Below are 45,876 nucleotides of genomic sequence, written 5' to 3' on the forward strand. Positions count from 1 at the left end.
ACGACGTTGGCGTCAGTCGGTCGCTGGGCGTACTTGCCCACGACCTCGCCCAGTTCGGTCTGCACGTGGGTCTGCAGCGCCGCACCGATGTCGATCTGTTTTCCGCTGATTTGGTAACGCATGTGATCTCCTTCACAATTCACACCCATTCTGACGCCGCGTAACGCGACTGACTTGTTTTTATCGGGTGGGGGGTATCGGCATTTTCTGCGGTTGCCGTTGATCCTGCCCTTCCAAGAAGGGACATCGAGATCCTGACTGGAACCGAAGCAATGCCATGTCCCAATTGATGCAAGGGACGACGGGAGAGTCAATCAAAACAGATGTGTTTATGCGAGATTTCCGCCATGCGCCCGGCGCATTTCCGCGTAAACTTATGAAATACGGAAGTTTTCGCCCAGATAGACCCGACGCACATTTTCGTTTTCCACCACCTCGTCTGGGGTGCCGGACATCAGAACTTGACCGTCATGCAGAATGTAGGCGCGATCCACAATTTCCAGCGTTTCCCGGACGTTGTGATCCGTGATCAAAACCCCGATACCCCGTTTCTTCAGATCAGCCACCAAATGCCGGATATCACCGACACTGATCGGGTCGACCCCGGCAAAAGGCTCGTCCAACAGCAAATAATTCGGATCGGCGGCCAAACAGCGTGCGATCTCAACCCGGCGCCGCTCACCACCCGAGAGAGCAAGCGCTGGCGCGCGGCGCAGATGTTCGATCGAGAAATCCGATAGCAGCTCTTCAAGCCGCTCTTTCCGGCGATGAGCGTGTTTGACCGTGATATCCAGAACCGAGGCGATATTGTCCTCGACACTCATACCGCGGAAAATTGACATTTCCTGTGGCAGATAACCGATACCCAACCGCGCACGGCGATACATCGGCAGAGTCGTGACGTTCTGCCCGTCAATGGTCACGGTACCTGCCTCGGGAAAAACCAGACCTGCGACGGAATAGAACGTGGTGGTCTTGCCCGATCCATTCGGCCCCAACAGCGCCACGACCTCGGATCGGTTCAGCTCCATAGACACGTCACGGATGACGGTCTTCTTGCGATAAGACTTCCGCAGCTTCTCGATTTTCAGACCGGAAGAGCCTTCAGCGATGGACAATTCGGGACGGTTCATCAGTTGCCACCTTGCTGCAGGATCGTCTTGACGCGCCCCGACATCGTTGCGGTTCCGGACGTCAGATTTGCGATCATCTGATCACCGCTGATAATGCTAGGCCCCTGAGTCAGCAGCACATTGCCCTTCATTTCGATCACACCGGAATCGATGGTGTATTCCGCCCAATCACCTTCGGCAGCGTCAGGTGGACTGACCAGAACGACATTTTCCGTCGCCTCCATCCGATCAATGGCCGAACGTTCTTCGTTATAGATGACAAGAACGCGATCTGCGGTCAGGCGCATTTCACCCTGTATGACGATCACGTTGCCGATAAACTCGGCAGAGCCGTCTTCCTGATTTACGTTCAGAGTCTCGGACGTGACTTCAACCGGCAGGGTCGGGTCCGCGTTCACCGATCCAAATGCAACCTGAGCCTCCTGCGCAAATGCAGGCGCGGCCCCAACTGCGATGGCACAACACAAAACGGCGACACGTAAATCGAACACAAGTTATCTTTCTGCTTTTTGCGGCTCGTATATCAGCTTCACGCCGCCTGTAAAAAGAATATGGACCGGACCGTCCTTTTTTACAGTCCCAAAAATCATTCGTCCTGCGGTAAAGTCGCCAATCGGACCCGTTCCGTCAATCTGACCTGGGCTGTCGCCGCGGATTTCATCCAAAGATGTATTCAAAAGATCAGTCGTTACCTGAATACCATCCGCCGTCGTGATGACTACATCGCCCACAAATGTCGCGGTGCCCTTGTCTGGCCGGATCATGCCTGTATTCGATTCAAGTGTAATCTCGCCACCGCTGCTCAACTCAAATCGCCCCTGAACCTCAGACGCCGTTGGGGTTTCTAGTTCACCGCTTTGGCTGGCACGACGAGCCTCGACCCGAATCCCTTCGCCCTTGCGGGTTACACCTTTGTAGTCGGGGCGGGTAACGACCTGATCTGTCAGTCGCTCTCCAATATCCTGATCACTGAAGGGCACCGACACATTGGTGTCGATGCTGCGGGACAGCAAAAACACAGAGGACAATATAAGAATCGCCGCCAGTGGTAGCAGAACTTTCAGAAACTGCACCCAACGGGAATGGCGATCCACTTCGGCCATTTCCCTAACCCAGCCCCACACGTAGACAATCGTGGATATGCAACAGCCCCGATGTCGGACCATTGGTCTCGGGATCCACCACAAAAAGAGAAGTGATCTTGCGATCATTCATGATCGAAACCGCCTCTTCTGCCATTGCGTTTGGCGCGATGGTCAGAGGATTTTCGGTCATTACCTCGGTGGTGTTTTTGTTCAGTAGCCCGTCCATGTTTCGACGCAGGTCACCATCCGTGATAATGCCCAGCAAACAGCCGGCCTCATCAGTAACGCCAACGACCCCAAAGCTCTTCTGGCTCATAACCAGCAGTGCCTCGCTCATCGGAGTACCGGCAGTTACCAGAGGCATATCTTTGTGCATCAAATCGCGCACGGTGGATAATTGCGCCCCCAGTTTGCCTCCTGGGTGGTAGGCACGAAAATCCTCGGGCCTGAAATCTCGGTATTTCATCAACGCGATTGCCAAAGCGTCACCCATCGCCAACGTCAGAGTGGTCGAGATCGAGGGAACCATACCAAAGCCGCAGGCCTCTCCCATTGATGGAATAAGCAGGTGCACGTCGGCCTGCTTCATCAACGTGCTTTCGGGTTTGCTGGACAGACCAATCAGCGGAATTCCAAAGCGCCGCGTAAAGGCCAGCAGGTTGGCAAGTTCCGGCGCTTCACCTGAGTTCGAGATAGCCAGAACCACATCCCCTTTCGAGACCATGCCCAAATCACCATGGCTGGCCTCGGCCGGGTGGACGAAATAGGCTGGCGTTCCGGTACTGGCAAGGGTCGCCGCGATCTTGTGGCCGATATGCCCAGATTTACCGATACCGCTAATGATGATGCGGCCTGTGGCCTGCAGGATCAGCTGCACGGCCTCGGCGAAATGCTCGTCCAAGCCTTCGGCAAGGACGTCCAAGGCACGGGCCTCATCGGTGATGACCTGGCGTGCAGTTTTCAAAAAGGACTCGGTATCGGTCATGAGTGCGCAAAAATATCGGTTTCGGGCCAGCCTGCGAGGTCAAGCTTCGCACGCGTGGGGAGGAACTCAAAACAGGCCTGTGCCATCTCGGTACGGTCTTCACGGGCAAGCCGACCGTCCAGCGCGTCGCGCAGACGGTGCAGATACAATACATCCGATGCAGCATAGTCCAGCTGAGCATCCGTCAGGGTTTCCGCACCCCAATCGCTCATTTGCTGCTGTTTCGAAATATCGACACCCAGCAGTTCCTGACACAGGTTCTTCAGGCCATGGCGGTCGGTGTAGGTACGCACCAACCGGCTGGCGATCTTGGTGCAATAGACCGGCGCTGCAAGCGCACCGAACGCGTGATACATGGCTGCAATATCGAAGCGGCCAAAATGGAACAGCTTCAACACATTGGGGTCTTCAAGCATCGCACAGAGGTTCGGAGCTGATGATTGACCCTTTTCGACCTGAACGATGTGACAGTTTCCATCCCCACCCGACATCTGGATGACACACAGCCGGTCCCGGTGCGGGTTCAGCCCCATGGTTTCGCAATCGATGGCCACGACCGGGCCCATATCCAACCCTCCGGGCAGATCGTTTTTATAGAGGTAATTCGCCACGCCGACTTCCTTTGTGCGGTCTCGACCCCGAGATAGGAGGTTTCGCAGCCAAACTCAACGTCCTCGGCACGCGCGCGGCGACAGCGTCGCGACTATCTTGACAATATCCCTATGGGGGGGATAAGGATACGCCATGACATCCCATACTCATAATTCTCACCTGCAGATCACCGCGCGCCTGAAACGCGCGCACGGGCATTTGGCCAAGGTGATCACCATGCTCGAAGATGAAGCCCCCTGCGCTGACATCGCTCAGCAGCTTTTTGCGGTGGAGAAAGCTATCACAAACGCAAAGCGCGTGCTGATCCATGATCATGTTGATCACTGCCTGTCTGGTGAAGCGGATCAGACTGCCATCGAAGACTTCAAAACCATAACCAAGTACCTCTGACCAATGCTCAGCGTCCTGACAAATCGCACCTATCGGCATCTGCTCGCTGCCCAGATTGTGGCCCTGACAGGCACCGGTCTGGCGACAGTGGCGCTGGGGCTTTTAGCATTTGATCTGGCCGGAGATTCAGCAGGGTTGGTTCTAGGCACCGCGCTGACCATAAAGATGGTAGCCTATGTCACCGTGGCCCCTCTTGCCGCAGCCTTTGCCGAACGTTTGGACCGGCGTAGAATGCTTGTGGCATTGGACATCGTGCGCGCAATCGTCGCTCTGTGTTTGCCATTCGTCACTGAAATTTGGCAGGTCTATGTGCTGATCTTCGCCCTGCAATCGGCTTCTGCCGGGTTCACTCCGGCCTTTCAGGCGACGATTCCCGACGTTCTGACAAACGAACAGGACTATACCAAAGCCCTGTCTCTGTCGCGTCTGGCATACGATCTGGAAAGTCTTCTAAGCCCGATACTGGCCGCCGCACTCTTATTGATCGTCAGTTTCGACAGTCTGTTCCTGGGCACCAGCATAGGCTTTCTCGCTTCCGCCCTGCTTGTGGTATCTGCAACACTGCCTTCCCCTAAACCGAAAGTACCACGCGGCATCTATGACCGGACCACCCGTGGCATCAGAATATACCTCGAGACCCCGCGCCTACGTGGCCTGTTGGCTCTGAGCTGGAGTGCGGCGGCCATTAGTTCGATGGTGATCGTTAATACCGTTGTGATCGTGCGTGGTGATCTCGACCTGTCTGAAAGCGCTGTTGCCATTGCACTGGCCGGTTTTGGTGGTGGTTCAATGTTGGCTGCGTTCGCGCTGCCACGCCTGCTGGATCGGATCCCTGATCGTCGTGTCATGCTGAGTGGTGCCACGATGGCAACCGGAACCATGGCGGTGGCTGCTATTCTGACCGCTACCATACCGATGACGCTAAGCGTGCTGACTGCGATCTGGATACTGGTTGGCTTTGGATATTCCAGCACACTGACACCATCGGGCCGCCTGCTGACCCGATCTGCACATCCCGAAGATCGCCCGGCAGTCTTCGCCGCTCAATTCACACTGTCTCATGCCTGCTGGTTGGTGCTGTATCCGTTAGCCGGATCGCTGATGACCTGGTTTGGTTCGACGGTCGCCATGGCCGGAATGGCCACCGCTGCCGTTTTGGGCCTTATCTTCGTGATAAGGGTTTGGCCTCGCACCGACGCAAAATCTGTGGTCCACAACCATCCGGAACTGCCGCCGGATCACCCGCATCTCGCTGGACCCAAACCGCATGCCCATCCGATCATCATTGACGAGTTGCACCCTCGCATTCCTCATGAACCTTGAGCTTTGCCCGGCATCTACCTTAAACCCGGACACACCTGCCTCATCCCGGAGACCGCATGGACCAGCTTGACCGACGCATCATCGCCGCTCTCCAACACAACGCGCGCGACTCGACTACGCGCATCGCGGCAATGCTGGGTGTTGCCCGGACAACTGTGCATGAACGCATTAATCGCATGGAAGAGCGGGGTGTTATTGCTGGTTACTCCGTCGTAATGCGAGAAAACGAAGACACTCCGAAGGTACAGATCGTTGTGCTGCTAGAAGTGCAGCAAAAGGAAACCACGCGCATCATCAAACGGCTTGAAGCCTATCCCGAGGTGAAGCTGTGCTTGTCGATCAATGGTGAGTTTGACCTGTTGCTGTCGGCCGAAGCCCCACGAATCGAGGACCTTGATATTCTGGTTGACGAGCTCGCGCGCATCCCCGGTGTTTTGCGCACTAACACCAGCGTTGTTTTCGGCCGCAAGATTGATCGAAACTGAGATGCGCTAACCCTCTGTAAACAGATAATTGGCTAGATTGAGAGGGACTGACTAGAATCCCGGACCGGCAGAATGCCAATTCATAAACTTCTCATTGCTACGCTTCTGGCGCATGTCTTTCTGGCCCACGCCGGACATGCAACATCGACAGCCGCGCTGTGTGATCACGCCGCGCGCCGCGCAGCTCAGGCCGAAGGCGTTCCTCTTGACGTCCTCAGGGCAATTGCTCGGGTCGAAACAGGCCGTACGCTGGACGGTAGACTGGAACCTTGGCCCTGGACCGTCAATCGCGAGGGGCAAGGCTATTGGTTCGCCTCTGAGGCCGAAGCAAAATCCTACGTGTTCGACATTTTCAAATCCGGCACTCGCAGTTTTGATGTGGGATGCTTCCAAATCAATTACCGCTGGCACGGCAAGGCCTTCCGCTCGATCGATGCAATGTTCGATCCGGATGAAAACGCCGCTTACGCAGCCCGATTTCTGTCCCAGCTCTATGCGGAGCTTGGATCATGGCCTGCCGCTGCCGGGGCCTACCATTCGCGCACCCACCAGCACGCAGCGGCGTATTCAGACCGCTTTCAGACTGTATTGGCGCAATTGAACGGATCACCCCTAGTCAGTCGGCGCGATCCATTCACAGCTGCGGCAACTCCGCTCATACCCTTGAGCGTACATCCGGCCGAACAGAATGCGCTGGGGTCCCTGGTGCCCGATACCACCTCCGCCACCGCCTTCATCACGTTCAACTAGGAGCAGACCGTGCCCCGGATCGATCCTCGCACCTTGTTCTCTCCGACCATTCTGCTGGCATTAGCGTTGATGGCGGTCATCGTCATGATGATCCTGCCAATGCCCGCCTGGGTGCTGGATGTGGGTTTGGCCGCCTCATTTGCACTGGCGATCCTGATCTTCACCCTGACACTGTTCATTGAGCGGCCTTTGGATTTTTCATCCTTCCCGACGATCCTGCTGGCCTCACTGATGCTGCGTTTGTCGCTGAATGTGTCCTCGACCAAGCTGATCATCGGGCAGGGGCATACTGGCACCAATGCGGCTGGCGACGTGATCGAGGGCTTTGCCCAATTCGTCATGAGCGGCAGCATATTTTTGGGGCTGGTGGTGTTTGGCGTGCTTTTGATCGTGAACTTCATGGTCATTACCAAAGGAGCGGCGCGCATGGCCGAAGTCGGCGCTCGGTTCGCACTGGACGGAATGCCCGGCAAACAGCTTGCCATCGACAGCGACATGTCTGCCGGAGCCATCGACCACCATCAAGCCAAAGAACGGCGTGAACGCGAACAACAGGAAACCACCTTTTTTGGCTCGCTCGACGGGGCGTCAAAATTCGTCAAAGGTGACGCCATCGCCGGGCTGCTGATCACGCTGCTCAACCTTGTGATGGGGCTGGTCATGGGCGTTATCGTGCATGGGATGCCAGTCACATCGGCCTTTGAAACCTATGCCATCCTGACTGTCGGCGATGGTTTGGTCTCGCAGATTCCAGCGGTGATCATATCGATCGCCTCCGCTTTGTTGCTGGCGCGCGGCGGTACGCAAGGCGCAACTGACAGCGCGATATTTTCGCAGCTTGGACGCCACCCGGCAGCGTTGGGGACTGTTGCAGTTCTGATGGCTCTGTTTGCGTTGGTTCCCGGCTTGCCGTTTCTGCCCTTTATTCTGGGGGCCGGGGTTCTGGGCTATGCCGCATACTCCGGTATCCGGAAACGAAGCGAAGAAGCCGAGACCGAACCGCAAGTGGTCGATGCTGAAACTCCGGTCTCACAAGCCATCGGAGACATCCTGGACCTTGATGATGTACAACTTGAAGTCGCACCTGACCTGGTCAGCATGGTATTGAATCCTGGTACCGGCCTAGATGCACGGATCGCCAATATGCGGACCTATGTCGCTTCAAGCTTTGGCCTGATCCTGCCCGAGATACGTCTGACCGACCGCGCGGACCTGCCGACGGGCACCTACGTGATCAAAGTGCAGGGGGTTGAACAGGCACGTGGTGTTCTAAACTCTGAACTTGTGCTTGCTCTGGTGCAAGAAGGGCACGATTTTCTACCCGACGGCACGGACGTGACTGAACCCGTTTATGGCGCTCCTGCTCGCTGGATATTACCCAAAGATCAGGAGGCCGCAGCACTCAATGGGGCTACAATCGTCACCCCCCCGGAAATCCTTGCGACCCATCTGCTTGAGATCATCAAACAGAATTTCTCACGCTTGCTGACTCTGAAATCCCTACGCCGCCTATTGTCCGAGATGACGCGGCTCAGCGATCCGACTCGGGCAGAGGCCAACCGCAAGCTGCTGGACGAACTGATCCCCGACAAAGTACCGATCGACACGCTGCATGCAGTCCTGCGGCTGTTGCTTGATGAGCGGGTCTCAATCCGCAACATGGCACTGATTCTTGAAAGCGTGGCCGAAGCGCGCCTGACCACAACTCAGCCCGCAGGGATTTGCGAATTGGTTAGACAGAGGTTGGGTTTTCAGTTGGTCTCTGACATGAAGCGCGAGGACGGATCGATCCCATTGATCCAGCTAGCCCCCGAGTGGGAGTGATCCTCCCCCTCTGAAGTGGTCCGCCGTTATGGTTAAGAAAATGGAGGAACCACATGGCGAACAAGCGACCGAAGCCGGAAGAGATTGTCTCGAAGTTGCGGCAGGTTGAGATATTGATGGGGCAAGGCATGTCCCGTCTGGATGCGATCCGGCAGATTGGAGTTGTTGAACAGACCTATTATCGCTGGAAGAAGAAGTACGGCGGAATGGGTACGGATCAATTGAAGGAACTTAAGCGCCTTCAAAAAGAGAATGAGCGTCTTCGAAAGGCCGTCTCGGATCTTACCCTGGACAAACTGATCCTGACGGAGGCGGCCAAGGGAAACTACTGAGCCCCGCCCGTCGCCGTGCCTGCATCAACCATGTGCGCCACAAACTGCGTGTCTCAGAGCGCCGGGCGTGTCGTGTCCTGAAACAGCACCGATCCACACAGCGAAAGCTGCCGAAAGGTCGAGCTGACGAGAAGCGCCTGGTGGCGGACATGATAGAATTGGCCCACCAGTATGGCCGCTACGGTTATCGCCGGATCGCGGCTTTGCTGAGAGATGCGGGCTGGCAGGTGAATGACAAGCGCGTCGAAAGGCTTTGGCGTCGGGAGGGGCTGAAAGTGCCAATGAAACAACCAAAGAAGGGACGGCTATGGTTAAATGATGGATCGTGTGTTCGGCTGCGGCCGGAGCATCGAAACCATGTCTGGAGCTATGACTTCGTGCATTGTCGAACGGATGACGGAAAGGCATTCCGCACGCTCAACGTCATCGATGAGTACAGCCGGGAGTGCTTGGCGATCCGTGTGGACCGCAAGCTGAACTCCGGCGATGTCATCGACGTGCTGAGTGACCTGTTCATCATGCGCGGTGTGCCAAGCTACATTCGCTCCGACAATGGCCCTGAGTTCATTGCCGTGGCGGTGCAAGACTGGATCAATGCAGTTGGAGCAAAGACCGCATACATCGAGCCAGGCAGCCCATGGGAGAACGGTTACTGTGAAAGTTTCAATGCGCGGTTCAGAGATGAGTTCCTGAATGGAGAAGTCTTCTACTGTCTAAGAGAAGCGCAGATTTTGATCGAAGAATGGAGGAAACACTACAACACAAAACGCCCGCACAGTGCTCTGGGATATAAACCGCCGGCCCCGGAAAACATCGTTCAAATGGACCAAAGGCCGGTCATGCACTAACAATCAAATTGGACCACACAAGTGGGGCTGATCATAAGCATCGATGCAACGCGCGCAGTTTCTACCGCCCACGCAATCGGTCGGATCGAGAACATTTTAGTCGAACCCGAAAGCAAGGCCCGTGTTGTCGTCGATCAGAGATCGGGTACAATCGTAATGGGTCGAGATGTCAGGATTTCGCGCGTAGCGGTGTCGCAGGGCAACTTGACCCTCACCGTCGAGGAAGCCCCTATTGCCGTTCAACCCAATCCTTTTGCGCGTGGAGAAACAGTCGTCGTTCCGCGTACTTTTGCCGGGATCGAGGAAGAAGAAGGAACAGGACTGGCGGAAATTCCCGAAGCAACCACTCTTTCCGAAGTGGTTGCCGGGTTGAATGCCTTGGGCGTATCGCCGCGCGACATGATCGATATTTTGAAAACCATCAAAGCTGCCGGTGCGCTTCATGCTGAGTTCATCGTCAGATGAGTAGTATCGCAAATACTATCAACAAAGAACCTCTCTGATTTCGACTTACTTGGGTTTCCAACTATCCAGCCAGCGGCGTAAACCTTTGCGTTTTTCATCAATCGCATCACCGGCGGCGTAAAGACCATCTTCCATGTTTTCCAAAACCGGATCGATCTTCTTTTGCCGAAAACGGCGCCACCGGACCCAGATAGCCCATACCAATGCCGCGAATATCGTCAGGAAGATGATATTGAACCAGGGTATGATGCGCACATCAGGTCCATCGACATGGCGAATGAAGATCGCGTTAGGAAAGATCGACATGAACTCATTGCGCCAGCCGTAATGCGTTACGACCACCCAATCGGGGTTTTCCTTGGTCGATTTCGCGTCGTTGGCCTCGGTATAGAGGTTCGCCGTGTCGAACTTGAAATAGGGCGGCCAGCCCCAGCCGGTGTCTTCGTTGCGATAGACAATGGGCTTTCCGTTGGCGCGCACCGCCTGAATGAACTGCACATCGCGGTTTGACAGGCTGGTGGATTGATCCTCGGGTTCGGACCAGAATATTCGGGTCCAGTCCGTCAGGTCCTGACGCTCTTCATAGGTGTTGACGATCCGCACAACGTCGTGCTGCGGCAGGGAATACTGCAGGATCACGGCAATCGTGCCCCAGAAGATGATAATGAACGCCCATTTCACATAGGCCATACCTTAACCCTCACATGTAATTCACGATGTAGATTAGCGCGCCAATCGCCACCCAAGGCACAATATAGACACCCAAAATCAATTTACGCCGGAACGAATTGTCATAAACGTGCAAACCACGCGCGACAAACGCTTCTTTGTTGCCAGTTTTGCCTTTCGCGTCCCACCAGGTTTCCAGCTTTTGCCGCCTGACGCTGCGCGAATAAAAGGACAGCGCGAAATAGGCGATCGTCTGGACAACCAGCAGGATCAGGAACAGGCGCATTGCTCCGAACATCTCAATCCCTCCCGACTGCGCCCCAGGGGCCGACCCGCGCGATCACCGTGTCACTGACCCGGTCGTTACCGCTCATGTCTGGTTCATGGCCAAACAAGGCAGCACGGGCACCAGCCTTGTCCACCTGATACTCGCGCGCAAGGAAATCGGCAACATAGGCTTTCTTGGCCTCGGGCCAGTTCGAGTAGGTCTTATAGAACAGCTCCTTGTGGCAGATGAACAGCTGGCGCGGGTCCAGCGGGGCAAGCTCTGCCAGCAGCATGTTCACCAGATCGCGATTTGGCGTATCGGCTGCGCGCAAGGTATAGAAATAGGCCGCATGGTCCGAGGTGATCCGCGGCCAGCGGCCTCCATCCGTCGCCCAGCGCAGCAGTTGCGCAAGGCCGTGATACGCTTCGGGCAGGCGATCCGCGTGGTTGCGGGCGAGACGGCGCATGTCCCTGCGGTCCAGTCCGGTCAGATCGACATCAGCATCTGCGGCGGCAGCAACGGTCAAGAAATCCATCTTCTGCTGCAGTATCGCTGCAGCATCCACGCCGCGTGCTTTAACAATCGGTTCAACCAGATCGTTGTAGTCCAGGAACTTTGCAATCTGGTTTCGCTGCGATTGGCCAAAGATGTATTTGATCGGCAGGTCATCGGGCTTGTCACCCATACAGATCGCCGCCGGGTGATCCAAATCCGGGAAAAGATACAAACCACCGAAATGTGCCGTCCAGAAATTGCGCTGTTCAAACGCGGTGTGGCGCAGGTGAACGGGGTTGCGGGTGACGTCGCCGGTTTCTTTGGCCGTTTCGATCATCTTGGCGATCAGCACATCGTCGAACCAGGCGTCCTCTTCGGTTTTGAACCGTTCGACCATGCCCGCCAGCTGCTCGGCCTTACGCAGGGTGCCGCCTGCGGTATCGGCCTCGATCTCGATCTTGCGCAGGTTCAGCAGGTCGCGCGGGGTGGTGAGCTTGATGATCGAGTTCACAAGCTCTCCGGCCACCGCATCGGTGGCGGTCAGGGCGAACAACTGCGCCTCGTTCATCTCGATGAATTCCCGTAGGATATCGCGCGAGGTCGAGAATTTGACGTTCAGCAGAGGCGCGCGTTTCTGCTCGGTCGTCAGCAGAATGAACTGCCGGTTGACCCCGTTGGGATTAAGATAGAGCACGTCCTCCAGCTCAATCCCCACCTCCGGCGAATAGCCCGAGATATCGACATGGAAATCCGAAAGCTGAGTGGTCTTGCCCGCCAGATGTTGCAACGCGCGGTTGTACCGCTCGACCAGAGCCGGGCTGGAGATATGGACGAGATTGCCGAACATCAGGCCTTTTTCGATGAGGCGGATCATGCTGGATCACCGTTTCGGAACTGAAGCCTTATACCCAGACCGAGTGCAAACATGTAGGGCAATGCGAGTAGGACCAGGAAAGCGTAATGCCAAACTTCAGAGCCCAAAAATTGTTTCGGGTCATAATAGCTCCAAAACCATCCGAGTCCCACAAACAAGGGGATAAGACCGACAAATGGACCTATACAAACACTGAGAGAGAACCAAACAAGGAACCTAAGCACGAACAGCTTGCCCTCTGGAACGGGTAAATTTCTGCGGACGGCAAAGCTCGCCGTCCAGCAAGCGAAGGACACTCCTATCAACAGGATAGCAATGAGCTGCGCAACTCCCATCACCCCTTCCCCTCCAAGTACCGCCGCTTGGCCTCTTCCATCCGGCCCATCTCGCGCACCGCATTCTCGATGGCGACCTCGTCGCTCTTGTCGGCATAGCGGAACTCGCTGTCGGCGTAGCGGTTGATCTCTTGCATCACCATCTCGACCGTGATCGGCTGGCGCAGGTCCTCGATCATGGCCTTCTTGGTGTCGTAGTCGCGGAACAGGAACAGATCGGGGTTTTCCATCCATTCGTCGGGCAGTTCGAAATCCATCGCGCGAACCTTGACCGCGTCGGTGATGTTCTTGATCGCACGACCGGTAAAGCGCTCATCCGCGGCTTGGATCGCCTTGAGGTAAGTGCCCAGCTTGGCGATCGTGTCCATCTGGCCGATATTGCCAGACACCCGGTCAAAGACTTGCAGTAAGGCGTCCTGATGCGGGCGGGAATGGCTTTCGAAACTGGCGGCGACGGCCTTTTTGATCTCCTGCGCGGCATAAGCCTCGTGTTCGCCCAGCGGGATGTCGTGGTTGCGGCCCATCAGCAGGTGCAGGATGTCGATGTAATCCTCGCGCGTTTGCGGCCCGTCCACCAGGAACCGCGCACCAGCCCGCTGACGCAGGGCGTCGTCCACATTCTCGGGGTAGTTCGAGAACATGCCAAAGGTGCAGTTGCCGCGCACGACGGTGTTGGCGCCCGCAAAGCTCTCCATCAGCACGGCGGTGATTTCCAGTTGCCCGGCCGAGGACTGCCGGTCGCCGCGTTTACCCGCAAGTTGATCGATGTCGTCGATGGTGCCGAAGCCGATGACCGAGGGGTCGATAATCGTGTTGATAAACGCCTTGGCGTTCTGGCCGGATTTGCCCTGATAGCTGTCGATATTGTCGGTGCTCAGGTTCTGATAGCGGAACGGATAGCCCGCGTTCTGGCAATAGTCGTTGATCAGCCCGGCCATCATCTGGATCAGGGTGGTCTTACCCGTGCCCGGTTTGCCGTCGCCCATGAAGGTGAAGATGAACCCGCCAAGCTCAGCAAACGGGTTCAGGCGGCGGTCGAAGTCGTAGGCCATCACCATCTTGGCTAGTTTCATCGCCTGATACTTGGCGATGTGGTTGCCAACCACCTCGTTCGGTTTCTTAAACGTCATGGTGAGCGTTGTGGATTTCGCTTTCGAGGCCGGTTCAAAGCCCCGGATCGTCAGGTCATCCGCCTCGATATGCCATGCGGCGTTCTGGAATGGCGCCAAATGGCCAGCGGATTGGGCGCGCAGGGCGGCTTTTTCCATCAACTGTTCGGCATAGGCGCTGGTGGCGGCTATCAGATGGGCGTCGTCGGGGGCGTGTTTGGCGAGGGTCTGGTCCAGCTCCCACAGCGCGCCATGCAGGGCGAGTTGGCCGTTGTCGGTCAGAACCTCTTCGATCTCGCCGATATCGACGGTTGTCTCGCCAAGATGCGAGGACATCAGATAGGCCAACGCATTGCCCAGAACATGGGACGTGATCAGCGCCTCGGCGGTCAGCAATTCCGAGAATTCGGTTTTGCGGGCTGCAGGCAGATCTCCGGCAAGGTTGGCGCGCTTCAGGTCGGCCAGCGGGGTCTGTTCCGCATACGCCTCGGCCACGGCAAGAGCGATGGCAATCGCCCGACGGATGGCCTGCTGCGTGGTGGCCTGAGGTGGTGAGACCAGCGTGTCGCCCTCATCCGAGGCCTCAATCCGTTCGACCAGATGCACCCCGTCGGCGCGCGCAACGCGGCGCGTCACCAACCCCGGTGTCGTAGACCGGAAACGACGCCCCGTCGAAACACCCGGAGACCGTTCTACGGCAGCCTCAACAGGTTTGGCGATACGCGGCGCATGCTCGAACCCGTTCAACATTGCGGTCGCTGCTGCGTAATGCTTGCGAATGTCGTCTTCGCGCAATTCCATCTGATCTGACGTCAAACTCATCTTTTTCCTCGCAATGCCGGGCTGAAGCCCGGCCTACTCAAATTCTGTAGGGCGGGCTTCAGCCCGCCACTTGTCTCAATACCTCAACACCTGACCGGCCTTGCTGACCACAAACTTGCGCACATCAGCAAAGCCCGGAGGGTTGCGTTCGGCGAGAACCTGAAACGGGCGCTGGGGCAGGATGATCGACCGTTGGGTACGGGTGGCTCCGGTCTCGGCCCCTTGCCCACCAAACGGGTCCAAAGCGAAGACCTCGCGCTCGACGGTCGAGAACCACCCGGCGCGCTCTTCGATCACCTCCTCGCTTTCAAGTTCCTCGGTGGTCCAGGCCAGCGCCCAATCCTCACCTTGCGGAGACTGTGCGTCCTCCAGCACCTGCCGCAGAGGGCCGGATTGCTCGGTATAGGCCGAGGAATACATCGGCCCGACGTGGATCCGGCGCAGGTGTTTGGGGTGTAGATCGTCGAAATCCTGATCAAAGCCTTTCGCGATGGTCACCAGTTTTAGCCCGCCTAAGGATTGCGCCATCAGATGCGCCTGCACCTCGGGCCAGCGGCGTTGGTCCTTGGGCAGGGCGGTTTTGCCGCTGTCCTCCAACTGCATCAGGTAGATGACCGGCAGGTTGATCTGGCTGTCATAGACCGCCCAGTGGATCATGAACTTGCGCCGTTCGCCCTCATTCCCGATCCAGTGGCATTCGGGATCGTTGCGGGCCCAAAACAGCTGACCTTTCAGCAATTCCTCGTAATAGAGCCTTTGGGACAGCGCGAATTGCAGTTTGGTCGGGATTTCCTGATCGCCAATGATCGTCCGCACCATGTCGGTTTTCAGATCGTCTTCCGAGGGCATATTCGCCAGATGCACCTGCGCCTGCTGCGCGTCATTCGCCATGGTCAGCAGCTCGGCCGCCACGGGGAATCCGCTGTCGCGCTTGTCCATGGCGAGGCTGCCAAAGAACCGCCCCGTATCGCGCCCGACCAGCAGGTATTTCATGGACAGAGCGCGGAAGGTGTAGAGCAACCCCGATAGGTAGCGCGACACGATCCGCACCTCTTGCTTGCTGATCGCGCCCTCCGCCTCCATCGTCGCGGCCACGCGCAGGAGGTGGACGGTGATCACCTCGAACTTGCGGAAATAGCGGCGCGAGGCGAAGGTGTTGGTCAAGCCGACATGGTCTTGAGTGGGATCAGTCATTTAATCTGTCGACCAATAAGTTTGTCGATGAAAGAAAGATAAACGTCGAATACCAACCAAACCATGCCCCAAATTGCCATCATTGCCGAAACTCCAAAAAGGCCGAGAGCTAGGATCGTTGGGGCCATGAACAACATCATTCTCAAATCGGGACCAAGGTATACAGGAAGCAACTGAACCAGATTTCCGAACAGGATGAGAAGCCCATTGAAGAGCGCGACGCACAGTGCGGCACCAAGCATCTTTAGCGGCGCTCTGGCTAAACTCTCACCCACCATACAAGTTCTTATCATGCTTCTCGACAATCGAGGCAAACCGGCGGGCAAAGCGTTCATCCGCCTTGGCCTTTTTCTCCAGCACGTCGCGGGCAAAGACCATGTGATCCTCATGCGCCTCAAGCATGTCGGCCATCTTCTGGTTGGTCGCGGTGCCGATGGCGGCCATGGCGGTTTGCGCCTCCTGGTCGGTCTGCACGCCGATCTCGTTGATGCGGTGGGCGACGTCCTGCTGCTGTGCGGTTTTCAGCGATTTGGTCAGAGCGTCATACAGCACCACGCGCTGCTGCGTGTCTGTCTGCAGCTTGTTGATCAGCACCATCTGCGTCGCCGCCTGGTTCTGCAGGGAATCGACCCAGGTCTTGCCCTTTTCGATATAGCGCTCCAGCGTTTGGCTTTTGGCCAGCTTGACTTGCTCTTCCTGAACCTTGGCGTTGTACTGCTTGTTCAACTCGGCCAATTCAGTCTCTAACTGAGTCCGCGCGGCTGCGTCCTGTTCGACGCTGATCTTGTTTTCCAGCGTTATGATCGTCGGATCCATACCCTGAATCTCAGTGCGCAGCGCTTCCAGTTCGGCCACCGTCGCCTCGCGGTCATCCAAAGTGACGGTCAGATTGTCCTCGACCTTCACACGTTGCTCTTCCAGCACCGACAATTGCCCTTCCAGCAGCTTCACGATCACATCGGATTTGGCGATCAGGTCCTGCAGTTTGTCGTCGATATTGGCGGTGCGCATACGCTCCTGCCGCATCGACTCGGATTTGGCTTTGGCGAAGATGCCGACAAACGACTCCCACCCGGTTTTCGACCGCATCTCGTCGAAATCTTTGGAGAACGCATTGGTGACGTCGTCCAGCCCCATGATCAACTCGGCGATATTGGCGTTCATCACCTCGGTATGGGCGTGCACGTCTTCAAGCGTGGCGTTTTCGATATCGATATCCGCCTCTGACGTGCCGATCTTGGCGCGTGCCGCTTCGATCCGCGAGGTCAGCCCTTCGATCTGCGACTGGCTTTCGCGCACTTTGGCCTGAGTTTCCTGAATCAATGCTTCAAACTGCTGGTTCGACATCTGTCCTATTCCTTTTTTTCTTATCTACCCAATAAGATAGGGGATGTTACACAGATTTACATCCCCACAAGCGGTAAAATCCCGCAGAGTGTCGCAAACTCGGACATGAAAAGATAGGCGGGACAACCCTAAGACGAACGGAAAGCCTAAGGCGCGCTTCTGGTACAACGCATCAGGATTGAGACGGGAACGAAAGCAACAATGGTACCCCAGAACGACAACGCCCCGCGTCTGGAGGAACGCGGGGCGTGTGTTGCGATAACCCAGAGAGGAGAAGATTATCGCGACGTGATCAAAGGCGTCAGTTCACGGCTTTTGCGTCAACCACATCCTTTTCAATCGCACTAGCTGAAGAGATCTCGATCCGGCGCGGCTTAAGTGCTTCGGGCACTTCGCGCTTCAGGTCGATGTTCAGCATGCCGTTTTCATGGCTCGCACCGGTGACGCGAACGTGGTCGGCCAGGGCGAAGCGGCGCTCGAATGCGCGGGTCGCGATGCCACGGTGCAGGTAGCTGCGATCCTTGTCTTCGGCGGATTTTTTGCCAGAGACAACCAACGAATTTTCTTTTACTTCAACTGACAGATCAGCCTCAGAGAACCCGGCAACAGCGACCGAGATGCGATAGGTGTCGGCATCGGTCTTTTCAATGTTGTAAGGGGGATAGCTGGGCTGAGCCACATCGTTGGTCAGAACCCGGTCCATCATGTCTGCGATCTGATCGAAACCGATAGTGGCGCGGTGAAGCGGTGCAAAGTCAAATGTACGCATGTCGTATCCTCATCATTGAGCGATTTACGAATTTGCCCTCCGGTATGGACGGGCGGTGAGTTTCCCGGACCCCAATCGTGGCGATCCGGTAAAATTCAGATGGGAAGCGGTTGGTTCGGGTTCAAGACCCACCGGCGCTGATGAATTTGGCACCCGAGCTGGATTTGTCTGATCCGGGCTGCAATCTGCGGATCGTGGCCGTTGGCCGGGGTGCATCACGGCGCAGGATCGCCTTCAATTCTGAAACGATTCCCGACAACTCCATTCCGTAACCGACTTTCTGACCTCCATTCGTTGAAATTGCCGAGGCAACCGACAATATCTGCCAGCGCGGCCCCTTCTTTGCCAGAATGGCCGAGCCAGACGATCCAAATGTGACGTCGCAGTTAAAGACGATCAGGCCCTGTCCACGCTGAAGAATGTGACAGGATCGCTGCCGCAGGATCGCGTCTTCCCTGCCGCGCCCATAAGATGCGACGCTGATTTCATTGTCGGTTACGCGGCCACTGTGCAGGGCAAACGGATCAGCAATAGAGTAGGGAATCGGCTCTTCCAGCCGCATTAGAGCCACATCAACCCGAACCCGAGGGGCCGAGACAGGGGCGTTCGCGACAAAATCCGGGTGCGCGGCGATCTGGATGACCTTCCGCTCGGCCAGCGCTTCGCCATCGCTTAGCCCGGCGCGAAATGTCACTTCGCCGGGGGCGTATGGTTTACCAGTCACCTTGTCCAGCGCGCAGTGGGCGGCCGTCAAAACGATATCCTGAGCAATCAAGGTGCCCGTGCAAAAACCCTTATCGCCAAAATCCAGTCGGCCAACCGCTTCCCATCCGTACAGATCATCCCGGTCCGTCAGACGGCGCTTGTTTCCGTTCTGGGCCTGAGATGTGGTTGCAAGAACTGAAAAACATAAAATAATTTTGAATAATAACCGGGTCATGGCTTAACGAATTTTGCTCCAAGATGTTTGGTGTTGTTGTCCAGAGACGCGTTCATACCTCGCCCTTGGGAAAGCTCGGCCTGCAACAATTCCAGAGATTCGTTCAAGTCGGTGCCCAGCGCGACTCGTTGACCCTGCATTTCAGCTTTGGCGGCTACGACTGAAACGATGCGAGGGCGTTCACCCTCAAACGAAAAAATCGGCGCTCCGGACGCTCCGAAATCCACGTCACAAGACATGATCAGGATGCCCGCCTGACGGCCGATGACTGAACAGACCTCTTGCAGAGACGGTGCTTCGGCCCGGTCATGGGCGTAAGAGACAACACCGACCTCTTCACCGCGAGTTGGGCGGTGTCCGGTTTCAAAAGGTATGACCGATGTGTTGCGGATCGGCTGCCAGAGCTCGATCAATGCGATATCGTGACGTACGCGAGTCGCCGATAAATCACCGACATATTTATATTCCGGATGCACCACCGTGCGCCGTGCCGGTCGATACGCCGACGCATGCCCAAGACGCCAACCCGCCAGAAACTCGATCCGCGCAGGATCAATCCGCTGTTTCGTCGCTTTGTCGAAAAGGCAATGCGCTGCGGTCAGAACCAGCGTTGGAGATATGAGCGATCCGGTACAGAACCCGGTTCCATCAATATCCAGCCGGCCAACCGCCATCCACTCTCGTCCAGCGTCAGTGGTATCAAGGCTTTTAAGCCCTGAATCCTGCGCCTGCCCTGCCAAAGGCAGCAAGCTAAGCGTAATAGCCGTGATCCAGTTGCGCACACAGGTCTCCGGTCAAGTGGTCCGATCAACAGTCGTATGCTGTGGGTACGGCGAAAATAGGGCAAATGCGGTCCGTCCTGGATTCGCTCTGATCTGATGCCCGCTTGCAGCAATTGGCTAACGTAATTGCGGTATGCCGCTGGTATCACCGTGCAGCGCGCGCGGTTTGGGCCCTCCTGTGGCCCAATCCAGCAGTTCGACGGTATGGACAACGGGCGTGTCGGTTCCGGACCCGATCTGCATCATGCACCCTATGTTTCCTGCTGCGATCACATCGGGATTTCTGGCCTCAAGCGAGCGCACCTTGCGCTGTTTTAGCTGACTGGAAATTGCAGGCTGCATAAGGTTATAGGTTCCGGCGCTGCCGCAGCATAAATGACTACTAGTAGGCTCTAACACAGTGAATCCAGCAGATTTCAACAGACTTTTGGGGTGGGTAGTAACTTTTTGGCCATGCTGCAAAGAGCATGCTGCATGGTAGGCAACGACCAGTTCTTTTTTGTCTCTGAATGGCAAATCCAACTGAACCAACAGTTCGCTGATATCCAGCGCCAACGCCGACACCCGCGCGGCATCTGCAGCAAGTGGGTCGTTGCGGAACATGTGGCCATAATCCTTCACCGTAGTCCCACACCCCGATGTATTAATGACAATCGCATCTAAGCCATCGCCATCCATTTCGCGCGTCCAGGCCCGGATGTTGGTGGCGGCAGAAGCGTGGCTTTCGCCCGTTTTACCCATATGATGAGTTAACGCTCCACAACACCCTGCCCCTTCAGCAACCACTACCTCACATCCCAAGCGGGTGAGCAGACGAATCGTGGCATCGTTGATGTCTGTATTCAGCGCTTTTTGCGCGCACCCTGTCATCAACGCCACACGCATGGTTCTTGAACCTTTTGGTGCAAAACTCTGGGGATCATCATTGCGACTAACCGGTGGAATATGCTTGGGCGCCATATCCAGCATCGCTTTCAGTCGCGCATCCGGCATCAATAACCGGAACGGGCGGCCCAGCTTTGCACCAATCAGCGCCCATCGAAAGCGCGTAGGATAAGGTAAGATTTTGGCCAGTATCCAACGCAGTGCCTGATCCGAGAATGGGCGTTTGTAATTATCTTCGATGTATTCCCGCGCGTGATCGACCAGATGCATATAGTGCACACCCGAGGGACAAGTGGTCATACAGGCGAGGCAAGATAAGCAGCGGTCGATATGCTTGACGGTCTTTTCGTCCGGGACACGTTCATTCTCCAACATATCCTTGATCAGATAGATGCGTCCGCGAGGACTGTCCAACTCATCACCAAGAACCTGGTAAGTGGGGCACGTTGCAGTACAGAAACCACAATGAACGCAGTTCCGCAGAATTTCATTGGACCGCTCAATCGCGGGGTCCTGCAGCTGCTTTTCGGTAAATGTCGTCTGCATCGTCTACCCCATAAGACCCGGATTGAACACGCTACGCGGATCGAATTTCAGCCGAATTGCCCTTGTTAGAGCCTTAACCTGATGGTTCTCTGGTTGAAACCGACCAAATCCGTCCATCGTATGGGCATCTGCACGTACAAGGCTCGCATGGCCCTCGAAGGCCCCCAAGCGCGCACGCAAATCCGTGCCCTTTGGCACCAGCGCCCATATCAAACCACCACCCCAATCAAGCAGGGTCCTCCCTGCTTCGATCCGATCCGCAATGACCAGGGCATCACCGGGTTTCACCGACAAGCGCCAGACATCGCCTTCCAGATCATGGAACGCACGCACATCGCGCAGATCAGCCCACCGCTTGCGCGACTCCTCCAACTCGGTGCATTCGTTGCCTAGGATTTCGCTCAATCGACTAGCCCGATAAGCGACCGAGTCGGCAAATCCCTCGATCCTCAAAAACGCCTGTCTATCCTTCGGATCATACGCCGCGCCGCTCACTTCGTATGGGGATTTCAGGGCAGTCGACATAAGATCAACTGCGGTTCCTACATCATCGGCACTGACAGCCAATGTGGCCTGAGTCTCTGGCTTGGGCAAAACCTTCAGCGAGACTTCTGACAAAACTCCCAATGTGCCCCATGACCCGGCCATCAGTTTCACCAAATCGTAGCCGGTGACATTTTTCATCACCCGTCCACCATTTTTGATGACTTGCCCAAGGCCATCGACATAACGGACGCCCAGCAGGAAATCCCGGCAGGCCCCGGCCTGAATTCTGCGAGACCCCGAGATGTTGGCTGCAACAACGCCACCAATCGTCGGTTCACCAGTCGTGCCCAACAAACCGCAGTGATCCATTGGCTCGAATGCCAATTGCTGACCCTCGGCATCCAGAGCCGCCTCAATCTCAGCAACAGGAGTTCCCGCACGCGCGACCAGAGTCAGCGCTCCGGGTTCATAGAGAGTAATCCCGCTCAGTCCAGCGGTACTCAGCTCCGGTTCCGCACCAACCACGCCGCGTGTACCACCGCCCGCAATACATACGGGTCCGTTAAGCCCAGCAACGGTTTCTGCAAGTTCAGCCTCGGTTTCAGGTCTCATTGCGTTCATCTTTTCACAAATTTCTTGAGGGTGAGGGCAAAGCCCCTATTCCGCCGCCATCCTACGCTCCGCTGACGCCGCCAATGGGAACACTTTGGCTGGGTTCAGCAGCCAGTTAGGATCAAATACATCTTTCACAGCCATCTGCGCCTCAAGGTCCTGAGCCGCATATTGATGGGTCATCAGATCGCGCTTTTCGATGCCAACCCCATGCTCCCCCGTCAGGCAGCCGCCGGCATCGACGCAAAGCTTCAGGATGTCCGCCCCGAACGCCTCGCATTTCTCAAGATCACCCGGTTTGTTGGCGTCAAAGAGGATCAATGGGTGCATGTTCCCGTCACCGGCATGAAACACGTTGCCAACAGGTAGGCCGTAGTCCTTGCTCAACTCTCCGATGCGGCGCAGCACAAAGGGCAGCGATGAGACCGGGATCGTCCCATCAAGACACATATAATCGTTGATCTGCCCCATCGCACCAAATGCCGATTTCCGCCCGAGCCAGATACGCGCGCTTTCATCAGCGGATTGGCTTTCGCGCAGCTCAACGGGATTGTGGTGTTTGGCAATCTCGATGATCTTCGAAAGCTGGCTGTCGATCTCAGCCTCTGACCCTTCAACCTCGACGATCAGCAACGCCTCACAATCGGGATAGCCAGCATGGGCGAAATTCTCGCAGGCTCTGATACACAGGCGGTCCATAAACTCGATTGCGACGGGTAGAATGCCCGATTTGATAATGTCAGAGACACAATGGCCCGCAACTTCGTTGTCATCGAACCCCATCAAAACAGGTCGCGCCCCTTCGGGTTTGCGCAAGATCCGCAGCGTTGCTTCAGTCACCACGCCCAGCTGCCCTTCGGATCCGCAAATCACGCCCAGCAAGTCCAACCCACCGGCATCCAGGTGCGCGCCTCCAATTTCGACCACACTGCCATCCATCATCACCATGGTGACGCCCATCAGGTTGTTGGTCGTCACGCCATATTTCAGGCAATGTGCCCCGCCCGAATTCATCGCGATATTCCCGGCGATGGCGCAGGCAAGTTGGGACGAAGGATCAGGGGCGTAGAAAAAATCCTCTTCTTCAACGGCTCCGGTCACACTCAAATTGGTTCGGCCAGTCTGCACCCTGATAAACCGATTGTCGTAGTCGATCTCCAACACTTCATTCATCCGAGCAACGCCTAGGATCACGCAATCCGCTGTCGGCAAAGCACCGCCGGCCAACGAGGTCCCTGCACCGCGCGGCACCACGGGCACACTCAGTTCGTGGCAAATGCGCAAAACATCAGAAACCTGCTGTGTTGTCGACGGCAGTACCGCCAACAAGGGCGGACATTTGTAAGCGGTCAACGCATCACATTCATATGCACGCGTTTCGGCCACATCGTGGATGACGGCATCCCCCGGCAGGAACTGCTGCAACCGCGCAACCAAAGCTTGCTTACGCGCCATGACATCCGGATTTGGTTGCGGCATTTCCATCGCTGACCCTCCATTTGGTAAAATTATATTACCAATTTTACCTGCTGGCAAGTTTCTGAATCCAGCAATAGTGTCGCGGCATGACCTGGATCGACCGCACATTGCTGTTCTCTCCGCTAGACTACGTTGCCGTACTGCTTCTGTTTGCAGCTTGGCTGGGAATTGGGTGGAGGATCGAGAATCCATCCCCTCAGAAACCGTCGGTGTCGTTGATGATGGATGATTTCCGCAAGGTCTGGATGCGAGAGATGGTGACGCGCCAGCCACGTGTGTTCGATGCACAGGTGATCTCGGCCATGCGTCAGGGCAGTACGTTCTTTGCGTCAACGATCATGATTGCAATTGGCGGCGGCTTGGCATTGCTTGGCAATACCGAGCGCTTGGCCGGAGTTGCCGAAGACCTTGCCATTGGCCGTGCGCCCGCAATGGTGTGGGAGGTCAAAATACTGATTATTCTTCTTTTTCTGTCGAACGCATTTCTGAAATTTGTCTGGTCGCATCGTTTGTTTGGATATTGCGCCATCTTGATGGCCGCGGTTCCAAACGACACCGATCATCCGCAGGCCTATGCCCGTGCCGCTCAGGCAGGCGATATCTGCATCACGGCGGCGCGCAGTTTCAATCGCGCGTTGCGGGCAACCTACTTTGCTTTGGCATCCATTGCCTGGATTTTGGGACCAATGGCATTAATCTTGAGCTCAGCCGTTACATTTGGAGTCCTATATCGTCGCGAGTTCGCCTCGCATTCGCGAACCGTCATGATGACAGCGCCACCAAACACAGAGTCGTGATCGCAATGCCGCGCCCGAGCGCATAGTTTGACCCTATGCGATATCTGATTCTCAGCGCCTTACTGGCCAGCCCCGCCTTCGCTGACTCTCCGACGATCGAACAGGTCTCGGCCCGTTCGAACGGTGATACCTGGCGATTCGATGTCACGATCCGTCATCCCGATACCGGATGGGATGATTATGCCGACGGCTGGCGAGTTCTGGATATGCAGGGAAACGAACTGGGGATGCGCGTGCTGCACCACCCTCATGTTGACGAGCAACCCTTTACCCGGTCTTTGGGCGGGGTGATGATCCCGGACGGGACCACGCAGGTGCAAATTCAGGCGCGCGACAATGTCGGTGGTTGGAGCGAAGACACGACAGTGGTCGATCTGAACTGACCTTCAGAACACCCCGAGGCTGAGACCTGCCGCCAGGGCCGCACCAATTTCGCGACAGTTATTCAGTTGGTCTTGAGGAATGATCTTCTCAGCCAGGATTGCCTCGGGCGTTTGCGCATGAGTGCAGATGATCAGAGGCGGTTGCACCTCTTTCAACCGCCACCCCGTTGCGATCCGTGCCATCTGTCGCGCGGCATTTTCACCATCTGATCCGGCGCAGACCATCTGCGCATAGGGTCGACCTTCGATCCTCCCCAGCACCGGATAGTAACAGCGGTCGAAAAACTCTTTCATCAGACCCGAAATCGCAGCCAGGTTCTCGGGCGCGCAGAAGATGTATCCATCAGAGGCCAGCAGATCGTCTGGCCCGGCCTGATCGGCGGATTTCAGGATGGTGTTCGCCTCGCCTCGCGCTGCATCGGCAGCGGCTTCGGCCATCTGCCGGGCACCGCCGGTGCGCGAATGGTAGACGATCAAAAGCTGCGCCATATCAGACCCTGTGATAGGGACCGCCCGACAGGATGGTTGCGGCCCGGTAGAGTTGCTCAGCCAGCATCACACGGACCAGCATATGGGGCCAGACCATTGACCCAAAGGACAGGGAAAAATCGGCCTCGGCCCGCAGATTAGGGTCTATTCCGTCCGCTCCGCCGATGATCAGCGCCAGATCCTGTCGGCCCGCATCGCGCCATCCACCCAGCTTTTTTGCAAAATCAGGTGAGGACATCACCCGTCCGCGCTCATCCAGCGTACAGATCACCGCGCCCTTGGGCAGAGCTTTCCGCAGCAGCGCGGCCTCGGCCCCCATGCCCGCGTTTTTCTTGTCTTCGACCTCGATCACCCGCGCGGGACCAAAACCCAGCGCACGGCCGGTTCGGTCGAAACGAGTCAGGTAATCATCAAGCAGGGATTTCTCCGGTCCGGCGCGCAATCGCCCGACCGCAACGATGCTGATACGCATGTCTCTCTCGCCTCCGGCCCCTCAATACGGGCCGGGATGGCGCCTCAATTCGCCGAGGCGCTGCCGCCCTGAGGCAGCCACATCTTTTCCAGCTGGTAGAACTCACGCACTTCAGGGCGGAAGATATGAACGACCACGTCGCCCGTATCGATCAGCACCCAGTCGCCGGCATCCTTGCCTTCGACCTTTGAGGTGAAACCGAATTCCTGCTTGATGCGATCCGTCAGCTTTTCCGCCATGGCCGAGACCTGACGGGTCGACCGACCCGAGGCAATCACCATGTGATCCGCAACAGAAGACTTACCTTGCAGGTTGATCTGCACGACGTCTTCGGCCTTGTCATCGGAAAGTGAGGAAAGGATACGTTCAAGCAGCTTATCGCTGATTGACTGAGAGTGGGCCATTACTTTGGCCCCATCATCGGCGGGCAAACCCGCCTGTGTATGTAGAGACAGGACATAGTCCTCCTTTGCAACGCGCCGCCAAATCCCCGGCGCTGGGGTACTAATAAGGTAACAAGGGGATTGCAACATTTCAATGAACGGGCTGCTTCACGCAGTGACATCGGCTCACTCTTTGGCGAGTTGTTGCGCCTCTGCGTCGTCCGGCAGCAGACGAACTTCACGTTGTGGGAAGGGTAGCGAGATGTCTTCAGCCTGGAATGCGTCCCACAACGCCAGATAAACATTGCCCCGGATGTTCGTCAGCCCTTTGGTCGGATCACTAATCCAGAACCGCAGCACGTAATCCACGCTGCTGTCGCCAAATCCGGTGATGTGGCAGACGGGTTCATGGGATCCTCCACTCAGCACTCGGCCAACCGATTTGACGGCCCGTATGGCTGTTGCCCTCACCTTATGAGGGTCGTCGCCATAGCTGGTTCCGAATTCCAGATCCAGTCGAACAAACTTGTCCGAATGCGACCAGTTCACCACCTGATTGGTAATCAAATCCTCGTTTGGGATCAGGTATTCCCGCCCATCGCGCGTGACAACCGAGACATAGCGCGCGCCCAGCGCATTGATCCAACCGAACGTATCGCCCAGCGAGATCACATCGCCCGGCTTGATCGATCGGTCCATTAGAATGATGATGCCCGAAATCAGGTTCGAGACCACTTTTTGCAGCCCGAACCCGATCCCTACACCAATCGCGCCCGACAACAGCGCAATCCCGGTCAGATCAAAGCCAAGCGTGCGGATCGCAGCCATGAACACCGCACCATAGAGTAGCACCTGAATTCCCTTGGCGAGTAACACCTGCATCGATGGCGTGATGTCATCATTGCTCTTAAGCCCGCGTTCAGCCGCGCGGGTTCCGATCCTTGCGAGCGTTAGTAGAATGCCGATCAGCAGGACGGCTTTGATGATCCCCAGCGCCGAGATATGGAGATCACCTATCGAGAGTGCCACACCGTCCAGAAAACCGGCGACATCATCCGTCAGATTCAGCGCGATTAGCGTTGCATAGACCCACATGGACCATTTGAAAATCTGCCGCAGTGTCCGGTTGCGCACCAAGCGCGATACCAACGCAATGGCCAACCAAGCCGCTGCCAGGGTCGCAAATACACCTATGATATAGCTACGCGAAGGCCACGTTGTTTGCTGCATGACCCAGTAGAGCCCCCAAGTCAGCAGCACGAAATAGACCAGCGTCAAACGCCGCATCAGTTGGATCAGAATGCGCAGCCGCCATTTCGGCCAGCCGGTACGCGCGCGCGCCCATACATCCCATCTTTTTTGCGTCAGAAGTTTCAGAAGAAACGCCAACGCCCATAGGAACAGGATGATAACCAATTGATACTGCCGCCAACCGGGCGTGACCATCAGCTCGATCAAATTTTCAATTTGTGCTGAAAAGGCCGCCGTCATATTGCCGTAAAGCTCGGACAGCGTTTCTGGTAACAGATCCTGGTTCATGCCTGCCAGCTTGGCCATCCATGTGAGGGGATGCAAGCCCATACCCGGATTGAACCTTGATTGACGGCAAACCCCGTTATATCTGGAGCGCATGAGACTCAATGTGGCCCAAGAACAGAATCTGGAAGACCGCGCGCGCCTGCGTGAACGGTTCTTTGGTGCCGCCCGCACGGTTCTGGCACGCCTACCCGTCGCCTAAGCCACCTCGCCAGCTATTTCTCATTAAATACGGGAGAGGACCGATGTCCCCCAAAACACTCTATGACAAAATCTGGGATGCCCATGTCGCGCATGAAGCCGATGATGGCACCTGCCTGCTGTATATCGACCGCCATCTGGTGCACGAAGTCACCAGCCCACAGGCGTTCGAGGGCCTGCGCATGGCAGGCCGCAAGGTGCGCGCGCCAGAAAAAACCATCGCCGTGCCGGACCACAACGTTCCGACCACTCCGGACCGCGTGAACGGGATCGAAAACCCGGAATCGCGTATTCAGGTCGAAGCTCTGGACAAGAACGCCAAAGATTTCGGCATTCATTACTATCCTGTGCATGACGTTCGTCAGGGCATCGTCCACATCGTTGGCCCCGAGCAAGGCTGGACCTTGCCCGGCATGACCGTTGTCTGCGGCGACAGCCACACTGCGACTCATGGTGCATTCGGCGCTCTGGCCCACGGCATCGGCACGTCTGAGGTTGAACACGTTCTGGCCACGCAGACCCTGATTCAGAAGAAGTCCAAGAATATGAAGGTGGAAATCACTGGCAAACTGCAGCCAGGCGTGACCGCCAAAGACATCACCCTGGCCGTGATTGGTGAGACTGGTACCGCTGGCGGCACTGGCTACGTCATCGAATACTGTGGCGAGGCGATCCGCGATCTGTCGATGGAAGGGCGTATGACCGTCTGCAACATGGCAATCGAAGGCGGCGCGCGCGCTGGCCTGATCGCACCGGATGAAACCACCTTTGAATATGTCAAAGGCCGCCCGCATGCCCCCAAAGGTGCACAGTGGGAAGCCGCAATGGACTGGTGGAAAACGCTTTATACAGACGAGGGCGCGCGTTTCGACAAAGTCATCACGCTGCGTGGTGAAGATATCGCACCAGTCGTCACTTGGGGCACCAGCCCCGAGGATGTGCTGCCGATCACTGCATCCGTACCGCATCCCGAAGATTTTGAAGGTGGTAAAGTAGACGCGGCCCGCCGTTCGATCGAGTACATGGGTCTGGAAGCCGGTCAAAAGCTGAGCGACGTTGAAATCGACACTGTTTTCATCGGCTCTTGCACCAATGGTCGGATCGAAGACCTGCGCGCTGCGGCGGAAATCCTGAAAGGCAAGAAGATCAAGGACGGCATGCGCGCCATGGTCGTACCAGGCTCGGGTTTGGTGCGTGCACAGGCCGAAGAAGAAGGTTTGGCCGAAATCTTCAAAGATGCCGGGTTCGAATGGCGTCTGGCAGGATGCTCGATGTGTCTGGCGATGAACCCCGACCAACTGCAGCCGGGTGAGCGCTGTGCAGCGACTTCGAACCGCAACTTCGAAGGTCGTCAGGGCCGCGGTGGGCGCACCCATCTGCTCAGCCCCGCAATGGCTGCCGCAGCGGCAATCACTGGACGGCTGACAGACGTCCGTGAAATGATGTAAGACTCTCTCATATCTAGATATTTGATGGAGAGACTAACATGAGTGATTGGGTCAAATGGCTACTGCTGGGACTTTTGTCCATAGCATTCGGTGTGTTCGTATTGGGCGCGCCGGTCGTGGCGTCCGTTGCCGTAACAGTAGTAACCGGTGTGTTGCTGCTGATCGCAGGCGGATTGCAGATCGTTGGTGGCTTCACGGTTGAAGGCGCTGGCAACAAAATCCTGTCACTCATCATGGGTGCGGTCATGCTGTTCCTGGGCTGGTCCTTTCTGGATCACCCGCTGCAGGGCACGCTGACGCTCGCGACTGTGGTGCTGATCCTGTTCATGGCAGGCGGCATAGCGCGGATCATCCTGTCGTTCCAAATGAAGGGAACACAGTTTTTCTGGCCCACGATGATCTCGGGCATCTTGTCGATCATCCTCGCAGGCATCATCTGGAGCTATGTGGGGCAAGAGCCGCAGGCGTTGCTGAGCATACTGGGGATCTTCCTGGGCATCGAGATGCTGTTCAACGGGTTCGGATTGGTCTTCATGGCGTTCTTCGTCAAGAACGCACCCAAGGACGAAACAACGGAAGCGAAAGAAGCTTAAACGCGGGGCATGGGCGCGGCCCTCTCCCGCAGGAGTGTAGAAATGGAAAAGTTCGAAAAAGTCCACGGGGTAGCCGCCCCAATGCCGTTGATCAATATCGACACCGATATGATCATTCCCAAAGTGCACCTAAAAACCATCAAGCGGTCCGGCCTTGGCGTCGTGCTGTTTGACGAGATGCGTTATCACGACCACGGCGGCGAGAACGAAGAGTTCGTGCTGAACAAACCCGCCTATCGCCAAACCGAGATTCTGGTGGCGGGCGACAATTTCGGCTGCGGCTCATCCCGTGAACATGCGCCTTGGGCGATCAAGGATTTCGGCATCAAGGTCGTGATCTCGACCAGTTTCGCCGACATCTTCTTCAACAACTGCTTCAAGAACGGCATCCTGCCCATCGTGGTGGAAGAGGAACATCACGCGATTCTGATGGATGACGCGCATAAGGGCGAGAATGCTCGTATGACCGTGCATCTGGAAGATCAGCAGATCACCACATCGGATGGCGTGGTCATCGAATTCGACATCGACCCACACCGCAAACACTGCCTGCTGAACGGTCTGGACGATATTGGTCTGACGATGGAAAAAGACCATCACATCGACAAGTTCGAGGATCACGCAAGCCAAGCCCGTCCCTGGGTATGATTCTGGGGACGAATCTGTTGATACTCAACTTAACGGGGTCGCAAGCGCGGCCCCGTTCGCATTCTTGGGGTTAAATCTCCCCAATCTACTACATCTAGGTATCATTTTGATATACACGTCGGATTTGCGTCGAAATTGATGCAATCCCGCACCAGTTGCGCCATCATTTTGCCCGAAACTCAGTGTTTTCTGCACTCTGACTTGAGCGAATTACCGCTTATCAGCCAAGGTGGCACCTAACAGGTAGCCGCCAGTGAACAAGTGGCGCGCGCAAGTTGGACGACAAGTCGACTTAGAATCGACAGCTCCGGTTTGGAAAGGGTTCGGATTGTGATTGCACGCACGACGGGCGCGGCGATACGTGGATTATTGGTGGCACTGATGGTGCTAACCCCCGCGTTATACCTGCCCACATCGACGTCTAACGGGACTGAGATTATCGTCTTTCTGGCGATCCTTGCGTTTATTCTAACATTCTCTGAATATAATTCAGCCTTCCCCAGCTTTATCGAATTCCGTGACGCCCCGCCGGTAAACAGGTTGCGTTTTGTTGGCCTGATGTCGATGGTCACCTTTTTAACGCTGATCTGTAAGAATGCGTATGCCCCCACGGATCTTACGGGCGTATTCTATTCTATTGGCTTGATGGTCGCGAATGTGGTGGACTTTCCCTATTCGCCTGTTCGGCTCGTGGTTCTTGTGCTTCCCGGAAACGCCAGCGCAGCACTTATTGAGCTTGTCAGTATATCAGCCAGCATCGCCTATGTCGCGGCTTTGGTCACCATCGCGAGCTTTGCCTACGCCGTAAAACTCAGAGGATGGCCAACAGGAAATGGCGCGTTCAACGTTTGGACCAATCTGCCTTTGTTTGACCCGACCAAGGGTGGAGATGTTGTTGCCCGATTGCAGCGCGATGGGCGGCTGAACATCGCAATTGGGGCGTTGCTGCCCTTCCTGATCCCTGCCCTGATCAAGCTGATGGCTGCATTCATCACTCCGATAGCGCTCGGCAATCCGCAGACGTTGATCTGGACCCTTTGCGCATGGGCCTTCCTACCGGCCAGCATGATCATGCGAGGCATGGCGACCCTGCGCATTGCCGGCCTGATCGTTGAAAAACGCCGCGCATACTCAACTTCCGAGTCTACTCAAATCGCATGATCCGCCTACTGTTTCTGTTGCTGCTGCCGTTTGCGGCACATGCAGAGACATTGCGCATCGCAAGTTACAATACTGAACTTAGTCGCAAGGGACCTGGCCTGTTACTACGCGACATCCGGCGGGAAGATCCACAGGTTACGGCGGTTATTGAGGTGTTGGTAACAACCCGCCCAGACATCGTTGCACTGCAAGGGCTCGATTGGGATCTGGACGGGCTTGCGCTCGACGCTCTGATTGATGCACTGGAAGGCCATGGCTTGAATTATCCCAACAGCTATTTCGAGCAACCCAATTCGGGGCTCGAAACCGTTGAAGATCTAGATGGGGACGGAAAAACTGGTGGTCCGGGCGACGCACAGGGATGGGGGCGCTTCACGGGCCAAAGCGGCCTGGCAGTCTTATCCCGCTATCCCATCGCAGCCAGAGAGGTCCAGTCCTATACCGAGATGCTTTGGAACGAACTTCCCGGTGCCCGGTTACCAAAAATAAACGGAAATCCATTTCCCTCGCCTCAGGCACAAGCGATTCAGAGGCTGTCATCCACATCACATTGGGTCGTCCCGATCGACACCCCTGTTGGTCGTATCAATTTGATGACGTTTCACGCCAGCCCCCCTGTCTTTGATGGTCCCGAAGATCGCAACGGGTTACGCAACCGGGATGAAGTTCGATTCTGGTCGCTACTGCTGGACGGTAAATTGGGGCCTTCTCCTTCAGATCGGTTCGTCATCGCAGGCGATGCCAATCTGGACCCGCACAACGGCGAAGGGCACAAGGCTGCAATCAACGATCTTCTTGCCGACCCTCTGATCCAAGACCCAGTGCCATTGGACCCTGCCGGATCGGCCGCAACAGTTCAGTGGAAAGGGGTAGGCGAAATGAGAGTGGATTACGTATTGCCCTCATCCGATTGGCACGTGCACGATGCAGGTATTTACTGGCCTGAGACCGAAGCCCGAGCTTCGGCAGAAGCAGCAAGCCGTCACCGGCTTGTCTGGGTCGATCTCATCAACCAATAGGCGCCTGCGGTCATGATCGCAAAGCTGCACCGGTTCGTTGCGCCGCATCAGAGACTTCAGGTTTTGGGATCGCATTTCTAAGCGCCTCGTTCGGTTCAGTCAGCGAAAATCCCGGCAGCAATTCGTTAAAGAAACTTCCATCCAGACGATGCGGTGTATCCCATAGGTAGCGCATTTCAAGCAGATGTGGGGCTAGACGCCAGAAGGGGCGGGCCAACTGCAACGGCCACCACGCCATCTGCTTAAGCGCAATGTCTTGCCCAGTCATCTGTGACAACATCTGTGCCATTTCATTGCCGGTCAGAGTGTAACCTGCAAAGGGAACATCACAGAATCGCGGCAGCTCGCCGCGTATGTCTGCCAGGGCCACGGCGGATCGGGTCAGATCGGGCAAGTAGGCCCAAGAATGCTGGATGTCGGGATTGCCCGGGTACACAAAGCGACCACGCTGCAAGTGTTTGATCATGATCTGATCGAACCAGTTGCCCGAGGCCGTGGTGTCGATGAAGTCACCTGCGCGCAACAAAATTGTCCGCACGGATGAAGCGCGATATGCCTCTTCCATTTCGATGCGGATGCGCCCCAGCGGATTGCGTGCAAGATGGGGTGTTTCACTGGACCAAGGTCCAGGCGTATCCGCGCCGAAGACATAAACGTTGCCGGGCACAATCACTGTCAAATCATGTTCAGATGCCACATCTATGACCTGTCGATGCAATTCAGGGACTTGCTTCGCCCAATCGGGATACAGCGGGTTCCATGCGTTCACGATAACGTCTGCCCCGCGTGCCGCCGAGTGTAGATTGTCGCTGCGTCGATCAAACCGGCGCACGCCCCAACCCGCGTTGGAAAAAGCCTGTGCAGCATTGCGACCAAAGCGGCCACTGGCCCCGAGAATAAGTGCTGTTTGTGACATCGGTCCCTCCATTCAACACCAATCTATTCATTCATCAGTATTTGGAAATTGCCAAAAACCGCAGACTATGTATTCGTTTTTGAATGGCAAATTCTCTTCAACTTTCTGACTGGTCCTTGATCCAAAGTTTTCTCGCTGTTGCGGAAACGGGCTCATTATCCGCGGCCGCGAAGCAACTTGGGCGCAGCCAGCCAACGCTGGGACGTCAGGTGCATGCGCTGGAAGAAGAACTGGGCGTGTCGCTGTTTGACCGACACGCGCGCGGGCTAACGCTCAGCGAAGTGGGGCAGCAGGTATTGCCGATGGCGCAGCAAATGTATGGCGCGGTCAATGCGCTGGGGCTGACGGCGGCGGGTCAGGCGCAACAGCTCGAGGGGTCGGTCAGGATCACCGCCTCGGTCTTTGTCTCACACCACCTGTTGCCACCGATTCTGGCCGCAATCCGGCAGGCAGAACCGGCGATTCAGCTTGATCTGGTCGCCTCGGATGCCAGCGAGAACCTGCTGTTCCGCGAGGCTGACATCGCCGTACGCATGTATCGCCCTGAACAGGTCGATATCGTTGCCAAACATATCGGAGAGGTCCCGCTATGTTTCTGCGCCGCCCAAAGCTATCTGGGTCGTGCGGGGCGGCCAACAACGCCGACAGAGCTGATGCAGCACGACCTTGTGGGATTTGACACCAACGAAGACATCATCACCGCCATGCGGAACAAGGGCTGGCCCGCCAGCCGGGACAGCTTTGCAACGCGATGCGACAACCAAACGGCCTATTGGGAACTGATCCGTGCGGGATGCGGGGTGGGGTTCAGCCAACTCAGCATTGTGCAGGCTGATCCAGAGGTCGAGGTGTTGGACATCGATGTAGAGATACCAGTGCTGCCGGTCTGGCTGGCTGCCCCTCAGGCGATGCGACAGACCCCGCGCATTCGCAGAGTCTGGGATTTGCTAGCCGACGGGTTGAAGGCCCGGCTTTAAAACCGCCTACAGCGCGCCGGTATAGGTGCCGCGCGCAGGATAGTTATTGGCCAAGGTGAATTTCAAACCGCCGACGATGTCCGACATCGGCGGTCGCGCAAAAGGCGTTGTCTGCTGCCAGACGTAATAGAGGGTCTGATCGGGCTTGATATAGAAATGCCCCGGCTCGGCGAATAACGCTGGCTCTGCACTACCTTCGCGCGCTACCGAGATGTTCAGACCCCAGACATCCCGCGCATCGGCCATGGACAGGCCGTGCCCAACGCGCAGTTTTGAGACTCCAGCTTTCTCCACTGTTTCCGCCGCTCGTTCGCCGGTATCCGTGGTGATCATGATCACCTCGATCCCCAATTCTGCGAAATCATCCAGCGCTGCTTCGACCTCGCCCATCTGGCGAATGCAGATCGGGCAATGCAGGCCGCGATACTGAATCACCAGCGTTCCGTTTTCGCCTGCGTCACGCTCAAGATCAAAGGTGCCATGGCCTACAGTTTCGATTTTCAGCGATGGGGCCGGATTTCCGGGTGTCAGCATGTGGTTTCCTCGTGATTTGGCGGGTTCGTCTCATTGACCCGATGCGCCGCAAACGCTAGGGCCTGTGCGACAAAACGCAAGGAGACTATCGATGTCCAACCCCTCGCTCCTCATCCTGCCCGGAGACGGAATTGGCCCGGAAGTTATGGCCGAAGTGCGCAAAATCATCGATTGGTTCGGCGCCAATCGCGGTCTTCAATTTGACGTGAGCGAGGATCTGGTCGGCGGTGCTGCCTATGATGCGCACGGGAAGCCCCTGTCGGATGAGACCATGGCCAAGGCACAAGAGGTCGACGCCGTTCTGCTGGGTGCCGTTGGCGGCCCTAAATACGACGATTTGGACTTCAGCCTGAAGCCCGAGCGCGGCCTGTTGCGTTTGCGCAAGGAAATGGACCTGTATTCTAACCTGCGCCCCGCTCAATGCTTTGACGCGCTGGCGGATTTCTCGTCGCTGAAGAAGGATGTGGTAGCAGGCCTCGACATCATGATCGTGCGCGAGCTGACCTCGGGCGTCTATTTCGGCGAGCCGCGGGGCATTTTCGAGGAAGGCAATGAACGCGTTGGCATCAACACCCAACGCTACACCGAGTCCGAGATCGAACGCGCCGCGCGTTCGGCTTTTGAGCTGGCGATGCGTCGGAACAAGAAACTGTGCTCGATGGAAAAAGCCAACGTGATGGAATCGGGCATCCTATGGCGTGAAGTCGTAACCCGCGTGGGTCAGGAATACCCCGAGGTCGAGCTGTCGCATATGTATGCCGACAACGGTGCGATGCAGCTAGTGCGCGCGCCCAAGCAGTTTGACGTGATCGTCACCGACAACCTGTTCGGCGATGTTCTGTCCGATTGTGCCGCGATGCTGACCGGGTCACTGGGAATGCTGCCGTCCGCCTCACTTGGCGCACCGATGGCGAATGGGCGTCCCAAGGCGATGTACGAGCCGGTACATGGGTCCGCCCCCGATATCACGGGTCAGGGCAAAGCCAACCCGATCGCCTGTATCCTCAGCTTCGCGATGGCGCTGCGCTACAGCTTCGATCAGGGCGACGAAGCAGGTCGTCTGGAAGCGGCGATCGAAAAGGTTCTGGCCGACGGTGTTCGCACGGCTGATCTGCTGGCTGAAGAAGGTGTTGAGCCGGTATCGACCAGCGAAATGGGTGATGCAATTCTGTCGGCACTCGACGAAAGCGTCTGATCTTACGATCACTCAGACATCAAAGGCGGTGCCCAGCGCACCGCCTTTTTTTGTTCGTCAGTTACCAAAAATGTTGTTCAGCAGATTGTTGATCGCCTTATCCAAGCCGGTCTGTTTCTTACGGCGCTGTTGCTGCGGCTGAGCAGTTCTGACCGGTGGGTCCGGCGCCAGCATGGGCAACGGTGAGGGCGTCATCCCTTCTGTCACGCGCAACATCGTCTCTTTCCAAATCTCCGCCGGCAGACCTCCGCCAGTCACGCCCGACAACGGTGTATTGTCGTCGTATCCCATCCAAACGCCCGTCACGTAATCCGCTGTGAACCCGATGAACCACGCATCCCGCGCGGCTTGGGTCGTGCCGGTCTTGCCCGCCACCTGCCAGCCCGGCAGTTTTGCACGCCCACCTGTACCCTCAGAAACCACACGCTCCATCATCCAGGTCAGTTGCTTGGCGGCCTTGTCGTTGATGACGCGTTCACCGATGCCGGTTGTCGTGACCATGACGGGGTCAGTCTCGCCCAGCAGTTTCAGCTCGGTCAGGCCATAGGGCTCCACCGCTGAGCCGCCGTTCAGGATACCGGCATAAGCGCCAGTCATCTCGATCAGCGTGCTTTCCGATGCGCCCAACGCCAGCGCAAGCCCTTCGGCCAGATCACTTGAAAGCCCGAAACCGCTGGCAACGGTGCGGACATTATCAAGCCCAGAAATATCTGCCACTTTGACCGCCGGGATGTTCAATGAGTTCTTCAGCGCATCCGCTAGAGTCACCCGACCATAGAACTTGTGGGTGTAGTTCTTCGGGCACCACTGGCCCGACCCTGCGATATCCCAGCAGGTCGGTTCGTCCATAACCGTATCCAACGGTGAATATCCCAGCTCCAACGCCGTCGCATAGACAAATGGTTTGAAAGACGACCCCGTCTGACGCAGAGCCTGCGTGGCTCGGTTGAACGCGCCCGATACTCGGGTCTTGCGCCCACCGACCATACCGCGCACGGCGCCATCGGCGGACATCACCACAATAGCGGCCTGCGCTTTGGACCCTTCGCGCACTTTCTCTTGGAAGATGAACTTCAGTGCCTCTTCCGCCGAGGTTTGAATGCGTTGATCCAGCGTGGTCCGGATCACCACGTCCTCGGTTGTGTTACGTGTGAAAAACTCAGGCCCACTGGCCATGACCCAATCCGCAAAATAACCACCTGCTCGGGCGGCGGCGGCTTCAGACAACTGCGCCGGGCGACTGCGTGCTTCGCTTGCCTGCGCACTGCTCAGATAGCCTTGAGCCTCCATTAGCCCAACCACCAACCGTGCCCGGTCCTGCGATCGTTGCAGGTTATTCGTGGGCGCATAGCGAGAAGGTGCCACCAGAAGCCCCGCCAACATTGCCGCCTCGGCGGGAGATACTTCGGCTGCCGAAATGCCGAAATAGCGCTGGCTGGCGGCTTCGAAACCGCGCGCTCCTGCACCGAGGAAGGCCCGGTTCAGATAGATCGTCAGAATTTCATCCTTGGAGTATTTGACCTCCATCGCGATTGCATAAACTGCCTCTTTCGCTTTGCGCCAAAGCGAACCCTGACGGCAATCAGCTTCGTATGCGGCCTCTGATTCCCACGCGCTGGGATCATATGGGACACCGAGGCAAAGCAGCTTCGCTGTCTGCTGTGTGATGGTCGAGCCACCATGGCCAGACAACGGTCCGCGCCCTTCGCTCAGGTTGATGCGCACCGCGCTCGCGACACCGCGCGGGCTGACACCGAAATGGCGGTAGAACCGCTTATCCTCGGTCGCGATCACGGCATTCTTGAGATGCGGCGAAACTGTATCCGCGGTGATCACGCCACCAAACTGATCGCCGCGCCAGGCAAAGACCTTGCCATCACGGTCCAGCAAGGTCACCGAGCCCTTGGCCCGCCCATCTAACAAGGCATCCACATCCGGTAGCGATGTGTAAACGACACCGACGGCCAGCGCCAACAGCAAGCCAGCCACCGCACCAATCCGCCATGTGACGCCCCAGAACAGACGCCAGAGCCAGCGGAACAGGCGGCGGAAAATGCCACCGCCCTTCCCACCAGAACTGCGCCGCGTTTTCTTCCGGGCCGTCTTGCGCAGGGCGGTTTTTCGGGCAGTCGACTTCTTACCAGCAGGTTTTGCAGCCCGCTTGGTCGCCGCAGGTTTTCGACCTTTGGACGGGTACCTTTTATCTGCGACCAGTCGCGGTTTTCGGCGGTTGGACTCAGTCATGCTCAAACTCTGCCCGGTTATACTTTTGGGGCACCATACCCCGCCGGAGCGGCCATGTAGAGGTGTGAAATTCTGGTATTTCCCCTCACTTGTTTGCCCATTTTTTCATCATGTAGCGCTATTCGTGCAAAAAATGTGCAAATTTGCTGATTATTCCCCCTCATTTCCCCTGTGAGAGCGTTCCTTCAGAGCCTCGAATACGCATTTTTCTGCAGGTGCAAAATACCCGGCCACCCGGGGTAATAGAGGGGAAAGACGTGAAACTGATCATTGCGACAATCAAACCGTTCAAGCTTGAGGAGGTGCGCGAGGCGCTGACCAATGCAGGCGTGCGCGGCATGATGGTAACTGAGATCAAAGGGTTCGGCTCGCAATCGGGTCACACCGAGATTTATCGCGGCGCAGAATACGCCGTGAATTTCGTACCCAAGATCAAGCTCGAGATCGTGGTGCCCGCCACGATGGCCGACCAGATCATTGAAACCATCACCACCACCGCCAAGACCGGCAAGATCGGCGATGGCAAGATTTTCGTCCTCGATGTCGAGCAAGCCCTGCGCGTGCGGACCGGGGAAACCAACGAAGAGGCGCTTTAAGCGCGCTCACTCACAATCATTCGAGGACTGACAATGAACCTGATGAAATCTCTCATCCCTGCCGCCGCGATTGTCGCGTTGCCGCAGATGGGTCTTGCGCAAGAGGCCGCTACCGGCGAGCCCGCGCAACACACCCAATACATCTTCACCACGCTGCTGTTCCTGATGGGCGGCTTTCTGGTGTTCTTTATGGCCGCAGGCTTTGCCATGCTCGAAGGTGGGCTGGTGCGGTCCAAGAACGTTGCTATGCAGATGACCAAGAACATCGCCCTGTTTTCCATTGCTGCGATCATGTACTGGCTGATCGGCTTTAACCTGATGTACCCCGGTGATGGCTGGACCATTTCAGGCTGGCTGGGTCCGTTCTTCTCGACAACCGTGCTTGATCCAGTGGGCGTTGGTGCAGATGCAGCAGCACTTGACTACGCCTCAATCGGTTCGGATTTCTTCTTCCAACTGGTCTTTGTCGCCGCAACCGCCTCGATCGTGTCAGGAGCAGTCGCTGAACGGATCAAGCTTTGGCCTTTCCTTGCCTTCGTTGTTGTTCTGACCGGCATCATGTACCCGATATCGGGCTCGTGGCAGTGGGGCGGTGGCTGGTTGTCCGAAGCTGGCTTCTCGGACTTCGCTGGTTCGACCATCGTGCACTCGGTCGGTGGCTGGGCAGCTCTGGCAGGTGCCCTCATCCTTGGGCCGCGCATTGGCAAGTACAAGGACGGCAAAGTGCACCCGATGCCCGGTTCGAACCTGGCGCTTGCTACCTTGGGTACCTTCATCCTTTGGCTGGGTTGGTTCGGCTTCAACGGTGGCTCGCAGCTGGCCATGGGCACCGTAGGAGATGTCTCGGACGTATCGCGCATCTTTGCCAACACCAACATGGCTGCTGCATCCGGCGCGGTTGCTGCCTTGATCCTGACGCAGCTGCTGTACAAAAAGCCTGACCTTACCATGGTGCTGAACGGCGCGCTGGCCGGTCTGGTTTCAATCACCGCTGAACCCCTGGCCCCAACCCTGTTTGGCGCCCTATGGATCGGTGCCGTAGGTGGCATCATCGTGGTCTTCGCAGTTCCGATGCTGGACAAGTTCAAGATCGACGATGTTGTGGGCGCTATCCCGGTTCATCTGTTCGCCGGCATCTGGGGCACCATCGCCGTGATCTTCTATGGCGAGGCCAGCTTGATTACTCAGCTGACTGGTATCATCGCGTACGGTGTATTCACCTTTGTCGCCGCTCTGATCCTGTGGACCTTACTGAAAGCCACTGTCGGTATCCGTGTCAGCGAAGAAGATGAGATCAACGGTCTCGACATGGCTGAGCTTGGTATGGAGGCCTATCCGGAGTTCTCCAAAGGTTAATAGCCAACCATATGCAAACAAAACCCGGGCATTCACGCCCGGGTTTTCCATTTTTTAAAGACGCGGTTCAGACACCAACATCAATGATCGCCTGAGCCAGAATCGGCACGGTCGTCGCATTCAATCCTGCGATATTCAGGCGGCTATCACCAACCATGTAGATACCATGATCCGCACGCAGCTTCTCGACCAGCTCAGGGGCAGCGCCCAGCCGCGAAAACATTCCTCGGTGTTGCGCGATAAACCCGAACCGATCCGATCCGCTGAGGCGTTGCAACTCGTCTGCCAGTTGTTGACGCAAGCCCAGCATCGACAAGCGAACTTCTTCCAGCTCGGCGGCCCAGTCGGCGCGCAGAGACTCATCATTCAGGATCGTGGTCACAACGCGCGCGCCATGATCGGGTGGGAAAGAGTAATTTTGGCGATTCAGAAACGCCAGAGAGGATTGGTTCAACGCAGTCTGAGCCGGATCATCACTGATCGCCACCAGCAGACCAGTACGTTCGCGATAGACGCCAAAGTTCTTCGAGCAGGACGCCGCGATGAGGCAGCGTTTCACGGAAGAAGCCACCAGACGCGTCGCCTGCGCATCCTCCTCAAGACCATCGCCAAAGCCTTGATAGGCGATGTCGATCATCGCCACGAGGCTGCGTTCGTTGATCAGGTTCACGACTTCCTGCCACTGCACCATGTTCAGGTTGGCGCCCGTTGGGTTGTGGCAACAGCCGTGCAACAGAACCACGTCGCCCGCATTGGCGGTTTTTAGATCTTCGATCATGCCATCGAAATCAACACCACGGGTTTCGCTGTCAAAATAGCGGTATTCGGCGGTTTCAATCCCCAGATAACGCAGGATCGACGGATGGTTCGGCCATGTGGGGTTCGACAGGAAGACACGGGCCGACGGATTAGCCATGCGGATCAGTTCAAACGCCTGACGACAAGCCCCGGTTCCGCCGGGGGTCGCCACGGCAGCAATATTGCCACGTGGCACGGCGTCCCCAAGGATCAGCCCGATCATCGCGTCTGCGTAAGCCGGATCGCCCGCCAACCCGGTATAAGCCTTGCTTTCTTGCTCTTCGAGAATTCGCTTTTCGGCAGCCTTCACTGCACGCATCACCGGTGTGACACCTTCGGCGTTCTTGTACACACCGACACCCAGATCGATCTTTTGATCACGTGGGTCTTCGCGGTACATCTGCATCAGCGCCAGAATCTTGTCAGCGGGTTGCGGTTTGAGGTTCTCGAACATCAGTTCTCTCCGGTTGCGACGGGCAGGGTCGGGAAGGCACCCCATTCAGCCCAGGAGCCGTCATAAAGCGAGTGGTCTTTCTTGCCCATGCGCTCGAGCGCAAGGCTGAGGATCGCTGCGGTCACGCCCGACCCACAGGACGTGATCGTGGGTTTCGACAGGTCCACGCCTGCAGCTTCGAATATTGCACGACAGTCTTCGGGTGACTTCATCGTGCCGTTTTTGTTCAGCAGCATTCCAAATGGCACATTGCGAGAACCGGGGATATGGCCCGAACGCAACCCTTCGCGTGGCTCAGCCTCGGCACCAGCGAAACGAGATGCCGAACGGGCATCGATTATCTCGTGATCATGCAGTTTGGCAGCCGCAGAAACCTGCGTGACATCGCGGATCAGATGGTTCTGCACCCGCACGGTCATGTGACGGTCGCGAATAACCGGAGGCAGGTCCTCAATCTCTCGTCCTTCGGCCTGCCATTTGGGCAACCCACCATCCAGAACGGCGATGTTTTCCTGCCCCATCAGACGGAACAGCCACCAGACCCGTGCTGCCGACATCAGACCAGCGCCATCATAAACCACTACCTGATGGCCATCACCCACTCCCATTGCCCGCAAGCGCGACATGAATTTCTCGACCGGAGGTGCCATGTGCGGCAGATCCGAACGATGATCGGAAATCTCATCAATATCGAAAAAACGTGCACCAGGAATGTGGCCCGCGTCATACTCTGCCTTGGCGTCGCGGGCTTGCTGCGGCAGGTACCACGACCCATCCAGTATCCGTAGATCCGGATCCTTGATATGAGCGGCAAGCCATTCGGTAGAAACGAGGGTTTTTGGATCGTCCTGCATCAAAGCCTCCCCTAAGCGAGCTTGGGTTTTCCCTATACTCGGCGCGATGCGGGTTCAAGGCTGGATAGCGCTAGCGCTTCGGTAGCATTGGATTTAACCCGCCCGGCGCAGGCGAAAGTGCTGAATAATCCCGATCACGCTGATGATGATCCAGAAGCCTTCGATCAGCATCGATGCCAGATTGAAGTTCTGCATCAGCGAAAACACGATCAGAACCGAACCGACCAGGTTCACCACCGGAAAGGCCAGATCGTCTGAATTCATCATGCGCATCTGGGTGGCAAAATAGGCTACAACCACGATCAATGCCCCGAAGGAGCCGATCGCATCGACGAATGTCAGGCTGTCAAAGAACGCAGTCACGGTGGTTCGATCCTAATCTAGATTTTCGACCGATTGGGAATAGTGGTGCATGTTCAGGAACGCCGCCCCCTGATCACCAGCGCGGTATCCATGCGGCAAATCAGCAGCGAAGCGCAATCCCTGCCCAGCTTGCAGCGGAATCCATTTGTCCGCGCGCAGAATTTCCAAAACTCCGCTGAGCACAAAGACCTCTTCGGTCACCCCCGCCGCATGGGCTGGCGACTCATGGCTTTGGTTCGGGGACAGCTCAACATGAAATGTCTCGGCTCCCAATGCCGGATCAAAGGGAAAGACAATCTTGACCTCGATACTTCCCGGAAATGTCACGGTGCTGAACACATCGGTATCTGCCGTGTCGCGCATTGCGGCGGTGCCAATCAAAGCGCTCAGCGGCAATTGGAAGCCCTTCGCGATCTTCCACAAGGTCGCGATGGTCGGGCTCGATTCGCCGCGCTCGATCTGACCCAACATGGCTTTACTGACCCCGGTCAGTTCGGCCACTTTAGACAGGCTTAACCCCGATGCAGCGCGAACATCCCTTAGTTTCAGCGTTAACTCGTCTGATTCCATATCCAAGCCTTGCGATTTGCCTTGTGCGTTATAACGTACATATGATACGTGCGCTATAACGTACACACCCAATATCGCAGCTTGGGCAATAGGGAAACAGCATCATGCCAATGTACCGATCCAGAACCTCCACCCATGGCCGCAACATGGCCGGCGCCCGTGGCTTATGGCGCGCCACCGGAATGGGCGACGACGATTTTGGCAAGCCAATCATAGCGATCGTCAACTCGTTCACTCAATTTGTACCTGGCCACGTGCACCTGAAAGATTTGGGCCAGATGGTCGCGCGCGAGGTTGAGGCCGCAGGAGGCGTCGCTAAAGAGTTCAACACCATCGCGGTGGATGACGGGATCGCCATGGGACATGACGGGATGCTGTATTCCCTGCCCTCGCGCGAGGTGATCGCAGATTCGGTAGAATACATGGTTAACGCCCATTGCGCGGATGCGATGGTCTGCATCTCGAACTGCGACAAGATCACACCCGGAATGCTGATGGCTGCCATGCGTCTGAACATCCCGGCAATCTTCGTCTCTGGTGGTCCGATGGAAGCCGGCAAAATCGACATCGCCGACCTAGACGCCAAGAAGATCGACCTTGTGGATGCGATGGTCGCTGCTGCTGACGACAAGTTCACTGACGAACAGGTCCAGCATATCGAAGAGAACGCCTGCCCGACCTGCGGTTCGTGCTCGGGCATGTTCACCGCAAACTCGATGAACTGTCTGGCCGAAGCGCTGGGGCTGGCCCTGCCGGGCAACGGCTCGACGCTTGCTACGCACGCGGACCGCAAAGAGCTGTTTCTCGAGGCTGGTCGCCGGATCGTCGAGATCACCAAACGACACTATGATTTGGACGAAAAAGGCTTCTTGCCGCGCGAGATTGCGACGTTTGATGCCTTTGAAAATGCCATGAGCCTCGACATCGCAATGGGTGGCTCGACCAATACCGTGCTGCACCTGCTGGCCATCGCGCACGAAGGTGAAGTGCATTTCACCATGTCCGACATGGACCGTCTGAGTCGCCAGGTGCCGTGTTTGTGCAAAGTCGCGCCCAACATCGAAAACGTGCACATGGAAGACGTTCACCGCGCTGGTGGCATCTTCTCGATCCTGGGTGAACTCAGCCGCGCGGGCCTGCTGCATGAGGATTGTCACACAGTGCATTCGGGCACGATGGGTGAGGCGATTGCCAACTGGGACATCAAAGTCGCCAACAACCCGAAGGCTCAGGACCTGTTCAAGGCCGCGCCCGGAGGCGTGCGCACCACGCAGGCCTTCAGCCAATCAAACCGGTTCAAAGAGCTTGATACCGATCGTGAAGGCGGCGTTATCCGCTCGAAAGAACACGCGTTCAGTCAGGATGGCGGTCTGGCTGTGTTGTTTGGGAATATCGCGCGCGACGGCTGCATCGTTAAGACGGCAGGTGTTGATGAGAATATCCTGAAATTCACCGGCTCTGCTTATGTTTGCGAAAGCCAGGATCAGGCAGTGAACGATATTCTGACCGGTAAGGTCAAAGAGGGGGACGTGGTGGTTATCCGTTACGAAGGTCCACGCGGAGGTCCGGGCATGCAAGAAATGCTGTATCCGACTTCGTACCTGAAATCCAAAGGTCTGGGTAAAGCCTGTGCCTTGCTTACCGATGGGCGTTTCTCGGGTGGAACATCGGGGCTGTCGATCGGCCATGTCTCGCCAGAAGCCGCTGAAGGTGGCGAAATCGGTCTGGTACATACCGGCGACAAGATCGAAATAGACATCCCCAACCGCACAATTCATTTGGCAGTCTCTGACGAGGAGCTTGCGGCCCGGCGCGAGGTACAGGACGAAAAAGGCTGGCACCCCGCCAACCCACGCAAACGCAAGGTCTCAACCGCCCTCAAAGCCTATGCAAAACTGGCAACCAGTGCCGCAAAAGGCGCAGTACGTCAGGTTTGACCTATTTCAAACTTTCAGCGCTGCACTAGCTCATGGGTCAAAGCAACAAGATCGAGGTCTTCTCGTTCCAGATGATCGGCCCGGAATGTGATCATGGCATGATCCAGC

At 56.7% G+C, this 45,876-nt stretch carries 49 protein-coding genes and 1 pseudogene (1 of these 50 running past the window's edge); 20 read left to right on the forward strand and 30 right to left on the reverse strand.

Annotated elements, in window-relative coordinates:
* From hpf to ACR0JR_RS19580, 6 genes are all read right to left on the reverse strand, one after another.
* On the reverse strand, positions 1–122 hold the start of the coding sequence (gene hpf, locus ACR0JR_RS19555; RefSeq protein ID WP_010442515.1) for a ribosome hibernation-promoting factor, HPF/YfiA family. The gene continues 442 nt to the left of window position 1, outside the view; only the first 122 of its 564 coding nucleotides appear in the window; the start codon lies at positions 120–122; its stop codon lies beyond the left edge, outside the window.
* 252 nt (positions 123–374) lie between these two features.
* A complete protein-coding gene (lptB, locus tag ACR0JR_RS19560) occupies positions 375–1,133 on the reverse strand; it encodes an LPS export ABC transporter ATP-binding protein (RefSeq protein WP_170473598.1) in 759 nt (252 codons plus the stop codon).
* Complete coding sequence (locus tag ACR0JR_RS19565; protein ID WP_260023698.1) at positions 1,133–1,624, reverse strand: LptA/OstA family protein; 492 nt, start codon at positions 1,622–1,624, stop codon at positions 1,133–1,135. The genes lptB and ACR0JR_RS19565 overlap by 1 nt, the downstream gene beginning before the upstream one ends.
* Positions 1,625–1,627: 3 nt before the next feature.
* Positions 1,628–2,236, reverse strand: coding sequence for an LPS export ABC transporter periplasmic protein LptC (locus ACR0JR_RS19570; RefSeq protein ID WP_170546741.1), 609 nt, complete (start codon positions 2,234–2,236; stop codon positions 1,628–1,630).
* Between the two features lie 4 nt (positions 2,237–2,240).
* Positions 2,241–3,203 (reverse strand): KpsF/GutQ family sugar-phosphate isomerase, encoded by a 963-nt coding sequence (locus tag ACR0JR_RS19575; RefSeq protein WP_010442511.1) that lies wholly within the window; start codon positions 3,201–3,203, stop codon positions 2,241–2,243.
* A complete protein-coding gene (locus ACR0JR_RS19580) occupies positions 3,200–3,814 on the reverse strand; it encodes a ribonuclease D (RefSeq protein WP_480457624.1) in 615 nt (204 codons plus the stop codon). The genes ACR0JR_RS19575 and ACR0JR_RS19580 overlap by 4 nt, the downstream gene beginning before the upstream one ends.
* Before the next feature lie 133 nt (positions 3,815–3,947).
* Here ACR0JR_RS19580 and ACR0JR_RS19585 point away from each other — a divergent pair, with 133 nt between their 5' ends.
* The 7 genes and pseudogenes from ACR0JR_RS19585 to ACR0JR_RS19615 all read left to right on the forward strand — a co-directional run.
* Entirely contained in the window at positions 3,948–4,205 is a 258-nt protein-coding gene (locus tag ACR0JR_RS19585) for a metal-sensing transcriptional repressor (protein WP_480457625.1), read from the forward strand.
* Between the two features lie 3 nt (positions 4,206–4,208).
* A complete protein-coding gene (locus ACR0JR_RS19590; protein WP_480457626.1) occupies positions 4,209–5,528 on the forward strand; it encodes an MFS transporter in 1,320 nt (439 codons plus the stop codon).
* 56 nt (positions 5,529–5,584) lie between these two features.
* Positions 5,585–6,013 carry an Lrp/AsnC family transcriptional regulator gene (locus tag ACR0JR_RS19595; RefSeq protein ID WP_480457627.1) on the forward strand — a complete coding sequence of 143 codons (429 nt, stop codon included), beginning with the start codon at positions 5,585–5,587 and terminating at the stop codon, positions 6,011–6,013.
* Positions 6,014–6,085: 72 nt separating this feature from the next.
* Entirely contained in the window at positions 6,086–6,763 is a 678-nt protein-coding gene (locus tag ACR0JR_RS19600) for a lytic transglycosylase domain-containing protein (RefSeq protein ID WP_480457629.1), read from the forward strand.
* A 69-nt stretch (positions 6,764–6,832) separates the two neighbouring features.
* Positions 6,833–8,587 carry a flagellar biosynthesis protein FlhA gene (locus ACR0JR_RS19605; protein ID WP_480457674.1) on the forward strand — a complete coding sequence of 585 codons (1,755 nt, stop codon included), beginning with the start codon at positions 6,833–6,835 and terminating at the stop codon, positions 8,585–8,587.
* Between the two features lie 53 nt (positions 8,588–8,640).
* A protein-coding gene (locus ACR0JR_RS19610; RefSeq protein ID WP_480457630.1) for an IS3 family transposase occupies positions 8,641–9,767 on the forward strand; the annotation gives its coding sequence in 2 pieces (ribosomal slippage) (positions 8,641–8,905 and positions 8,905–9,767; 1,128 coding nt in all).
* Between the two features lie 45 nt (positions 9,768–9,812).
* A pseudogene (locus tag ACR0JR_RS19615) lies at positions 9,813–10,232 on the forward strand (flagellar basal body P-ring protein FlgI); the annotation flags it as partial.
* Positions 10,233–10,277: 45 nt separating this feature from the next.
* Here ACR0JR_RS19615 and ACR0JR_RS19620 read toward each other — a convergent pair.
* The 13 genes from ACR0JR_RS19620 to ACR0JR_RS19680 form a co-directional block, all read right to left on the reverse strand.
* Positions 10,278–10,922 carry a DUF1523 family protein gene (locus ACR0JR_RS19620; RefSeq protein ID WP_480457632.1) on the reverse strand — a complete coding sequence of 215 codons (645 nt, stop codon included), beginning with the start codon at positions 10,920–10,922 and terminating at the stop codon, positions 10,278–10,280.
* Between the two features lie 10 nt (positions 10,923–10,932).
* Positions 10,933–11,199 (reverse strand): hypothetical protein, encoded by a 267-nt coding sequence (locus ACR0JR_RS19625; RefSeq protein WP_170473543.1) that lies wholly within the window; start codon positions 11,197–11,199, stop codon positions 10,933–10,935.
* 1 nt (position 11,200) lies between these two features.
* Entirely contained in the window at positions 11,201–12,538 is a 1,338-nt protein-coding gene (locus ACR0JR_RS19630; RefSeq protein ID WP_480457633.1) for a DUF6638 family protein, read from the reverse strand.
* 334 nt (positions 12,539–12,872) lie between these two features.
* Complete coding sequence (locus tag ACR0JR_RS19635; protein ID WP_480457634.1) at positions 12,873–14,804, reverse strand: AAA family ATPase; 1,932 nt, start codon at positions 14,802–14,804, stop codon at positions 12,873–12,875.
* Between the two features lie 75 nt (positions 14,805–14,879).
* Positions 14,880–15,998 (reverse strand): hypothetical protein, encoded by a 1,119-nt coding sequence (locus tag ACR0JR_RS19640; RefSeq protein ID WP_480457636.1) that lies wholly within the window; start codon positions 15,996–15,998, stop codon positions 14,880–14,882.
* A complete protein-coding gene (locus ACR0JR_RS19645) occupies positions 15,995–16,276 on the reverse strand; it encodes a hypothetical protein (RefSeq protein WP_480457637.1) in 282 nt (93 codons plus the stop codon). The genes ACR0JR_RS19640 and ACR0JR_RS19645 overlap by 4 nt, the downstream gene beginning before the upstream one ends.
* Entirely contained in the window at positions 16,266–17,345 is a 1,080-nt protein-coding gene (locus tag ACR0JR_RS19650) for a hypothetical protein (protein WP_480457639.1), read from the reverse strand. The genes ACR0JR_RS19645 and ACR0JR_RS19650 overlap by 11 nt, the downstream gene beginning before the upstream one ends.
* A 301-nt stretch (positions 17,346–17,646) precedes the next feature.
* Positions 17,647–18,114, reverse strand: coding sequence for an Hsp20 family protein (locus ACR0JR_RS19655; protein ID WP_170775845.1), 468 nt, complete (start codon positions 18,112–18,114; stop codon positions 17,647–17,649).
* Positions 18,115–18,235: 121 nt separating this feature from the next.
* Entirely contained in the window at positions 18,236–19,054 is an 819-nt protein-coding gene (locus tag ACR0JR_RS19660; protein ID WP_480457641.1) for a trypsin-like serine peptidase, read from the reverse strand.
* Positions 19,051–19,836, reverse strand: a complete 786-nt coding sequence (locus tag ACR0JR_RS19665) for a trypsin-like serine peptidase (RefSeq protein WP_480457643.1) — start codon at positions 19,834–19,836, stop codon at positions 19,051–19,053. Before ACR0JR_RS19665 ends, ACR0JR_RS19660 begins: the two co-directional genes overlap by 4 nt.
* A gap of 117 nt (positions 19,837–19,953) precedes the next feature.
* Positions 19,954–21,267, reverse strand: coding sequence for a glycolate oxidase subunit GlcF (gene glcF / locus ACR0JR_RS19670; protein WP_480457644.1), 1,314 nt, complete (start codon positions 21,265–21,267; stop codon positions 19,954–19,956).
* Positions 21,268–21,270: 3 nt separating this feature from the next.
* Entirely contained in the window at positions 21,271–22,365 is a 1,095-nt protein-coding gene (locus ACR0JR_RS19675) for an FAD-binding protein (RefSeq protein ID WP_480457646.1), read from the reverse strand.
* Positions 22,366–22,410: 45 nt separating this feature from the next.
* Positions 22,411–23,850 (reverse strand): FAD-linked oxidase C-terminal domain-containing protein, encoded by a 1,440-nt coding sequence (locus ACR0JR_RS19680; protein ID WP_480457648.1) that lies wholly within the window; start codon positions 23,848–23,850, stop codon positions 22,411–22,413.
* 80 nt (positions 23,851–23,930) lie between these two features.
* Between ACR0JR_RS19680 and ACR0JR_RS19685 the strand changes: the two genes are divergently transcribed.
* Entirely contained in the window at positions 23,931–24,641 is a 711-nt protein-coding gene (locus ACR0JR_RS19685) for a DUF599 domain-containing protein (RefSeq protein ID WP_480457650.1), read from the forward strand.
* A 35-nt stretch (positions 24,642–24,676) separates the two neighbouring features.
* Positions 24,677–25,024 carry a hypothetical protein gene (locus ACR0JR_RS19690; protein WP_260023665.1) on the forward strand — a complete coding sequence of 116 codons (348 nt, stop codon included), beginning with the start codon at positions 24,677–24,679 and terminating at the stop codon, positions 25,022–25,024.
* A gap of 3 nt (positions 25,025–25,027) precedes the next feature.
* Here ACR0JR_RS19690 and ACR0JR_RS19695 read toward each other — a convergent pair whose 3' ends face one another.
* The 4 genes from ACR0JR_RS19695 to ACR0JR_RS19710 all read right to left on the reverse strand — a co-directional run bounded on the left by ACR0JR_RS19695 (position 25,028) and on the right by ACR0JR_RS19710 (position 27,907).
* Positions 25,028–25,513, reverse strand: coding sequence for a flavodoxin family protein (locus ACR0JR_RS19695; RefSeq protein ID WP_480457651.1), 486 nt, complete (start codon positions 25,511–25,513; stop codon positions 25,028–25,030).
* A 1-nt stretch (position 25,514) separates the two neighbouring features.
* On the reverse strand, positions 25,515–25,985 hold the full coding sequence (rlmH, locus tag ACR0JR_RS19700) for a 23S rRNA (pseudouridine(1915)-N(3))-methyltransferase RlmH (RefSeq protein ID WP_480457653.1): 471 nt from the start codon (positions 25,983–25,985) through the stop codon (positions 25,515–25,517).
* A gap of 44 nt (positions 25,986–26,029) precedes the next feature.
* Entirely contained in the window at positions 26,030–26,389 is a 360-nt protein-coding gene (rsfS, locus tag ACR0JR_RS19705; RefSeq protein WP_039541351.1) for a ribosome silencing factor, read from the reverse strand.
* Between the two features lie 165 nt (positions 26,390–26,554).
* Positions 26,555–27,907 carry a mechanosensitive ion channel family protein gene (locus tag ACR0JR_RS19710; protein ID WP_480457655.1) on the reverse strand — a complete coding sequence of 451 codons (1,353 nt, stop codon included), beginning with the start codon at positions 27,905–27,907 and terminating at the stop codon, positions 26,555–26,557.
* A gap of 91 nt (positions 27,908–27,998) precedes the next feature.
* Here ACR0JR_RS19710 and ACR0JR_RS19715 point away from each other — a divergent pair, with 91 nt between their 5' ends.
* The 6 genes from ACR0JR_RS19715 (at position 27,999) to ACR0JR_RS19740 (ending at position 32,974) form a co-directional block, all read left to right on the forward strand.
* Positions 27,999–28,106: a hypothetical protein gene (locus ACR0JR_RS19715; protein ID WP_010438763.1), complete on the forward strand. Its 108-nt coding sequence runs from the start codon at positions 27,999–28,001 to the stop codon at positions 28,104–28,106.
* A gap of 43 nt (positions 28,107–28,149) precedes the next feature.
* Positions 28,150–29,553: a 3-isopropylmalate dehydratase large subunit gene (gene leuC, locus ACR0JR_RS19720; protein ID WP_010438762.1), complete on the forward strand. Its 1,404-nt coding sequence runs from the start codon at positions 28,150–28,152 to the stop codon at positions 29,551–29,553.
* A 38-nt stretch (positions 29,554–29,591) separates the two neighbouring features.
* Positions 29,592–30,146 carry an HdeD family acid-resistance protein gene (locus ACR0JR_RS19725; protein WP_010438761.1) on the forward strand — a complete coding sequence of 185 codons (555 nt, stop codon included), beginning with the start codon at positions 29,592–29,594 and terminating at the stop codon, positions 30,144–30,146.
* Between the two features lie 42 nt (positions 30,147–30,188).
* Positions 30,189–30,794, forward strand: a complete 606-nt coding sequence (gene leuD, locus ACR0JR_RS19730) for a 3-isopropylmalate dehydratase small subunit (protein WP_010438759.1) — start codon at positions 30,189–30,191, stop codon at positions 30,792–30,794.
* Positions 30,795–31,124: 330 nt separating this feature from the next.
* Positions 31,125–31,955, forward strand: a complete 831-nt coding sequence (locus ACR0JR_RS19735) for a hypothetical protein (protein ID WP_480457657.1) — start codon at positions 31,125–31,127, stop codon at positions 31,953–31,955.
* Positions 31,952–32,974 (forward strand): endonuclease/exonuclease/phosphatase family protein, encoded by a 1,023-nt coding sequence (locus tag ACR0JR_RS19740; RefSeq protein ID WP_480457659.1) that lies wholly within the window; start codon positions 31,952–31,954, stop codon positions 32,972–32,974. Before ACR0JR_RS19735 ends, ACR0JR_RS19740 begins: the two co-directional genes overlap by 4 nt.
* Before the next feature lie 10 nt (positions 32,975–32,984).
* Here ACR0JR_RS19740 and ACR0JR_RS19745 read toward each other — a convergent pair whose 3' ends face one another.
* Positions 32,985–33,890, reverse strand: a complete 906-nt coding sequence (locus tag ACR0JR_RS19745) for a Rossmann-fold NAD(P)-binding domain-containing protein (RefSeq protein WP_480457661.1) — start codon at positions 33,888–33,890, stop codon at positions 32,985–32,987.
* Between the two features lie 83 nt (positions 33,891–33,973).
* On the opposite strand from ACR0JR_RS19745, the gene ACR0JR_RS19750 reads away from it, so the two are divergent.
* Complete coding sequence (locus tag ACR0JR_RS19750; protein ID WP_480457662.1) at positions 33,974–34,867, forward strand: LysR family transcriptional regulator; 894 nt, start codon at positions 33,974–33,976, stop codon at positions 34,865–34,867.
* 6 nt (positions 34,868–34,873) lie between these two features.
* Here the strand turns inward: ACR0JR_RS19750 and ACR0JR_RS19755 are convergent, their stop codons facing one another.
* Positions 34,874–35,401, reverse strand: coding sequence for a redoxin domain-containing protein (locus tag ACR0JR_RS19755; protein WP_480457663.1), 528 nt, complete (start codon positions 35,399–35,401; stop codon positions 34,874–34,876).
* Positions 35,402–35,492: 91 nt separating this feature from the next.
* On the opposite strand from ACR0JR_RS19755, the gene leuB reads away from it, so the two are divergent.
* Positions 35,493–36,596 carry a 3-isopropylmalate dehydrogenase gene (gene leuB, locus ACR0JR_RS19760; protein WP_480457664.1) on the forward strand — a complete coding sequence of 368 codons (1,104 nt, stop codon included), beginning with the start codon at positions 35,493–35,495 and terminating at the stop codon, positions 36,594–36,596.
* A gap of 57 nt (positions 36,597–36,653) precedes the next feature.
* Here the strand turns inward: leuB and ACR0JR_RS19765 are convergent, their stop codons facing one another.
* Positions 36,654–38,840: a transglycosylase domain-containing protein gene (locus tag ACR0JR_RS19765; RefSeq protein WP_480457665.1), complete on the reverse strand. Its 2,187-nt coding sequence runs from the start codon at positions 38,838–38,840 to the stop codon at positions 36,654–36,656.
* A 257-nt stretch (positions 38,841–39,097) separates the two neighbouring features.
* On the opposite strand from ACR0JR_RS19765, the gene ACR0JR_RS19770 reads away from it, so the two are divergent.
* The gene (locus tag ACR0JR_RS19770; RefSeq protein ID WP_010438740.1) at positions 39,098–39,436 is read left to right on the forward strand and encodes a P-II family nitrogen regulator; all 339 of its coding nucleotides are present in this window, start codon (positions 39,098–39,100) and stop codon (positions 39,434–39,436) included.
* Between the two features lie 33 nt (positions 39,437–39,469).
* Positions 39,470–40,792, forward strand: coding sequence for an ammonium transporter (locus ACR0JR_RS19775; protein ID WP_010438738.1), 1,323 nt, complete (start codon positions 39,470–39,472; stop codon positions 40,790–40,792).
* Between the two features lie 67 nt (positions 40,793–40,859).
* On the opposite strand, the gene ACR0JR_RS19780 is transcribed toward ACR0JR_RS19775, so the two are convergent.
* From ACR0JR_RS19780 to ACR0JR_RS19795, 4 genes are all read right to left on the reverse strand, one after another.
* Positions 40,860–42,044 (reverse strand): amino acid aminotransferase, encoded by a 1,185-nt coding sequence (locus tag ACR0JR_RS19780; RefSeq protein ID WP_480457666.1) that lies wholly within the window; start codon positions 42,042–42,044, stop codon positions 40,860–40,862.
* Positions 42,044–42,898, reverse strand: a complete 855-nt coding sequence (sseA, locus tag ACR0JR_RS19785) for a 3-mercaptopyruvate sulfurtransferase (protein WP_480457668.1) — start codon at positions 42,896–42,898, stop codon at positions 42,044–42,046. The genes ACR0JR_RS19780 and sseA overlap by 1 nt, the downstream gene beginning before the upstream one ends.
* Before the next feature lie 93 nt (positions 42,899–42,991).
* Positions 42,992–43,261: a CBU_0592 family membrane protein gene (locus tag ACR0JR_RS19790; RefSeq protein WP_480457669.1), complete on the reverse strand. Its 270-nt coding sequence runs from the start codon at positions 43,259–43,261 to the stop codon at positions 42,992–42,994.
* A 12-nt stretch (positions 43,262–43,273) separates the two neighbouring features.
* Positions 43,274–43,831: a helix-turn-helix domain-containing protein gene (locus ACR0JR_RS19795; protein ID WP_480457670.1), complete on the reverse strand. Its 558-nt coding sequence runs from the start codon at positions 43,829–43,831 to the stop codon at positions 43,274–43,276.
* Between the two features lie 104 nt (positions 43,832–43,935).
* On the opposite strand from ACR0JR_RS19795, the gene ilvD reads away from it, so the two are divergent.
* Complete coding sequence (ilvD, locus tag ACR0JR_RS19800; RefSeq protein ID WP_170703690.1) at positions 43,936–45,768, forward strand: dihydroxy-acid dehydratase; 1,833 nt, start codon at positions 43,936–43,938, stop codon at positions 45,766–45,768.
* The last annotated feature ends 108 nt before the right edge of the window (positions 45,769–45,876 follow it).

It is taken from the genome of Ruegeria sp. AA3 (assembly GCF_056542905.1).

Excerpts from the sequence above, each read along its gene's own strand:
- ACR0JR_RS19585 (WP_480457625.1), top strand. The coding sequence starts at position 3,948 with ATGACATCCCATACTCATAATTCTCACCTGCAGATCACCGCGCGCCTG.
- ACR0JR_RS19575 (WP_010442511.1), bottom strand. The coding sequence starts at position 3,203 with ATGACCGATACCGAGTCCTTTTTGAAAACTGCACGCCAGGTCATCACC.
- leuC (WP_010438762.1), top strand. The coding sequence starts at position 28,150 with ATGTCCCCCAAAACACTCTATGACAAAATCTGGGATGCCCATGTCGCG.
- ACR0JR_RS19590 (WP_480457626.1), top strand. The coding sequence starts at position 4,209 with ATGCTCAGCGTCCTGACAAATCGCACCTATCGGCATCTGCTCGCTGCC.
- ACR0JR_RS19605 (WP_480457674.1), top strand. The coding sequence starts at position 6,833 with ATGGCGGTCATCGTCATGATGATCCTGCCAATGCCCGCCTGGGTGCTG.
- ACR0JR_RS19620 (WP_480457632.1), bottom strand. The coding sequence starts at position 10,922 with ATGGCCTATGTGAAATGGGCGTTCATTATCATCTTCTGGGGCACGATT.
- ACR0JR_RS19625 (WP_170473543.1), bottom strand. The coding sequence starts at position 11,199 with ATGTTCGGAGCAATGCGCCTGTTCCTGATCCTGCTGGTTGTCCAGACG.
- ACR0JR_RS19650 (WP_480457639.1), bottom strand. The coding sequence starts at position 17,345 with ATGTCGAACCAGCAGTTTGAAGCATTGATTCAGGAAACTCAGGCCAAA.
- rlmH (WP_480457653.1), bottom strand. The coding sequence starts at position 25,985 with ATGCGTATCAGCATCGTTGCGGTCGGGCGATTGCGCGCCGGACCGGAG.
- ACR0JR_RS19640 (WP_480457636.1), bottom strand. The coding sequence starts at position 15,998 with ATGACTGATCCCACTCAAGACCATGTCGGCTTGACCAACACCTTCGCC.
- ACR0JR_RS19775 (WP_010438738.1), top strand. The coding sequence starts at position 39,470 with ATGAACCTGATGAAATCTCTCATCCCTGCCGCCGCGATTGTCGCGTTG.
- glcF (WP_480457644.1), bottom strand. The coding sequence starts at position 21,267 with ATGCAGACGACATTTACCGAAAAGCAGCTGCAGGACCCCGCGATTGAG.
- rsfS (WP_039541351.1), bottom strand. The coding sequence starts at position 26,389 with ATGGCCCACTCTCAGTCAATCAGCGATAAGCTGCTTGAACGTATCCTT.
- ACR0JR_RS19750 (WP_480457662.1), top strand. The coding sequence starts at position 33,974 with ATGGCAAATTCTCTTCAACTTTCTGACTGGTCCTTGATCCAAAGTTTT.
- ACR0JR_RS19780 (WP_480457666.1), bottom strand. The coding sequence starts at position 42,044 with ATGTTCGAGAACCTCAAACCGCAACCCGCTGACAAGATTCTGGCGCTG.
- lptB (WP_170473598.1), bottom strand. The coding sequence starts at position 1,133 with ATGAACCGTCCCGAATTGTCCATCGCTGAAGGCTCTTCCGGTCTGAAA.
- ACR0JR_RS19685 (WP_480457650.1), top strand. The coding sequence starts at position 23,931 with ATGACCTGGATCGACCGCACATTGCTGTTCTCTCCGCTAGACTACGTT.
- leuD (WP_010438759.1), top strand. The coding sequence starts at position 30,189 with ATGGAAAAGTTCGAAAAAGTCCACGGGGTAGCCGCCCCAATGCCGTTG.
- ACR0JR_RS19595 (WP_480457627.1), top strand. The coding sequence starts at position 5,585 with ATGGACCAGCTTGACCGACGCATCATCGCCGCTCTCCAACACAACGCG.
- ACR0JR_RS19740 (WP_480457659.1), top strand. The coding sequence starts at position 31,952 with ATGATCCGCCTACTGTTTCTGTTGCTGCTGCCGTTTGCGGCACATGCA.
- ACR0JR_RS19710 (WP_480457655.1), bottom strand. The coding sequence starts at position 27,907 with ATGAACCAGGATCTGTTACCAGAAACGCTGTCCGAGCTTTACGGCAAT.
- ACR0JR_RS19645 (WP_480457637.1), bottom strand. The coding sequence starts at position 16,276 with ATGGTGGGTGAGAGTTTAGCCAGAGCGCCGCTAAAGATGCTTGGTGCC.
- ACR0JR_RS19795 (WP_480457670.1), bottom strand. The coding sequence starts at position 43,831 with ATGGAATCAGACGAGTTAACGCTGAAACTAAGGGATGTTCGCGCTGCA.
- ACR0JR_RS19725 (WP_010438761.1), top strand. The coding sequence starts at position 29,592 with ATGAGTGATTGGGTCAAATGGCTACTGCTGGGACTTTTGTCCATAGCA.
- ACR0JR_RS19600 (WP_480457629.1), top strand. The coding sequence starts at position 6,086 with ATGCCAATTCATAAACTTCTCATTGCTACGCTTCTGGCGCATGTCTTT.
- ACR0JR_RS19635 (WP_480457634.1), bottom strand. The coding sequence starts at position 14,804 with ATGAGTTTGACGTCAGATCAGATGGAATTGCGCGAAGACGACATTCGC.
- ACR0JR_RS19680 (WP_480457648.1), bottom strand. The coding sequence starts at position 23,850 with ATGGAAATGCCGCAACCAAATCCGGATGTCATGGCGCGTAAGCAAGCT.
- ACR0JR_RS19690 (WP_260023665.1), top strand. The coding sequence starts at position 24,677 with ATGCGATATCTGATTCTCAGCGCCTTACTGGCCAGCCCCGCCTTCGCT.
- ACR0JR_RS19715 (WP_010438763.1), top strand. The coding sequence starts at position 27,999 with ATGAGACTCAATGTGGCCCAAGAACAGAATCTGGAAGACCGCGCGCGC.
- leuB (WP_480457664.1), top strand. The coding sequence starts at position 35,493 with ATGTCCAACCCCTCGCTCCTCATCCTGCCCGGAGACGGAATTGGCCCG.
- ACR0JR_RS19745 (WP_480457661.1), bottom strand. The coding sequence starts at position 33,890 with ATGTCACAAACAGCACTTATTCTCGGGGCCAGTGGCCGCTTTGGTCGC.
- ilvD (WP_170703690.1), top strand. The coding sequence starts at position 43,936 with ATGCCAATGTACCGATCCAGAACCTCCACCCATGGCCGCAACATGGCC.
- ACR0JR_RS19675 (WP_480457646.1), bottom strand. The coding sequence starts at position 22,365 with ATGAGACCTGAAACCGAGGCTGAACTTGCAGAAACCGTTGCTGGGCTT.
- sseA (WP_480457668.1), bottom strand. The coding sequence starts at position 42,898 with ATGCAGGACGATCCAAAAACCCTCGTTTCTACCGAATGGCTTGCCGCT.
- ACR0JR_RS19570 (WP_170546741.1), bottom strand. The coding sequence starts at position 2,236 with ATGGCCGAAGTGGATCGCCATTCCCGTTGGGTGCAGTTTCTGAAAGTT.
- ACR0JR_RS19630 (WP_480457633.1), bottom strand. The coding sequence starts at position 12,538 with ATGATCCGCCTCATCGAAAAAGGCCTGATGTTCGGCAATCTCGTCCAT.
- ACR0JR_RS19660 (WP_480457641.1), bottom strand. The coding sequence starts at position 19,054 with ATGACCCGGTTATTATTCAAAATTATTTTATGTTTTTCAGTTCTTGCA.
- ACR0JR_RS19765 (WP_480457665.1), bottom strand. The coding sequence starts at position 38,840 with ATGACTGAGTCCAACCGCCGAAAACCGCGACTGGTCGCAGATAAAAGG.
- ACR0JR_RS19755 (WP_480457663.1), bottom strand. The coding sequence starts at position 35,401 with ATGCTGACACCCGGAAATCCGGCCCCATCGCTGAAAATCGAAACTGTA.
- ACR0JR_RS19655 (WP_170775845.1), bottom strand. The coding sequence starts at position 18,114 with ATGCGTACATTTGACTTTGCACCGCTTCACCGCGCCACTATCGGTTTC.
- ACR0JR_RS19695 (WP_480457651.1), bottom strand. The coding sequence starts at position 25,513 with ATGGCGCAGCTTTTGATCGTCTACCATTCGCGCACCGGCGGTGCCCGG.